Source organism: Achromobacter sp., assembly GCF_050285565.1.
Classification (GTDB): domain Bacteria; phylum Pseudomonadota; class Gammaproteobacteria; order Burkholderiales; family Burkholderiaceae_B; genus Achromobacter.
The window spans coordinates 1-55914 of sequence record NZ_JBLZXG010000014.1 but is presented as its reverse complement, the minus strand read 5'-3'; the positions used below and the strand labels follow the sequence as shown (position 1 = coordinate 55914).

The window sequence follows — 55914 nt, the reverse complement described above, 5'->3', positions numbered from 1 at the left end:
CGGTTGTTGCCGCGGTGTCCTGGTATGCCAAGGACAGCCGCTGGCAGAAGGTGGTGTCGGATCTGAACCGCTATGAACAGCATGACCGTGATACCTCTGTTGGAATCCGCATACAGCTTTGGAAGGCCTCCTGGTTGATGTTCCGGGAAAGCCCGCTGGTTGGCGTGGGCGTGCCCAACTTCCGGGCGGAACTGCTCAAACTGCAACAGCAAGGCGTGGTCACCGAGGAAGTCGCAATTGGGTACGGCGAGCCACACAACGACATGCTGGGCGCACTGGCGGGCTATGGTCTGCTGGGCTTGCTCAGCATCCTGGCGCTGTACCTGATTCCCGCCGCGATCTTCTGGCGCCGCTCGGCCAGCGATGACCCGGTGGTGCATGTCGGGTCGCAGATCGGCCTCTTGTTCTGCCTGGGCTATTTCGTCTTCAGCCTGTCGGAAATGATGTTCCGCAACATGCGCAGCGTGCCGATCTACGCGCTGACCGTGGTGGTGCTGTATGCATTGACGTCGGCTCGCACCGGGCTCGCGCAACAGCGCCTGGCGGCGCGGCGCTAGCCGCCAGAGGCCGCCGTGGTCGGCGGCTTGTCCGCATAAAAAGCAAGGCTTGTATGGCCTTGCTTTTTTTTGCGCGCGCCTCGCGCGGCAAATGCCTGGCGGGCTTGACGTAGATCAATCCGCCCCGGCCTCGTCAGTGAAAACCCTGCCGCTCCCTCGTATTCTGATCAGACGCAACAGATAAATAGTCACATTTCGCAGTCTTTGGTTTCGGGCGCGGAAGGGCATCAGAAAAGAGGATCTATGAAGAATTCAAGCTTGCGCAGGGAGCTGCTGGGGTTCGTGCTGGCGATCGGGGTCGCGGTGCTGGCCCTGGGCGGCTGGGATGCCTGGGAGAGGCGCAGCGAAATGCTGGACGGACGCAAGACGGAGCTGCGCCATGTGTTGGACCTGGCCGCCAGCATCGTGCGCAACGGCAAGCAACGCGCCCTCGACGAGGGCCTGTCGGTCGAGCAGGCCAAGCGCAACGTGGCGCAGCGCCTGGCGCAACTGCGCTACGGCGCGGACGGCTACGTCGGCGTGTTCGACGACAGCTACACGCTGCGGGTGCATCCCGATGCCAAGCTGGCCGGGACCAATGTGCGCGCGGTGAAGGACAGTGATGGACAGCCGATCTTCGAGAATCTGCATGCGCGCGGCAAGGAGGGCGGCGGTTTCATCGAATACCGCTTCCCGCGGCCGGGCGCCGACGAATCGCTGCCCAAGATCAGCTATGCGGTCTATGACCCGGAATGGGGCTGGCTGATGTTCACGGGGCTGTACGTGGATGACGTGGATGCGGCTTTCAGCGCCACGTTGTGGCGCCAGGGCGGTGTAACGGTGCTGCTGCTGACGGTGTTGTTGGCGGCGGCGCTACGCTTCTTCCGCTCGCACATCATCCGGCCGCTTGACGAGGCGGTGGCGGTCTGTGAACGCGTGGCCCAAGGGGACCTGTCGAGCGTCATCTCGCGCCACCACCGTGGCGAGATCGGCCGGCTGTTCGGCGCCATGGCCCTGATGCAGGAGCGCCTGGATGTGGCGGTGCGCAGCATCGTCCATGCCACCGGCTCGATCGCGGCGGCTTCGCGCCAGATCGCGGCGGGCAGCATGGACCTGCATGACCGCACTGAGAAGCAGGCGGCCGCGCTGGAACAGACCGCGGCCAGTGTCGAGCAGATCACCGCCACCGCCAGACAGAGCGCCGATCATGTGCGCGAAGTCAGCGCGCTGGCGGGGCAGTCGGCGCAACTGGCGCGCCAGGGCAGCGAAGAGACTCAGCACGCCATCGACGCGATGCGCGAGATTTCGCAAAGCTCGCAACGCATCGACGAGATCATCCGTCTGATCGACGAGATCGCATTCCAGACCAATATCCTGGCGCTGAACGCTGCCGTGGAGGCGGCGCGCGCCGGCGAGCAGGGCCGGGGGTTCGCGGTGGTGGCGGGCGAGGTGCGCGCGCTGGCGCAGCGCTCGGCCACCGCTGCCAAGGAAATCAAGACGCTGATCGAGGCGTCGTCGGATTCGGTCGAACGCGGCAGCCAGCGGGTGGAGCAGGCCAGCGCCACCATGGGCAGCGTGCTGCAATCGGCCGCGACCAGCGCGCCGCTGATGGGCGAGATCGCCACCGCCTCAGCCGAGCAGAGCGTGGGCATCGAGCAGATCAATCAGGCGGTGACGCACCTGGACAGTGTGACGCAGCAGAACGCGGCGCTGGTCGAGGAGTTCGCGGCGTCGGCCGCCACGCTGCATGATCAGGCCGATGATCTGGCGCGCGCGGTGGCCGTTTTCAAGCTGTCTGCAGCCTACTAGACGAACCCTGCACCACGCTCATGGCGCGTTGCAGACGTGGGGTCAGCTCGCGGCTGGCGCTGGTCATGGGCAGGCGCAGCTCGTCGGTAATCAGGCCTTGCAGGGCCAGCGCGCGCTTGATCGGCGCCGGGTTGGGTTCGGCGAACAGCAGGCGGATCAGGCCGCGCAGCGGCTCGAACAGTTCGCGCGCGGCTTCGGCGTGGCCGTCGCGCGCCAGTTGCATGACCTCGACAAAGCGTTCGGGAAACAGGTGCGCGGCGGCGGGAATGGCGCCGCGTCCGCCCGCCAGGAAATGGTCGAGCAGTGCCAGGTCCTCGCCGCAGAGCGCCGCCAGGCGGCCGCGCGCGTTCAGCGCCATCAGCACCGGCGGATTGCATTCCTTGACGGCGCGGAAATTGGGCAACAGCGCCAACGCTTCCATGGTTTCGACCGTCATGGCGACGCCGGCTCGCTTGGGGATGTTGTAGAGGATGATGGGGCGTTCGGTGGCCCAGGCGATCTGCCGGTAGTGCCACAGGATGCCTTGCTGCGACGGGCCCAGGTAGTAGGGCGGCGGCACCAGGTAGCCGGCGGGCGCATACTTGTCCAGGCGGCGGATGGCGGCGGCCACGCCGCGCGTGTCGACGCCGCCCGCGCCGAACACCAGCGGCAGGGCGTGCGGATCGCGGCGGATGGCCTCGATCATCTCGATCTTCTCGGGGATGGACAGCAGGTTGCCTTCGCCGGTGGAACCGAACAGCACCAGGCCGGCGACGCCGGCGTTGCGGTAGTAGCGCGCCAGCGCCTGGGCGGCCTCGCAGTCGATGTAGCCGCCGCGCATCGGGGTGATCATCGGCAGCCAGAGGCCGTCGAACGTGGCAGGGACAGAGGTATCCATGGCTTACTGCACCGTGATGGCGGCCGCGGGACGCAGCGGGCCGAATTCGGCCTGGGGCAGGCCACACATCACCGCGTGCATCAGGGCGTCGACCTGATCGCGGCCGCAGTGCAACTGCAGGATGCTGCGGCCATGCGCATGATCCACCGCCAGCAGGTAGACGCCGATCCGCTCGCCCAGTTCGCGGTGCAGGGCCAGCCGGACCTTCAAGGCGTCCAGCGTGTCAATCCTGACAGTCAGGGAAACCATTTCCGACGGCCGCTGCGCGAGGGCCTGGGCGGGGCGGTCAAACGAGGCGTGCGTGCTGCGTTCTTGGCGAGGGATCATGGCGGTGGGCGGGGCGCAGGCGGGCTTGCGCATATCCGGTTGGTTGATGACGATTCCACTATAGAAAGCGGGCCGTAAAACCTGCCGATAAATGCGGGCGCGGCGCGTAAAAAGCGCGTCAACGCCCGGACGCTTCAGAAGGTCTTGGTCAATGACAGCAGGCCGGTGGCGCGGCCCTGGTAGCGGCCGCGGCTGTTGGTGTAGACGGCGCGGTCGGCGTTGGTGTCGATGTAGGCGACCGAGACCGCCAGGCCCTGGCCGAAGTCCTTGGTCAGGCCCAGTTTCCAGTCGGTGTAGGCGCCGTCGGTGACGTTGCGCACCGTCTGGCGGCCGATGTGGGCGTTGAGCGTCAGGCCCCAGAAGCCGGTGTCGAAGTTGCCGCTCAGGTCGAAGTATTGGCTGTATTTGCTGTCGGCGAAGCCGAACAGGTTGGTCATGGCGATCGAGTACTTGAACAGCACCGGGCCGTAGCCCAGGCCGGCGTACAGCTCGGTCGTGTCGGGGCTGGTGTAGCCCGACGGGTAGTCGCCGGGGTAGTAGTACTGCAGCACGCCCAGGTCGAACGGCACATTCGGCGCGAGGCTGCCCTTGTAGCCGCCGTAGAAGTCCATTTCCACCGGCGCCGAGACCTTGCTGTTGCTGTCATTGAGCCAGCTGATGCTGGAGTTCCAGTTGCCCAGGTACAGGCCGCTGGCGTGGGTGAAATCGAAGCCGCCCTGGATCGCGGGCTGGTTGTTGGTCTGCATCAGGCCGCGGTAGCGGTACTGGCTGGCCAGGGTGACGTTGGCGGTCAGCGAATACTCGGGGGCGGGTTCGCCGGCGGCGGGCGCGTCGGCCGCGTGGGCGGGGGCGGCCAGGGCCAGCAGCGCGAGCGCGGCCAGGGTGTTGCGTGACATGGAATTCTCCTGTGTTGGACGGGATCGCAACAATAGGAGAAGCGGCGTAAACGGCGAGACAAGAGTGGCCTGGCGAGCGTAAAAGGCGCATCAATGGCGACGCCCATGGCGCATGGTCTGGCCCGCACCGCCCGGTGCATTCGAGCGCTCGCGCGCGGCGCCGGCCTTCAGCCCGCGAAACGGTAGCCCACGCCGATCTCGGTCAGGAGGTAGACCGGTTGCGCCGGATCGGCCTCGAGCTTCTGCCGCAGGTGGCCCATGTAGATCCGCAGATAGTGGTTGCTTTCCACATGCGACGGGCCCCAGACCTCGCGCAGCAGTTCGCGGTGGGTCATGACCTTGCCGCGATGGGCCAGCAGCGCGGCCAGCAGGCGGTACTCCATGGCGGTCAGGTGCACGTGCTGGCCGCCGCGTTCGACCACGCGCTTGGCGAAGTCCACGCGCACGTCGCCGAAGCTGATCTCGGCGGCGCTGCCGGCGCCACCGCGGGCATGGCGCCGCAGCAGCACGCGCAGCCGCGCCAACAGTTCGCTGACACCGAACGGCTTGGTCAGGTAGTCGTCGGCGCCCGCGTCCAGCGCCGCCACCTTGTCGGCCTCGGCGGTGCGCGCCGACAGCACCAGCACCGGCACTTCGGTCCAGCCGCGCAGTTCGCGGATCAGGGTCATGCCGTCTTCATCCGGCAGGCCCAGATCCAGCACCACGGCGTCGGGCTGGCGCGTGCCGGCCTCGATCAGGCCGCGCTTGACGGTGTCGGCCTCGAACACGGCGCAGCCCTCGCTCTCCAGGGCCTGGCGCACGAAGCGGCGGATATTGGCGTCGTCCTCGATGATGAGGACGGTGGGCTGAAAGTCGAACATGCAATGGACTCAGGCGATTTCGGGTTGGATCGGGGGCGGCGTGCCCAGCGGCAGCGTGAAGACGAACTGCGCGCCGTTGGACTGGCCCGGTGCGTGCTCGACCCAGATGCGGCCATGGTGGGCGCTGACGATGGCCTCGCAAACAGCCAGGCCGAGGCCGACGCCGGGCGTGGCGGACTCGCGTTCGCCCCGGGTGAATTTCTCGAAAATGCGGCGTTCGGCGCCGGGCGCGACGCCGGGGCCGTTGTCGCAGACGGCGACGCGCAGCTCGCCGTCCTGCGCCACGGCATGCAAGCGGATGGCGCTGCCGGCGGGGGTGTATTTGGCGGCGTTCTCCAGCAGATTGCACAGCACCCGCTCGATCAGCACGCCGTCGCATTCGACCAGCGGCAGGCCGGACAGGCTATCTACGGAAACGCGATGCGCCGCCAGCGGCTCGCGCATGGCGGCCAGCGACGCCCCGACCAGTTCCTCGATCGATTGCCATTCCAGCCGCAGCGGCGTGTCGCGGCTTTGCAGCCGCGCCATGTCCAGCAGGTTGGCGACCAGCGCGTGCATGCGCTGCGCCTGATCGCGCATGGCGCGGATGGTGTCCTGGACGTCGCCTGGCAGCGCGTCCTGGCGGCGCATCAGCGTGTCGGTCATGCCGACCAGGCTGGTGAGCGGCGTGCGCAGGTCGTGCGAGACCGCCGCTAGCAGCGAGTTGCGCAGCTTCTCGGATTCCATGCTGACCAGCGCCTGCTGCGCCACTTCGACGTAATGCAGGCGTTCCAGGGCGATGGCGATGAGCGTGGCGTAGGCCTCGATCTGGCGGCGCGAGTCGGGCTGCGAGAACAGGCTGCGGCGCGGCGCGGCAAGCGCCAGCACGCCGCGGGTGCGCATCGGCGCTTTCAGCGGCAGGTACAGCAACTCGCTGTTGGATAGCGTGGCCGTGCCGGCGCCTGCCGGCTGGCCGTGGTCGTAGACCCACTGGGCCAGCGCCGATTCCAGCGGCGGCATGTCATCGGCGGCGGGCGAGGCCAGTTTGAGGCGGTCGTCCAGGCCCAGGATGTAGAGCGCGCAGCGCGAGCCAAAGGTGGCGTGCACGAAGGCGCCGGCGGACGCGACGATCTGCTCGGGCAGCAGCGCCGATGACAGCTCGCGCGCGAACTCATAGAGGCTGCGGGCGTCGGCCTCGCGCTTGACCGAGGCCTGCGCCTGCAGCCGCAGGCCGGCGGTGAGCTGGCCGATCAGCAGGCCCACGGCCAGCAGCACGCCGAAGGTCAGCAGGTATTGCACGTCTGACACGGCGAATGAGGCCAGCGGCTGCACGAAGAAGAAGTCGAACAACCCTACGCTGACGATGGAAGCCAGCGCGGCCGGGCCGCGGCCATGGCGCAGCGCTACCGCCACTACGGCCAGTAGGAACAGCATGACGATGTTGGTCTGGTGCAGCGCCGGGAATGCCAGTGCCGACAGCGCGGTGGCCACCGCGCAGTAGCACAGCGCCCAGGCGTAGCCGGCGAATGCCAATGGGCCACGCTCGTCGCTCGCCTGGCGGCCGCGGCGGCCCAGGGTCAGCGGGTCGCGGCCAGGCACGCTGGCGGCGGGCAAGGGCGGGGCGCCGAGCCGGATGATGTCGATCTCGGGGCAGCCGGCGGCCAGCATGTCGGCGAAGCTGTGGCGGCGCCACAGCCAGCCGGGGCTGATGGCCGCCGTGAGCAGCGCCGAGAGCGACAGGCGCAGGCGCTGCAGGCCGCTGGCGCGGGTGCGGCCGACGATGGCCTTGGTGATGTTGTGGCGGCGCACGTAGCGCACCACCGCATCGACCATGTCGCCGCCGGCCAGGGTTTCGCAGCGCGCGCCGAGCGAATCGGCCAGCGCCAGGCTGCGTTGCAGCCGTTCCTGTTCGGCCTGCGGCGGCGGCGCGACGCGCGGCACGTCGATGGTGACGACGTGCAGGTCGCATTCCAGTTGCTGGCTCAGGCGATGGGCACTGCGGATCACGTATTCGGCGTCGGCATCGGGGCCGATGCAGGCCACCACCGCTTCGCGCGTGCGCCAGACCGGCTCGATGGCGCGGTCGCGGCGGTAGGCCTGCACGTCGTCATCGACGTGGTCGGCGGTGCGGCGCAGCGCCAGCTCGCGCAGCGCGATCAGGTTGCCCTTGCGGAAGAAGTTGCGGGTGGCGTGGCGCGCCTGCTCGGGCAGGTAGACCTTGCCTTCCTTCAGGCGGCGCAGCAGTTCATCGGCCGACAGGTCGACCAGGATGACTTCGTCGGCGGCGTCGAAGACTTCGTCGGGCACGGTTTCCCAGACCCGCACGCCGGTGATGCTGCCGACGGCCTCGTTGAGGCTGTCCAGGTGCTGCACGTTGAGCGTGGTCCAGACGTCGATGCCGGCCGCCAGCAGTTCCTGGATGTCCTGCCAGCGCTTGGCGTGGCGCGAGCCGGGCGCGTTGGAATGGGCCAGCTCGTCGACCAGCACCAGGTCGGGGTGGGCCGCCAGCGCGCCGTCCAGGTCGAATTCCTTGAGCGTGTGGCCGCGGTAGGCGACGTCCTTGAGGGGCAGGGTCGCCAGGCCGTCGAGCAGGGCGGCGGTCTCGCGCCGGCCGTGCGTTTCGACGATGCCGGCCAGCACACGGGCGCCCTGCGCCGCCTGGGCGCGCGCGGCCACCAGCATGGCGTAGGTCTTGCCGACCCCAGCCGACGATCCGAAATAGACCCGCAACTTGCCGCGCACCGCCTGGCGCGCGGCCTCGTCGAGGTCTTTCAAGAGCGCGTCCGGATCGGGACGCTCGCCAGCATTGTCAGCCATGAACGCGCAAGTGAAGGAGGGAAACGGCTGGCAATACTATACGCTGGCCTATACGCTGGCGCGTCATTTCACCGGCGCCAGCTGATCCAGCGCCAGGTTGAGCTTGAGGACGTTCACGACCGGGTCGCCCAGCACGCCCAGCCATGGCTTGCTGGTGTTCGCCGCGATCAGGGCATCGACTTTTTCGCGCGGCAGATGGCGGGCGCGGGCCACGCGCGCGGCTTGGTAGGCGGCCGCGGCCGGGCTGATGTGCGGATCCAGGCCGCTGCCCGAGGCGGTGACCAGGTCCACCGGCACCGGCGTGGGGTTGTCGGGATCGGCCGCCTTGAGCGCCGCGATGCGGGCCTGGACGGCCTCGGCCAGGGCCGGGTTGCGCGGCCCCAGGTTCGAGCCGCCGGAGTTGGCGCCGTTGTACGGCATCGGCGCGGTGGCCGACGGCCGGCCCCAGAAATACTGCGGCGCGCTGAATGACTGGCCGATCCATTCCGAACCGATCACCTTGTCGCCCTGGCGGATCAGCGAACCCGACGCTTCGTGCGGGAACACGGCGGCGGCGATGCCGGTGGTCAGGAAGGGGTAGGCCAGGCCGGTCACCAGCGACAGGGCGGCGAAGACGACCAGCGCGGGGCGCAGGATGCCGCCTTGGCGCGGCAGGGGAAGTGCTTGTTTCATGATGGATTCCTTTGCAGTGGCGGGCGCGGGTCAGACCCAGCCCAGGGCGGCCAGCACCATGTCGACCAGCTTGATGCCGGCGAACGGCACCAGCAGGCCGCCCAGGCCGTAGATCAGCAGATTGCGGCGCAGCAGGACCGAGGCGCCGAGCGGGCGGTAGCGCACGCCCTTGAGCGCCAGCGGGATCAGCACGATGATGATGAGCGCGTTGAAGATCACGGCCGACAGGATGGCCGAGGCCGGCGTGGCTAGGCCCATGATGTTCAGCAGGTTCAACTGCGGGTACACCGTGGCGAAGGCGGCCGGGATGATGGCGAAGTACTTGGCCACATCGTTGGCGATGCTGAAGGTGGTGAGCGCGCCGCGCGTCATCAGCATCTGCTTGCCGATCTCGACAATCTCGATGAGCTTGGTCGGGTTGGAGTCCAGGTCCACCATGTTGCCGGCTTCCTTGGCGGCCTGGGTGCCCGAGTTCATCGCCACCGCGACGTCGGCCTGGGCCAGCGCCGGCGCGTCGTTGGTGCCGTCGCCGGTCATCGCCACCAGGCGGCCTTCGCCCTGGTAGGCGCGGATCAGCTTGAGCTTGGCTTCCGGCGTGGCTTCGGCCAGGAAGTCGTCGACCCCGGCTTCGGCGGCGATGGAGGCGGCGGTGAGCTTGTTGTCGCCGGTGATCATCACCGTCTTGATGCCCATGCGGCGCAGTTCGGCAAAGCGCGACTGGATATCGGGCTTGACGATGTCCTTGAGCTCGACCACGCCCAGCGCGCGGTTGCCGTCGCTGACCATCAGCGGCGTGCTGCCGCGGCGCGCCACGTCCTCGGCCAGGCGCAGCACCTGCTCGGGCACCACGGCATCCTGTTGCGCCAGCCAGGCGCGCACGGCGTCGACCGCGCCCTTGCGGATCGCGCGGTCCTTCAGGTTGACGCCGCTCATGCGGGTCTGCGCGGTGAACGGCACGTACTCGGCGTCGGCGGCGCGCACGGCGGGCGCGTGGATGGTCTTGTCGGCCAGCGCCACGATGCTGCGGCCCTCGGGCGTTTCATCGGCCAGCGAGGCCAGGCGCGCGGCGTCCGCCAGTTCGCGCGGCGATACCCCGGGCGCGGGCAGGAAGGTGGAAGCCTGGCGGTTGCCGAACGTGATGGTGCCGGTCTTGTCCAGCAGCAGCACGTCGACGTCGCCGGCGGCTTCCACCGCGCGGCCCGAGGTGGCGATGACGTTGGCGCCCATCATTCGGCTCATGCCCGCCACGCCGATGGCCGACAGCAGGCCGCCGATGGTGGTGGGGATCAGGCACACCAGCAGCGCCACCAGCACCGTGACGGTGACGGCGCTGCCGCCGCCGGCGGCGGTGACCGAATAGATCGAGAACGGCATCAGCGTCGCGACCACCAGCAGGAACACCACCGTCAGGCCCACCAGCAGGATGGTCAGGGCCAGCTCGTTGGGCGTCTTCTGGCGCTTGGCGCCCTCGACCATGGCGATCATGCGGTCCAGGAAGCTCTCGCCCGGATCGGCGGCGATGCGCACGAAGATCCAATCGGACAGGACCCGCGTGCCGCCGGTGACGGAGGAGAAGTCGCCGCCGGACTCGCGGATGACGGGGGCCGATTCGCCGGTGATGGCGCTTTCGTCCACCGACGCGACGCCGGCGATGACCTGGCCGTCGCCCGGGATGGTTTCGCCCGCTTCCACCAGCACCACGTCATCGCGGCGCAGCAGGCCCGATGCCTGCTTGACGGCCCGCGCGCGCCATTGCGCAGGCTCGGCCTGGGCGGCGTCCTCGTCGCGGAAACCCTTGAGCAGGCGCGCGTCGATGGTGGTGCGCAGGCCGCGCAGCGTGGCGGCTTGCTGCTTGCCGCGCCCCTCGGCCAGCGCTTCGGCGAAGTTGGCGAACAACACGGTGAACCAGAGCCACACGGAGATCGCGAGGATGAAGCCCGCGGGCGCCTCGGCCTGGCCGCGCAGCGCCATGACCCACAGGATGGTGGTCAGGATGCTGCCCACGTAGACCACGAACATCACGGGGTTCTTGAGCTGCGCGGCGGGCGAGAGCTTGCGCAGGCTGTCCACCAGCGCGGGGCCGACCAGCGCGCCCGACCACATGCCGAACGTGCGTTCGAGCGGCGCGGCCGAGGGCGCGCGGGCGGCGCCGCCGCCGGCGCCTTGGGTTGGCATATCAATCTTGGCCATTTTCTTTCCTAGCCTGTTGCATTCAGGGTTGCAGGTGTTCCGCGACCGGGCCCAGGGCCAGCGCGGGCACATAAGTCAGGGCGCCCACCAGCAGCACCGCGCCGATCAGCAGCACCACGAAGAGGGGGCCGGTAGTGGGCATGCTGCCGGGCCCGGCGGGCAGGCGGCGCTTGGCCGCCAGCGAGCCGGCCATCGCCAGCACGGCGACGATGACGGCGAAGCGCCCGAACCACATGGCAATTCCCAGCAGCACGTTGTAGAAGGGCGTGTTGGCCGATAGGCCGGCAAAGGCGCTGCCGTTGTTGTTGGCGGCCGAGGACAGTCCGTAAAGGATCTCGGAGAAACCGTGGATGCCCGGGTTCAGCACGCCGGCCTGGCCGGCCGCCACCGACACGGCCAGGGCGGTGCCGCCCAAGACCAGCAGCGGCGTCGCCAGGATCACGATCGAGACCATCTTCATGTCGTAGGCCTCGATCTTCTTGCCCAGGTATTCGGGCGTGCGGCCGATCATCAGCCCGGCGATGAAGACGCCGAGGATGGCGAACGCCAGCATGCCGTAGAGCCCGGAGCCGACACCGCCGTAGACCACTTCGCCCAACTGCATCAGCAGCATCGGCGTCAGCCCGCCCATCGCGTTCAGCGAGTCGTGCATGCCGTTGACCGCGCCGCACGAGGCCGCCGTGGTGACGGTGGCGAACAGCGAAGTGGCGGCGATGCCGAAGCGGGTCTCCTTGCCTTCCATATTGCCGCCGGGCGCGAGCGCGCTCTGGGTGCTGTCGACGCCGGCCTGGGCCGTCATGGGGTTGGGCTGCTGTTCGAAATAGGCGGCGCTCAACGCGAACACGGCGAACAGCAGCGTCATGGCCGCCAGGATCGCGATGCCTTGCCGCCGGCTGCCCACCATCTCGCCGAAGCTGAAGCACAGCGAAGCCGGGATCACCAGGATCGCCAGCATTTCCAGGAAGTTCGACAGCGCGGTCGGGTTCTCGTACGGATGGGCCGAGTTGGCGTTGAAGAAGCCGCCGCCATTGGTGCCCAGCATCTTGATTGCTTCCTGCGAAGCGACCGGGCCCATGGCCAGCGTCTGGGTCTGCGTGACGGCCGGGTCGGTGACCGGCTGGCCCTTGGCGTCCAGCACCGGCTGTCCCTGTGCGTCGACGCGCGGCTGGTCATAGTGCAGCGCCTCGACCGTCTGCACCTCCTGGTAGGGGTCGAGGTTCTGGATCACACCCTGGCTGACCAGTGCCAGCGCCAGCGCCAGCGACAACGGCAGCAGTACATAGAGCGTGCAGCGCACCATGTCGGCCCAGAAGTTGCCCAGCGTGGCCGAGCAGTGGCGCGCCAGCCCGCGGATCAGCGCGAACAGCACCGCGATGCCGGTGGCGGCCGAGACGAAGTTCTGCACCGTCAGCGCCAGCATCTGCGTCAGGTAGCTCATGGTCGATTCGCCACCGTAGCCCTGCCAGTTGGTATTGGCCACGAAGCTGATGGCGGTGTTGAGCGACGAGTCGGGCGAGACCGCGCCCATGCCGGCCGGGTTCAGCGGCAGCAGGCCCTGCAGGCGTTGCAGCGCGTAGACCGCCACGATGCCCAGGATGTTGAAGGCGAGCACGGCCAGCGCATAGCGCTTCCAGCCCATTTCGGCTTGCGGGTCGATGCCCGCCAGCCGGTAGATGCCACGTTCGAGCGGGCGGCCCCAGGCGGTCAGCCGGGATTGCCCGTTTTCCATGGCGATGCGGATGTAGCGCCCAAGAAAGGGCGCGATCGCGAGCAGGACCACCAGGTACACGACCAGCAGTCCGATGAATTCGGCAGTCATCAGAACTTCTCCGGTTTGAACAGGGCGACCAGCAGGTACACGAACAGCAGCGCGGCCGTGAGGCCGCTCAACCAGTAGAGCCAGCTCATGGTTGCTCTCCCGAGGACAAGACTTCGCAGAATCGGAGCAGGGCGTAGGTCAGCCCGGCCATGACGGCGAAGATCGCGATATAGATGGCATCCACGTTTTTCCTCCCGGGAGCGGCGCTCCCTTCGAACGACGAGCCGGCGCGGCAAAGGGGATGCGAACCGCGCGGGCGTAGTGACCAATCAGGACACCGGCAGGTTACGGAGCGAGGGGTAAAAACGGGGTATAGCTTTGGCGGGGGGGTGTAAACGGAACGTAAAGATGCGCTGCCATCATCCGGATACCGGATGCGCCGCCATGGCGCGGCGCGGGTGCCCGGATCCGGGCGGCGGCCGGCCGGGGTGTTGAGGTTGGCTCAAAAGCGGGCTGGCGACGGCCTGTGGAAATGGGGTTTAGGGCGGCAAAAATCCCAATATTTAGAACAAGGACGTCAAAATGCACTATTGTGGTGCGTGGAATATGTAAATGAATGCGCCGAATTAGGGCATTCCCCTAGTGTGGCATTCCCGCATCTGGTGCAGAATCTCTTCCCATGCAGGTGAGGAGACAAAGCCCTGCATGGGCAATTACCGGCGGCACCGGTACATAAAAAAGTAGCAGTACTCAAGAAAAGCAAAACGCACAACGGCTGGCACCAGGTAGTGCCGGCCGTTGTCGCATAAAAAGCCCGTTTTTTCCAGCCAGGGTTTTCTAGCGCCGCGTTTCGCGATATTCCTCAGGTTTCGCTTACGCCAGCTATGCCGGAATCCCGCGTTTCCCCCGAGCCCGCTCCGTCCCGCTATTGGCGCCGCAATGTGCGGCTGATCGCCCTGCTGGCGGTCGTGTGGGCGGCGTTGACATTTGTCCCATCCTATTTCGCCCGCGGCCTGTCGTTCGATTTCATCGGCTGGCCGTTTTCGTTCTGGATGGCGGCTTATGGCGCGCCGTTGGCGTACCTCATCATCATCTGTATCTACGCCCGGGTCATGAACCGCGCCGACCAACGCGGGGAAGAGGCCAAGGAGAGCCGCTGATGCCGTTCGGCGGAGATACCCCGCAGGAATTCCGGATCCGGCTGCGCCGCATCTATGTGCTGTACACGGCGGGCTTCGCGCTGATGATTCTGCTGATGGCGCTGGCCGAGATCCTGGGCTTGCCGCGCAACTGGATCGGCTACGTCTTCCTGCTGGTGACCGTGAGCCTGTACGCGGGCATCGGCATCGTCTGCCGCACGTCGGATCAGGTTGAATACTACGTCGCCGGGCGGCGGGTGCCGGCCATCTACAACGGCATGGCGACCGCGGCCGATTGGATGTCGGTGGCCTCGTTCATCGGAGTCGCCGGCACGCTGTACCTGACGGGCTACGGCGGACTGGCCTACATCATGGGCTGGACCGGCGGCTATGTACTGGTCGCGATGCTGCTGGCGCCGTACCTGCGCCGCTTCGGCCAATACACCATTCCCGATTTCATGGGCGCGCGCTATGGCGGCAACCTGCCGCGGCTGGCGGGCGTGGCCTGCGCCATCCTGTGTTCCTTCACCTACCTGGTGGCGCAGATCTATGGCGTGGGCATCATCACCACGCGCATGACCGGGATTTCGTTCGAGCTGGGCATCTTCGTGGCGTTGGGCGGCATGCTGGTGTGTTCGTTCCTGGGCGGCATGCGCGCCGTCACCTGGACCCAGGTGGGGCAGTACATCATCCTGGTCATCGCCTACCTGGTGCCGGTGGTATGGCTGTCGGTCAAGCACACCGACATGCCGGTGCCGCAGTTGTCGGCCGGCGTGGTGCTGCAGGAGGTGACGGAAAAAGAGGTCTATCTGAAGAACGATCCCGCCGAGATCGAGGTGCGCCGCCTGTGGCAGGAACGGGCCGACGAGATGGCGCAGCGGGTGCGCGACCTGCCACAGTCCTGGGCGCTGGAAAAGGACAAACTGCGCAGCCGCCTGGCGCAGCTGAACGCCAGCGACGCGCCCATGGTCGAGATCCGCTCGGTCGAACGCGAGCTGGCGGCGTTTCCGCCGACGGTGGAGGAAGCCCGCATCGCCTGGTCGCAGGCCAAGGCCACCTTCGAAGCCCGCGCCGCGCCCTTGACGCCGCACGCCGAACCGTTCCCGTCGAACGATCCGCAAGAGCGTCGCAATATGCGCATCAACTTCCTGGCGCTGGTGCTGTGCCTGATGCTGGGCACGGCGGGCATGCCGCATATCCTGATGCGCTCATACACCACCTCGTCGGTGGTCGAGGCGCGCCGTTCGGTTTGCTGGTCGCTGCTGTTCATCCTGTTGCTGTATTTCATGGCGCCGGCGCTGGCGCTGCTGGTGAAGTACGAGGTCTATACGCAGGTGGTGGGATCGAACTTCCTGAGTCTGCCGAACTGGGTGCACGCCTGGAGCGCGGTGGACAGCAACCTGCTGGATGTCACCGACATCAACCGCGACGGCGTGGTGCAGCTCAGCGAGATCAGCATCGGCGCCGACGTGGTCGTGCTGGCGATGCCCGAGATCGGCGGGCTGCCCTACGTGATTTCCGGACTGGTGGCGGCGGGCGGCCTGGCGGCGGCGCTGTCCACCGCCGACGGCCTGCTGCTGACCTTGTCGAATTCGCTCTCGCACGACATGTGGTACCGCATGGTGTCGCCGCGCATGTCGGCGGCGCGGCGGGTGATGGTGTCCAAGATCCTGCTGCTGGTGGTGGCGTTCGGCGCGGCCTGGGTGGCGGCGCGCAAGCCGGCCGACATCCTGTTCATGGTGTCGGCGGCGTTCTCGTTCGCGGCCTCGTCGTTCTTTCCGGCGCTGGTGATGGGCGTGTTCTGGCGCCGCGCCAACAAATGGGGCGCTACGCTGGGCATGGCGGCGGGGTTGCTGGCGACCTTCGCCTACATGACGCACACCCATCCGTGGCTGCGGGAATGGGTGCTGGGAATCTCGCGGACCGAGCCGGTGGATCTGTGGTGGGGCATCCAGCCGATCGCGGCCGGCGTGTTCGGCGCACCGGTGGCGTTCCTGACGATCATCGTGGTGTCGTTGCTGACGCCGCCGCCGGACCGGGCTACGCTGGCGCTGGTGGACTATCTGCGCCAGCCGGGGGCGTCGAAGCCGCCGGCGGAAAACGGCGCCGCCTGATGGAATTGGAGTTTGCCGCCGCCCGGGCGGCAGCCCCGGGCCGGGCGATCGCCGGATCTAGTGCGACACGGACTTCGAGAAGACGTTCATCACCACCACGCCGGCGATGATCAGGCCGATGCCGATCAGCGCGGGGGTGTCCAGGTGCTGCTTGAAGACCAGCGCGCCGATGAGAGAGATCAGCACAATGCCCACGCCCGACCAGATGGCGTAGGCGATGCCGACCGGCACCTCGCGCAGTGTCAGCGACAGGAAGTAGAACGAGATCATGTAGCCGAACACCGTCACGACGGACGGCAGCAGCCGCGTGAAGCCGTCGGCGCTTTTCAGCGCGCTGGTGGCGAAGATCTCGGCGACGATGGCGATGCCCAGATAGAGCCACTTCATTTGCGCGATCCTTCCGATTGCCGCAGCAGCACCAGCAGGGCGCCGGCGCCGCCTTCGCGCTCGGGCGCCTCGGAAAACGCCAGCACTTCGTTCTTCTGCACCAGCCAGGTGCGCGCCTTGTCCTTGAGCACCGGCTCCAGCCCTTGCGAGCCATAGCCCTTGCCGTGCACGATGCGCACGCAGCGGATGCCGTGCTCCTGGCATTCGTCCAGGAACGACAGCATGGCGTGGCGCGCCTGTTCCACGCGCAGGCCGTGCAGGTCGAGTTCGGCGCCGGCGCGCCACTGGCCGCGGCGCAGGTTGCGCGCGGTGTCGGGCGCGGCATCGCCGCGCACGAACGCGGTGCCGCCTTCGGACAGCAGGTGCGTGATTTCGCCGCCGTCCGAGACGCCGACATCCGCGCGGGGGGACGTCTCGCCCAGCGCGTTGGCGCGGCGCAGCGCCGGGGCCGGCTGTGGCGCCGGCTTGTGCTCGGCGCGCGCGACCTGCTTGATCGGCTTGACCGATTGCATGCTGCGGCGGAACGCGGCCATGTCGTCGGCCGGATCGGTGTCGGCGCCCGGGGCCGGGGCGGTCTTCTTCAGCGCCGCCACCCGCTGGGCGAGGGCGGCGCGTTCCTGCTCGGCCTGCAGGTCTTTCTTGAGGCGTTTCAGGTCGGCCGCGCCGACCTTACTGCCCCGCATTCTCCAGCCACCGTTGTGCGTCCAGGGCGGCCATGCAGCCCGTGCCGGCGCTGGTGATGGCCTGGCGGTAGACGTGGTCCTGCACGTCGCCTGCGGCGAACACGCCGGGCACCGAGGTCATGGTGGCCATGCCGGACAGGCCGCTCTTGGTGACGATGTAGCCATCCTTCATTTCGAGCTGGCCCTGGAAGATCTCGGTGTTGGGCTGGTGGCCGATGGCGATGAAGGCGCCGGTGACCTTCAGGTCTTCGGTGGCGCCGGTGTCGACGTGGCGCACGCGCACGCCGGTGACGCCGCTGTCGTCGCCCAGCACTTCTTCCAGCGTGTGGAACAGCTTCAGTTCCATGTTGCCGTTCTCGACCTTGCTCATCAGCTTGTCGATCAGGATCGGCTCGGCGCGGAACTTGTCGCGGCGGTGGATCAGGGTGACCTTGCGGCAGATGTTGGACAGGTACAGGGCTTCCTCGACGGCGGTGTTGCCGCCGCCGACCACGACCACGTCCTGGTTGCGGTAGAAGAAGCCGTCGCAGGTGGCGCAGCCGGACACGCCGCGGCCCATGAAGGCCTCTTCGGACGGCAGGCCCAGGTACTTGGCCGAGGCGCCGGTGGCGATGATCAGGGCGTCGCAGGTGTAGACCTTGCCGGTGTCGCCGGTCAGGGTGAACGGGCGCTTGGACAGGTCGACCTTGGCGATGTGGTCGAACAGCATTTCGGTGTTGAAGCGCTCGGCGTGCTTCTGGAAGCGCTGCATCAGATCCGGGCCCTGCACGCCATCGGCGTCGGCCGGCCAGTTGTCGACGTCCGTGGTGGTCATCAGCTGGCCGCCTTGGGCCAGACCTGTAACAAGGACGGGGCTCAGATTGGCGCGTGCCGCATAGACGGCCGCCGTGTAACCGGCGGGGCCGGATCCGAGTATCAAAACTTTAGCGTGCGTAGGCGTGGACATGGGCGGGTATCTTTAGGTTAACGCCCAATTATAATGAGCCGCATGCCGCGTATCTCGACTGCTTCTCCGCGCGCCTCGCGCAACACCCGCAATGGGCCTTCACCGCTGCAGACGCGTATCTCCGCGTTGCTGCGCGAAGCCCGCTGGATCCTCTTCGCCGCCCTGGCGGCCTGGCTCACCCTGGTGCTGGCCACCTGGAGCGCCGCCGACCCGGGCTGGTCGCATTCCGTCCCCGCCGGCACCATCCACAACAAGGGCGGGACCCTGGGGGCCTATCTCGCGGACATCCTGCTGTACCTGTTCGGCTTCTCGGCCTGGTGGTGGGTGGTTCTGCTGCTGCACCGGGTGCGGGCGGGTTACCGCCGCCTCGCCAGCCACCTTCGTGTTACGAATGGTAAGCAACCGGAGGTGTTGCCGCGCGTCCATTGGGAAGAAGGCATCGGCTTCTTCCTGCTGCTGGTCGGCTCGCTGGGCATGGAAGCCCTGCGCCTGGCCAGCCGCGGCACCCACCTGCCGGGCGCCTCGGAAAGCGCCAGCGGCGCCGGCGGCGTCATCGGCCACACCCTGGCCGACCTGATGGGCCGCAGCATCGGTTTCACCGGCAGCACGCTGGCCTTCCTGGTGATGCTGGCGATCGGCCTGAGCCTGTTCTTCTCGTTCTCGTGGCTGGCCGTGGCCGAACGCGTCGGCGCCTGGATCGAAGGCCTGGTGCGCCGTGTGCGTAACTCCTACGCCGCGCGCGAAGACCGCAAGGTCGGCGAAGTGGCCAAGGCCGTGCGCACCGAACAGGTGGTGGCCAAGCAGGAAAAGCTGGTGCACGAACAGCCGGTGCGCATCGAGCCGGCGATCACCGTGGTGCCCAAGTCCGAACGCGTCGAAAAGGAAAAGCAGCAGTCGCTGTTTTTCGCGCCGCCGCCGGGCGGCGAGGGCGATCTGCCGGCCATCAGCCTGCTGGATCCGCCGCTGGCCAACCAGGAAACCGTGTCGGCCGAGACCATCGAATTCACCTCGCGCCTGATCGAAAAGAAGCTGGCCGACTTCGGCGTGTCCGTCACCGTGGTGGCGGCGCAGGCCGGCCCGGTCATCACGCGTTACGAAATCGAGCCGGCCACCGGCGTCAAGGGCAGCCAGATCGTCAACCTGGCCAAGGACCTGGCGCGGGCGCTCAGCCTGGTCAGCATCCGGGTGGTGGAAACCATTCCGGGCAAGAACCTGATGGGCCTGGAACTGCCCAACCCGCGGCGCCAGGTGGTGAAGCTGTCCGAGATCCTGGGGTCACAGACCTACCACGCCAGCCATTCGGTGGCGACCATGGCGCTGGGCAAGGACATCGCCGGCAACCCGGTGGTGGCCGACCTGGCCAAGATGCCGCACCTGTTGGTGGCGGGCACCACCGGTTCGGGCAAGTCGGTCGGGATCAACGCCATGATCCTGTCGCTGCTGTACAAGGCCGACGCCTCGCACACCCGCCTGATCCTGATCGACCCGAAGATGCTCGAAATGAGCGTCTACGAAGGCATCCCGCACCTGCTGGCGCCGGTGGTCACGGACATGCGCCATGCCGCCAACGCGCTGAACTGGTGCGTGGGCGAGATGGAAAAGCGCTACCGCCTGATGAGCAAGATGGGCGTGCGCAACCTGGCCGGCTACAACACCAAGATCCGCGACGCCATCAAGCGCGAGGAGCCGATTCCGAATCCGTTCTCGCTGACGCCGGACCAGCCCGAGCCGCTGTCGCCGCTGCCCACCATCGTGGTGGTCATCGACGAGCTGGCCGACCTGATGATGGTGGTGGGCAAGAAGATCGAAGAGCTGATCGCCCGCCTGGCGCAGAAGGCGCGCGCGGCCGGCATCCACCTGATCCTGGCGACGCAGCGTCCCAGCGTCGATGTCATCACGGGCCTGATCAAGGCCAACATCCCGACCCGCATCGCGTTTCAGGTGTCGTCCAAGATCGACTCGCGCACCATTCTCGACCAGATGGGCGCGGAGACCCTGCTGGGCCAGGGCGACATGCTCTACATGCCGCCGGGCACGGGCCTGCCGGTGCGCGTGCACGGCGCGTTTGTCAGCGACGATGAAGTGCATCGCGTGGTCGAAAGCCTGAAGGCGCAGGGCGAGCCTAACTATATCGAAGGCTTGCTCGAAGGCGGCCTGGACGGCGACGGCGGCGAAGGCGCCAGCAGCGTCACCGGCATCGGCGGCGACGCCGAGTCCGATCCGATGTACGACCAGGCTTGCGAGGTGGTGCTCAAGCATCGCCGCGCCTCGATCTCGCTGGTGCAGCGTCATCTGCGGATTGGTTACAACCGTGCGGCGCGGTTACTGGAACAGATGGAGCAATCGGGTATCGTGTCGGCGATGCAGTCCAATGGCAACCGGGAGATCCTGGTGCCCGCCGCCGCCCGAGAGGAAGCATGATGAAGACGTTTCGCGGCCTGGCCGCCGCCCTGGCATTTTGCATGGCGCCTGCGCTGGCGCCGGCTTCGGCCCTGGCCGCCACGGCGCAGGAGCAGTTGCGCGCGTTCGTGAATACGGTAACCGCGGCGACGGGGACGTTTTCGCAGTACACCGTCAGCACGCAGGGGCGCACGCAGCCGGCGCAGACGGGGGTGTTTTCGTTCCAGCGGCCGGGCAAGTTCAAGTGGGCGGTGCAGAAACCCTATGAACAGCTGGTGATTTCCGATGGGCGGCAGGTGTTTCAGTTCGATCCGGACCTGGCGCAGGTGACCGAGCGCAAGGTGGACGCGGCCATCGGCACGTCGCCGGCGGCGATCCTGTTCGGGTCGGGGTCGCTGGAGCAGTCGTTCGATGTGTCGGCGCTGCCGTCCAAGGATGGCATCGACTGGTTGCGGGCGAAGCCGCGGACGGCGGATGCGGGGTTCTCTCGGGTGGATATCGGGATGAAGGACAATCTGCCGGTGCGGGTGGAGCTGCTGGATTCGTTCGGGCAGACGACGCGGGTGGATCTTTCGGGGATCGTGCCCAATCCCAAGCTTGGGGATGGGGAGTTTCGGTTTGTGGCGCCCAAGGGCGTGGATGTCGTCAAGATGTAGGGAGTCCAGCGGAGTCAGCGCTGACTTGCCGTTGGGTTCTTGAGCATTTCTTTCTTGGTTGGTGCGGTGCTTGCTTCGTAGGCCGCCCGTCACGGGGCGCGCAGGCGGGGAGCGCGCCAACGATTGCGGTCCGGAGCGTTCGCTCCGGACTTCCCCTTCCTCATCCTCGTCCTCGCCTTCGGCGACTCCTTCGGATTCCGTCGGGCGCATCGACGGCGCGCTCCCCGCCTGCGCGCCCCGCGCCGGGCTACCGGTTTCGAGAAATGACGCGCTGCTGGACCTCGGGGGCATGGGAGAGGTTTGCGTTGCCCGCAAAATACGGCCGCGCGGGCGGCCGTATTTTGCATACGTGGTGTCTTGCGTCGTGATGTTGATCGCTGCGCGCTTGTGGCGAGGTGTGGGCGGTGTACTTAAAGCGCGCAGCGGATGGCTTGGGCCAGGAGGGGCGCCCGGCCGCCCGGCCGTCCGAAGGCCGGGCAGCCCCCTCGGGGGGCAGCTAGCTCACGCAGTGGGCGCGGCGTGGGGGCGCTTGTACGCCACACAGTCGATTTCCACCTTCGCATCCACCATCAGCGGCGACTGCACGCAGGCGCGGGCGGGGGGATTTTCGCCGAAGTATTCCTTGAAGACCTTGTTGAACGAGGGGAAGTCGCGCGCGTCGTCGAGCCAGACGCCGCAGCGCACGACGTGTTCGGGGCCGTAGCCGGCTTCCTTGAGGATGGCGAGGACTTGCTGGATGGCTTTGTGGGACTGGGCCACGGTGCCGGCTTCGATGACTTCGCCGTTTTCCATGGGGACCTGGCCCGAGACGTAGAGCCAGCCGTCGGCGGCGACGGCGCGGGCGAAGGGCATGTGCGAGCCGCCTTGGCCGGTGCCGCCGGCGACGCCGTAGCGGGTGATGCCGTTGTTGTCGGGGGTGGGGGGGGTGCTGCTCATGTCAGGGCTCCTTGGGGGCAGGGGTGGAGGCGGCGAAGCTGGCGCGCAGGTCGCCGTTGCGGGGCAGCCAGCGGCCGGCGCGGTCGCCGGTGGGCTGGCCGTGGCGGTAGGACAGGACGCCGTTGACCCAGACGGCCTCGATGCCGGCGGCGGTCTGGACGGGGGCGGCGAAGGTGGCGCGGTCGATGATGGTGGCGGGGTCGAACAGCACCAGGTCGGCGTGAAAGCCTGCGCGCACCAGGCCGCGTTCGGCCAGGCCGAAGCGGGCGGCGGACAGGCCGGTCATCTTGTGGACGGCTTCGGCCAGCGGGAACAGGCCGATGTCGCGGCTGTAGTGGCCCAGCACGCGCGGGAACGCGCCCCACAGGCGCGGGTGCGGCATGGGGTCGTTGGGCAGGCCGTCGGAGCCAACCATGGTGAGCCGGTTCGACAGCACGCGGCGCACGTCGTCTTCGTGCATGTTGTGATAGACCGCGCCGGCCGGCTGCAGGCGCCTGGCGGCTTCGAGCAGGGTCACGCCCCAGTCGGCGGCGATGGCGGCGAGCTTGCGGCGGGCCTGTTCGGGGTGCGGCACCGACCAGGTGATGTCAATGTCGAATTCGTCGGTGACCTGCTTGAGGTCGAGCGTGGACGAGCTGGCCGAGTACGGGTAGCAGTCGCAGCCCACGTGCTGCATGCGGCCGGCGTTTTCCAGCTTGAACAGCACTTCCTTGGTGCGGCCCCAGTTGCCGGCGCCGGCGCATTTCAGGTGCGACACCACCACCGGGACGCGGGCATGAAGGGCGATGTCGAAGGCTTCCTGCATGGCTTCCAGGATGGCGGCGAATTCCGAGCGCAGGTGGGTGGTGTAGAGCGCGCCGAATTCGTCCAGGACTTCGGCCAGCAGCTTGACCTCGGCGGTGTCGGCCTCGATCGCCGAGCCGTAGGCCAGGCCAGTGCTCAGGCCGATGGCGCCGTGCGCCAGGGCTTCGCGCAACTGGTCGCGCATGGCCATCACCTCGTCGCGCGTGGCGCTGCGGTCGAGGCGGTCCATGTGGTTGTTGCGCAGCGCCGTGTGGCCGACCAGCGCGGCGACGTTGACGGCGGGTTGCGCCGCCTCGATGGCGCGGGTGTAGTCGGCGAAGGTGGGATAGGCGAAGTCTTCGCGCCGGCCCAGCAGGTTCATCGGGTCGGGCGGCTCGCCGCGCAGCGCGACCGGCGAGGCGCTGATGCCGCAGTTGCCCACCACCACGGTGGTCACGCCCTGCGACAGCTTGGGCAGCATGCCGGGCGTGCGGATGACGTTGGTGTCGTCGTGGGTGTGGACGTCGATGAAGCCGGGCGCCAGCGCCAGGCCGGCGCCGTCGATGCGCTGGCGCGCGGGCGCGCCGGCCAGGTCGCCGAGGGCGGCGATGCGGCCGCCGGCCAGCGCCACGTCGGCGGTGTATTCGGCGCCGCCCGAGCCGTCGAGCACGCGGACGTTGCCGATGAGGGTGTCGTACATCTTGGTATCCAGGTTCAGTCGCCCAGCGGCAGCCGGTTCGGGCCGCCGCGGTGTTCGTCCAGCGCCAGCTTGATGCGGCGCAGGCGCTCGCGGTTTTCTTCTTGATTCAGCATGGCCAGTTCGGTCGATAGCAGGTCGATCGCCAGCATCATGGCGTAGCGCGAGGCCGAGGGCTTGTAGATGAAGTCGGTTTCGTCGGTGCGGATCGGCAGCACCACGTCGGCCAGCTTGGCCAGTTCCGAGGTGGCGTCGGTGATGGCGACGATGCGGGCGCGGTACTGCTTGACGATGCGCGCCGCGCCGACGATCTCCGGCGTCAGGCCCGAGGCCGACAGGACCACCACGGCGTCGCGCTCGTCCAGGGTCGCGGCCACCATGCGCAGCAGCACGGCGTCGCTGTACACCGCGATGGGGTAGCCCAGGCGCACCAGGCGCGATTGCACTTCCTGCGCCAGCACCGCCGAGGCGCCGCCCATGCCGAACACGTAGATCATGCGGGCGCCGTCGACGATGCCGGCGGCGGCCTCGAACAGCGGCTCGGTGAAGGCCGGCAGGTGGGCGCGCAGCGTGCTTTCGATGTCGGCGTAGATGCGCGCGTAGAAGGTGCTTTCCTCGGCCGGGGCGCTCGGGTCCAGGAAGCGGCTGCCCACGGTGCTGGCCTGGGCCAGCTTCATCTTCAGGTCGCGGGTGTCGTCGCAGCCCACGGTGCGGGCAAAGCGCGAGATGGTGGCGATGCTGACGCCGGCCTTGGCCGCCAACTGGTCCACGGTGGCGCTGGCGCTCCAGATGATGTTGTCCAGGATGGCGTCGGCGACCTTGCGTTCGGTGACGCTCAGGTCGTCGCGGCGGCTGCGGATCTGGAAGACGATGTCGCGGATGATGTTCATGTGGTGTTCCTGGGTCAAGGCGGGCGGAGCCCTTACGCGGCCAGTTCGGGATCGTCCAGGCGCGAACAGGCCGCGAAATGGCCAGGTCCGACGTTCACGTCGCGCGCCTCGATCGTGGCGCAGGCGTCGATGGCGTGCGGGCAGCGGGTGCGGAAGACGCAGCCCGACGGCGGATTGACCGGGCTGGGAATGTCGCCCTTGAGCAGGATACGCGAACGCGGCGCGCGCGGATCCGGCACCGGCGCGGCCGACAGCAGGGCGCGAGTGTAGGGATGGCGCGGCCGCGCGTAGACCTCGCGGGTCGGGCCGCGTTCCATCACGCGGCCCAGGTACATCACCACCACTTCGTCGCAAAGATAGTCAACCACCGCCAGGTCGTGCGCCACGAACAGCATGGTCAGGCCCAGGTCGCGCTGCAGGTCCTGCAGCAGGTTCAGCACCTGCGCCTGCACCGACACGTCCAGCGCCGACACCGGCTCGTCGGCCACGATGAAGTCCGGTTCCACCGCCAGGGCGCGGGCGATGCCGATGCGCTGGCGCTGGCCGCCGGAGAACTCGTGCGGATAGCGGCGGCGGTGGTCGGCGTTCAGGCCGACGCGTTCGAGCAGTTCGCCGATGCGGGCTTCGCGGCGGTGCTGGGCCAGCTTATGGGTGTCGAGCGCCTCGCCCAGGATCTCGGCCACGGTCATGCGCGGGTTGAGGCTGGCGTAGGGATCCTGGAACACGATCTGCATGCGGCGGCGCCACGGCAGCATCTCTTTTTCGGACAGGCGGGTGAGGTCGTGGCCGTCGAACACCAGGCGGCCGGCGGTGGGCGCGAACAGGCGCAGCAGGGCGCGGCCGGTGGTGGTCTTGCCCGAGCCGGACTCGCCCACCAGGCCGACGATGGTGTTGCGCGGCACGTCGAAGCTGACGCCGTCCACCGCCCGCACCACCGGCGCGTTGCGCGCCTGGGAGGTGGGGAAGTGGACCTTCAGGTTCTCGATGCGCACCAGCGGCTCGGCGGCGCGCGCGGGTTGGGGGCTTGCGGTCATAGCGGGGTCACCTTGATGCAGCGGGCGTGGTGCTGGTCCTGCACCGCCACCAGTTCGGGCACGTCGCGGCGGCAGTTGTCGTCGGCCAGCGCGCAGCGCGGGGCGAAGGTGCAGCCGGCCGGCAGCGACAGCACGCTCGGCACGTTGCCCGGGATGGCGCGCAGGCGTTCGCCCGAGGCCAGCAGCGCGGCGGTCGGCAGGCAGGACAGCAGGCCGCGGGTGTACGGATGGGTGGGCTTTTCGAACAGGTCATAGACGCCGGCGTCCTCGACCACGCGGCCGGCATACATCACCGCCACGCGGTGCGCGATCTCGGCCACCACGCCCAGGTTGTGGGTGATGAACAGGATGCTCATGTTCATCTCGGCCTGCAGCCGGCGCAGCAGATCCAGGATCTGCGCCTGCACCGTCACGTCCAGCGCGGTGGTGGGCTCGTCGGCGATCAGCACGGCCGGGTTGCAGGCCAGCGCCAGGGCGATCATGACGCGCTGGCGCATGCCGCCGGACATCTGGTGCGGATATTCGTTGACGCGCCGGTCGGCCGCCGGGATCTCGACGCGGTCGAGCATGTCGCGGGCGCGCTTCATGGCCGCCGCGCGCGAGCCGCCTTCATGCTGCAGCACGGCCTCGGCGATCTGGTCGCCCACCGTGTACAGCGGGTTCAGGCTGGTCATCGGCTCCTGGAAGATCATGGCGATCTCGGCGCCGCGGATGCGCCGCAGCGTGGCGGCCGAGGCGTGGGCCAGGTCGTGTTCCTGCCCGCGGCGGTCGCGAAAGCGGATCCTGCCTGCCTCGATGCGGCCGGCCGGCTTGGGCAGCAGGCCCATGATGGACAGGCTGGTGACGGATTTGCCGGAGCCGGATTCGCCGACGATGGCCAGCGTTTCGCCGCGGGCCAGGTCGAAGGTGACGCCGTCCACCGATTTGGCGATGCCGTCGCGGCTGTGGAACCAGGTTTTCAGGCCTTCCACCGACAGCACGACGTCGCGGGTGCTTGCGGTCATGATTACAGCTCCTTGCGCAGGCGCGGATCGAGGACGTCGCGCAGGCCGTCGCCGACCAGTTGCAGCGACAGCACCGACAGGACAATGGCGATGCCGGGGAAGATCATGATCCAGTCGGCCGAGCCCATGTACTGCTGGCCGGCGTTGATCATGGTGCCCCAGGTGGGGATATCGGGCGAGACGCCCACGCCCAGGAACGACAGGCCGGCTTCGGCCAGGATCGCGTAGGCGAAGATGAAGGTGCCTTGCACCAGGATCGGCGACAGCAGGTTGCGCAGCACGTGCACGGTGACGATGCGCCAGGTCGATACCCCCAGCGCGCGGGCGGCCTCCACGAACGGCAGTTCGCGGATCACCAGCGTCGAGGCGCGCACGATGCGGGCCAGGCGCGGCGTGTAGACGATGCCCAGCGCGATCACCACGTTGACCAGCGACGGCCCCAGCGCGGCCACCAGCGAGATCGCCAGCAGGATGTCGGGAAAGGCCATCATGGCGTCGATCAGGCGCGACACGAACTTGTCGGCCGAGCGGAAGAAGCCGGCGGTCAGCCCCAGCGCGATGCCCAGCACGCTGGACACGATCACCACCGAAAAGCCCACCATCAGCGACAGCCGGCCACCGTAGATGACGCGGCTGAACACGTCGCGGCCGAAATCGTCGGTGCCGAACCAGTGCACGGCGCCGGGCGCCTTGAGCCGGTTCATGATGGACAGCTTGAAGGGGTCGTATGGGCTGACCCACGGCGCCAGCAGCGCCGCGGCCACCAGCACGATCAGTACGATCAGGCTGACCAGCACGGTCTTGCGCGCCACCAGCAGGCGCAGCACCTGCCAGCGGTCTGAGCCGGCGTTAACTGTAGTCGGATTAGTCATTTCGGTCGTTTCGTTCGCAACACTTCCAAGCGGGGCCACCGCGGAGCCGGCTTTGCCGGGCCGCCCGTGGCGCCCTCTTGAGGGGGAGGCGCCGAAGGCGCGTCGGGGGGTGGGTTCATCATCAATAGCGTACGCGCGGGTCGACCAGCAGGTAGAGCAGATCGATGAACAGGTTGATGAGCACGTAGATGGCCGCGATGATGAGCAGCGCCCCCTGGATGACGGGATAGTCGCGGCGCAGCACGGCCGACACCACCAGGCTGCCCACGCCCGGCAGGCCGAACACGGTCTCGGTGACTACCGCGCCGCTGATCAACAGGGCGGTGGTCAGGCCCAGCACCGTCAGGATCGGGATCAACGCGTTGCGCACGGCATGCTTGAGGATCACGCGGCTTTCCGGCAGGCCCTTGGCGCGGGCGGTGCGCACGTAGTCGTCGCGCAGCACGTCCAGCATGCTGGCGCGGATGAAGCGGGTGATCAGCGCCGAGTTCACCAGCCCCAGCACCACCGCCGGCAGTATCAGGTGCGACACGCGCGTGGCGAACGAGGCGTCCGGGCCGCCATAGCCCGACACCGGCAGCCAGCCCAGCTTGACCGAGAACACCTGCATCAGCAGCAGGCCCAGCCAGAAGCTCGGCACGCTGGAGGTGAACATCGAGAACGACAGCACCGACTGGTCCAGCGTGGTGCCGCGCTTGACCGCCGACAGGATGCCCACCGGCAGCGCGATCAGCGTGGCGATGAACAGGGACATGAGCGTCAGCAGCAGGGTCGGCTCGGCGCGGTCGGCCAAAGCCGCCAGCACCGGCTTGTTCATGAAGATGGACTGGCCCAGGTCACCCTGCACCAGCTTGCCCAGCCACGAAACGTATTGCACGGGCAGGGGACGATCCAGCCCCAACTGGTGTTCCAGCGCGGCGATGTCGGCCTGGCTGGCCTGGGGGCCGAGCATCACGGCGGCCGGATTGCCGGGCGTGACGCGGATGATGACGAACACGATGGTCGCGACGATGAACATCACGGCCACCAGCCCGACCAGCCGGTTCAAGAGATAACGCAACACAGTGGCATCCTAAGAATCGTCGCGCCGGTGCCGGCGCGGTGGTTCGGGCGGGGCGGGCCCTGAGCGGACCGCCCCGCGGCCTGGCTTACTTCGGCGTTTTCCAGGCGTTCCAGAAGAACGGCCACGGCGCCGGCTTGACGCCTTGCAGCGCCGGAGAGCGGGCCGCCTGGGCGTTGAAGTCGCCGACCTTGACGAACGGCACTTCGTCGTACACGGCCTGCTGCACGTCGGCCCAGCGCTTGACGCGTTCTTCCTGGGTGCGGGCCTGGTTGAAGGCATCCATCACCTGCGCGCGGCGAGGCGTGTCCCACCAGCCCGGCGCGTCCTTGGAGGGGAAGTCGATCAACGCGGGTTCCGGCAGGAACACGCTGTGGGTGATGAAGATGTCCCACACGGCAGGGTCCTGGCGGCGCTGCGTCAGCGTGGCCCAGTCGACCACCTGCATGTCCACCGTGAAGCCGGCGGCCTTGAGGTATTCCGCAGCCACCAGCGCCATCTTGTAGTGGAACTCGTATTGCTGGCTGGTCAGGATGCGGATCTTCTTGTCGGCCACGTTGGCGCTGTCCAGCAGCTTCTTGGCCGCGGCGGCATCGCCCTTGTTGTAGACCTTGCCGCCCAGCGACGTGGCCCACGGGTAACCTTCCGGATAGAGGTCGCCGTTGAGCTTGTAGAAGTCCTTGTTGCCGAAGGCGGCGTACAGCATGTCTTCTTCGTTCAGCGCCAGTTGCACCGCCTGGCGCACCGCCAGGTTGGACATGATGCCCTGCTTGGTGTTGAGCACCAGCCGCGGCCAGCCGAAGGGTTTGAGCATCACCGGATCGGAGCGGCCGCCCTTGAGCTTGTCCAGCGCCTCCACCGGCAGCGAGTCGACGTAGTCGAACTGGCCCGCGGCGGCGGCCTCGGAACGGGTGTTGGCGTTGGCCACCGGCACGAAGCGGATTTCGTCCGCGTATTGCTTGCGGGCGCCGCCATAGCCGTCGGGCTCGCCTTCGCGCTGTTTGTAGCCGTCGAAGCGGGTCAGTTGGATGTACTGATCCGGCACGCGCGCCTTGAGCTGGTAGGGGCCGGTGCCGACGATCTCGGTCAGCACCGGGGCGATCTTGCCCTTGGGCATGATCACGGCGGCGGCGTTGTTCATGGCCAGCAGCGCGGTCAGCGGCGCGTAGGGCTGCTTGAGGCTGATGCGGATGGTGTTGGCGTCGGGCGCCTCGATGCTGGCGATGACCTTGGCGGCCATCTTGCCGCGCGTGGCGGTCTCGGTCCAGCGCTTGAGCGAAGCCAGCACGTCCGACGAATCCATCTTGGAGCCGTCATGGAAGGTGATGCCCTGGCGCAGGGCGATGGTGTAGACCAGGCCGTCCGGCGTCACTTCGGGCATCTTGTCGGCCAGCAGCGGCGTCAGGTTCCACTTGGCGTCGAAGGTGTACAGCGTTTCGAAGAAATGCTGGGTCAGGATGCCGACCAGGTCGGCGGTGCTGCTCATCGGATCGAGGGTGGGCGGCTCGCCGATGGTGGCCACCGAAATCGTGCCTCCCTTGACCGGCGTGGCACAGAGGGCGGGGGACGACAATGCGGTCAAGCCAATCGCGCCGGCCACGAGCAGGCTTTTCAGCCCGCCGCCTTGCCGGGAGGTACGGAAGTTCATGATTCTCTCTCCAGAGGTTCAAAAACGGGTGTCGCGTGATTCGATGAATGCAGGTAAGGCGCCGGATGCCCGAGTTCGTTCTTGCCCCCCCGGGGCGTGGGGCTTGTCGGTATCGCTACGAACCGCGCGGATGGCCGCGCGGGCGGAATCAGAAGAAGGTGTTGGCCACGTCGATGACGCGGTACTGCTCATCCACCAGCAGCACCTGGCGCCATTTGTCGAACGTCAGGCAGGGGTGGGAGATATCGAAAGCGATCATGTCGCCGACCTGGATGTCGTCGGCCTCGCCGATCTGCATGAAGGCGTGCTGGTCCATCATGGCGGTGAGCTTCCATTGCGCCGGCGCGGCGCCGGGCGCGGCGGGCTGGCCGGGGCGGTAATGCAGCGACGGCGTCGGCAGGCCGGCGTCGAAGGCGGCGTCGCGCTTGCCCAGGGCCACGATGGCGCGGCCGGGTTCGGGCAGCGACTGCACGTAGGCCCAGACCTGCAGCGCCGGTTGCAGGCCCGGCTCCATCTTGTGGGCCACCGGGTTGTGGGCGTTGATGCGCTCGGCGGCCGCGCGGTAGACACCGACGTCGTGCGACAGGTAGCAGCCCGGGCGCAGCACGACTTCCAGCGGCGCGCCGATGTCCAGTTGCGAGAATTCCTCGGCCACCACGTCGAACCAGGCCGAGCCGGCGCCGGAGATCAGCGCGGAGCCGTTCTTGCGCAGGCGGCCGGTGCTGGCCAGGCCGCGCAGGGCGTCGGTGGCGCGGCGCAGGAAGGCGCGGATGGCGCTTTCTTCCTGCAGCACGCCTTCGTAGACTTCGATGCCGGCCAGCGCCAGGCCGGGCCAGCGGCCGATCTCCTCGACCACGGCCTGCAATTGCGCGTCATCGCGCACGCCGGTGCGGCCGCCGGCCGGGCCCAGTTCGATCAGCACGGGCAGCACCAGGCCCTGCTCGCCGAAGTAGCGGCCCAGTTGGGCGGCGTTGGCGGCCGAATCGACGATGCAGAAATAGGTGAACGCCGGGTCGCGCAGCAACTTGGCGATCAGCGCCATGTTGGCGCGGCCGACCAGTTGGTTGGCCATCAGCACCCGGCGGATGCCGTGGTGGTAGGCCGCCACCACCTGCGGCGCGGTCGCCAGGGTGATGCCCCAGGCGCCGTTGTCGATTTGGCGCTGGAACAGCGCCGGGCTCATGGTGGTCTTGCCGTGCGGTGCCAGCTTGACGCGGTACGCTTCCATGAAACGCTGCATCCATTGCAGGTTGTGGCGCACGCGTGCCTCGTTCAGCACCGCCACCGGCAGGCTCACGTCCTCGGCCAGCAGGTTCCAGTTCAGCGCCGCCACGTCGGCGTTGCTACAGGAGGCGGGAAAGGCGCCCAGGCCTTTGCCGTTGACGTCCAGGGGGGCTGCGGTGATCGAGGAATGGGGCATGGCGGGCGCTCGTGGCTGGAAAATATTTACGGCAAATTCTATTTTTTTCATTATCGTGAAAGAAATTTACAAGCGGCAGTTGGGAGTTACCCGTAGTCGGTAGCGGGCGCAGGTTGGCGCGACCATAGGAAAATGCGCGGCGCAGCCCGTCCGCCGCCCCCCACACAAGGAAGAGTCATGCTGAAAGTCGCTTTGGGCCAGTTCGCCGTCAGTCGCGTCTGGGAAGAAAACGCCCAGGTCTGCGTCGACCTCATGACGCGCGCCCGCGAGGGCGGCGCCGGCCTGCTGGTGCTTCCCGAGGGCATCCTGGCGCGCGACATCACCGACCCGCAGATCGTGCTCAAGGCCGCCCAGCCGCTGGACGGCCCCTTCATGACGCGCCTGCTCGAAGCCAGCCGCGGCGCGTCGCTGGCCACCATGATGTGCGTGCACGTGCCGACCGGCGACGGCCGGGTCTGGAACACGCTGGTTACGCTGCGGGATGGCCGCATCGTGTCGCAGTACCGCAAGCTGCACCTGTACGACGCCTTCACCATGAAGGAATCGACCAACGTCACGGCCGGCAACGATATTCCGCCGCTGCTGGAGATCGGCGGTTTGAAGGTCGGCCTGATGACCTGCTACGACGTGCGCTTCCCCGAGCTGGCCCGGCGCCTGGCGCTGGACGGCGCCGACCTGCTGGCGCTGCCGGCGGCCTGGGTGCGCGGCCCGTTGAAAGAAAAGCACTGGGAGGTGCTGGTGACGGCGCGCGCGTTGGAAAACACTTGCTACGTCGCCGCCACCGGCGAGTGCGGCGAGCGCAATATCGGCTGCAGCATGGTGGTCGACCCGCTGGGCGTGGTCACGGCCCAGGCCGGCGAGGCGCCGGCGCTGGTGTTCGCCGACATCGACCCCGAGCGCCTGGCGCATGCGCGCAAGGTGCTGCCGGTGCTGGCCAACCGCCGTTTCGCCGCGCCGGAACTGGCCTGAAGCGGCCGTTTCCCGCGGCCCCGCCGCGCAGGGCGCGGCACGCCGGTTCCCGGCCCGGCCGCCGGGGGCGAAGGGCGGCCGGACATGTTGTAATACTGGCTTGATTTCCTTGCCGTCTTCCCTCATCTGCTGCCAATGAGCAACGATCTCTTCGCGGCCGATCCCGCCCATCGGCCTTACGTGCCCCTGGCCGAGCGCCTGCGTCCGCGCACGCTGGCCGATGTCGTCGGCCAGTCGCACCTGCTGGGGCCGGACAAGCCGCTGCGCGTCGCGTTCGAGTCGGGCCGTCCGCACTCCATGATCTTCTGGGGCCCGCCGGGCGTGGGCAAGACCACGCTGGCGCGCCTCATGGCCGACGGTTTCGACGCCCAGTTCATCGCCATTTCCGCCGTGCTGGGCGGGGTCAAGGACATCCGCGACGCCGTGACCGTGGCGCAGGTGGCGCAGGGCCAGGGCCGCCGCACCATCCTGTTCGTCGACGAGGTGCACCGCTTCAACAAGGCGCAGCAGGACGCCTTTCTGCCCTACGTCGAAAGCGGGCTGTTCACCTTCATCGGCGCTACCACCGAGAACCCGTCGTTCGAGGTCAATTCGGCGCTGCTGTCGCGCGCCCGCGTCTACGTGCTGCAATCGCTCACGCCCGAGGAATTGCAGCAGTTGGTCGACCGTGCCATCGCGGCGTTCAACGACGGCCACGAGGAGGGCGCGCGCATCCTCATCGACGCCGACGCGCGCGAGCAGTTGGCCGCCTGGGCCGACGGCGACGCGCGCCGCCTGATCAGCGCGGTCGAGGTGGTGGCCGAATCGGCCCAGGCCGCCGGCCGCGATACCGTGGACGCGGCTTGGCTCGAGATCTCGCTGTCGCAGAATCTGCGGCGCTTCGACAAGGGCGGCGACGCCTTCTACGACCAGATCAGCGCCTTGCACAAATCGGTGCGCGGCTCCAATCCCGACGCCGCGCTGTATTGGTTCTGCCGCATGATCGACGGCGGCGCCGATCCCAAGTACCTGGCGCGCCGGCTGGTGCGCATGGCGGTCGAGGACATCGGCCTGGCCGACCCGCGCGCCACCGACCTGGCCGTCAACGGCGCCGACATCTACGAGCGGCTCGGCTCGCCCGAGGGCGAGCTGGCGCTGGCCCAGGCGGTGGTCTACATGGCGTGCGCGGCCAAGTCCAACGCCGTCTACAACGCCTACAACCAGGCGCGCAAGTTCGCCGCCGAACACGGCAGCGCGCCGGTACCCATTCACTTGCGCAACGCGCCCACCAAGTTGATGAAGCAACTGGGGCACGGCAAGGCCTACCGCTACGCCCACGACGAGCCGCACGGCTACGCCGCGGACGAGCAATATTTCCCCGATGGACTCAAGCCTTCCTTCTACCGCCCGACTGATCGCGGCCTGGAGGCTAAAATCCAGCAGAAGTTGGCATTCCTGCGCGAGCTGGACGCGCAGGAACGCGCCAAGAAACGGTAACGGGCGCCGCCCGTTGCTTCCCGCAATCTCACCGACATCACCATGCTAGACCCGATACTGCTGCGCAAAGACCTGCAAACCGTCGTCGACCGCCTCAAGAGCCGTGGCGTGTCCTTCGACACGGAACGGTTCAACGAGCTGGAGTCTCGCCGCAAGGCGGTCCAGACCGAAACCGAATCCCTGCAAGCCCGCCGCAATGCGCTGGCCAAGCAGATCGGTCAACTCAAGGCCAAGGGCGAGGACTCGGAAGCCTTGATGGCAGTCATGGCCGAATCAAAGGCCGTGCCCGAGCGCCTGAAGCAACTGGAAGAAGAGCTGGCCGCGTTGCAGCAGCCGCTCAACGAACTGCTGATGTCGGTGCCGAACCTGCCGCACGCCAGCGTGCCGCTGGGCGAATCCGCCGACGACAACGTCGAGGTGCGCCGCTGGCTGCCTGCCGCCGCCGGCGCCGACGGCAATCCGCCGGCGCTGCCGTTCGAAGCGCGCGACCACGTCGCGCTGGGCGAACCGCTGGGCCTGGACTTCGACATGGCCGCCAAGCTGTCGGGCGCGCGCTTTTCCTTCATGCGCGGCCCCATCGCCCGCCTGCACCGCGCGCTGGCGCAGTTCATGCTGGATCTGCAGACCGGCACGCACGGCTATACCGAGTGCTACACCCCGTACATCGTCAATGCCTCGACGCTCTACGGCACCGGCCAACTGCCCAAGTTCAAGGACGACATGTTCGCCGTCTCCAAGGGCGGCGGCGATGACGATCCCAAGGTCGATGAGCACGGCAAGCCATTCGTGCGCGAAGACCAATACCTGATTTCCACCTCGGAAATCACGCTGACCAGCGTGGCCCGCGACACCATCCAGGCCGCCGCCGACCTGCCGCTCAAGCTCACCGCCCACACCCCGTGCTTCCGTTCCGAGGCCGGTAGCGGCGGCCGCGACACCCGCGGCATGATCCGCCAGCACCAGTTCGACAAGGTCGAGATGGTGCAGATCACCCAGCCCGATCAATCCTACGAGGCGCTGGAAGAAATGGTCGGCCACGCCGAGCGCGTGCTGCAACTGCTGAAGTTGCCGTACCGCGTCGTGCTGCTGTGTACCGGCGACATGGGTTTTGGCTCGGCCAAGACCTACGACCTGGAAGTGTGGCTGCCGGCGCAGAATACCTGGCGCGAAATTTCGTCGGTATCCAACTGCGAAACCTTCCAGGCCCGCCGCATGCAGGCGCGTTTCCGCAACGCCCAGGGCAAGCCGGAATACGTGCATACGCTGAACGGTTCCGGCCTGGCCGTGGGCCGCACCCTGGTGGCGGTGCTGGAAAACCACCAGCAGGCCGACGGCAGCATCCTGGTTCCCGAGGTATTGCAACCGTACATGGGCGGCCTGACGGTATTGAAGCCGTGACGCCCGCTTGAGTGGTCTGAAAATAAAAACGGAGCCCGCAGGCTCCGTTTTTTATTTTCCGCCGTCTTGGGCACGCCGCTTGCTGGGCAGCGCAAGTCGGCCACATGGCGGATGGGTCGGAAAGGCCTGCCTATTTATGATCGAGACATATTTTTGTCGTCTCGGTGGATTATGTTGGCGACGTGAGCACTTGATTTTGATGTGAGCAATTGTGTATTTTCAATAAAAGGGCCGGATAGTTCGGCACAATACACCTGCGTTCTACACGCCTCATTCACATATATAACAAGGAGTTGTCCATGACTTCAAGAATGATTGGAGATTTTCGTGTGAGATGCTCTGTGGCTCAAGATGACGATCAGGGCTACCGCGTGCAGATATGGACCCGCCGGGTTGGCGGAACCGCACCGGAAAAATGCTGGACCGTGCCGGGCCAGCCTGCGTTCACCAGCTTGCACGAAGCTGAAGAGGAAAGCCGACAGTTGTTCGAAGAAATAAACGGCGTTCGTTTCAACGGTGAACCGGAGTTTGCCCATGCGTCCGCATAATGGTTGGTGGCGGGCGTCCAGCGCGCCGCGCCGCTGGATCGACCTCGTTCAGGAAGCACCGCGTTGGGCCGCAGGCAAGCCCGCCCCGATGCCGCAGCAAGCGCCCGCCGTCACGGTGGACAAACCGGCGCAGGCTGCCGCGGCCTGACCCGTGCTCCGTGGGGTACCGGAAATTGCCCCGCAGAAAAAAGGCCACTCGCAAGAGTGGCCTTTACTTTTTGCGGGCGCCGGCACGCGCGGCCGGCGGGAATCAACGGTGCCAGCCGCCGCGGCCATGGTAGTAGCCGCGATCGGGACCGTGCCAGTGGCCGCGCGGACCCCAGTAGCCGCCGCCACGGATATAGACCGGGGCCGGATACACCACCGGGGGCGCGACATAGACCGGCGCGGGGCGGTAGTAGACCGGCGGCGGGGGCGCGTAGACGGGCGCCGGTGCCACATAGACAGGCGCGGGCGGGGCATAGACCGGCGCCGGGTAGACCACCCCGGGCACGCCGATCGAGATGCCGACATCCACCCGGGCCAACGCCACGCTGGAGATCAGCAGACCCGCGACGCCTGCCCCTGCGATTAGCCATTTTTTCATGTTGCACCTGCCTGCTGCGTGACGCAGCAAAGTTGAGTATTCGTTGGGCCTATTTTCGGTCTTTTCGGCGGGACGTGGGTAACCCGGCGGCGCGCAATAGCGACAATCCGCAACGGTCGCCCGGCCCTGGCCGGCGGCCATGCTGCGGCGCCGCAGGGGTACCTTCACTCTGGTAAACCCTTGGCTGAAATCGACTGAAATGGAGACGCCGGCCGTGACGCGCCAGCGCGGGGTTACACGTAGTCACGATCATCCGGCCCCATTGGCGTTCCAACAACACCGGTATGCCTGCGTCAGCGGGCGGTGGCCGCTAGGTTTCGTCCGGCTGCAGGCAGCGGAATTCGACCACCCATACCCAGGGATTGGCGGCCCAGGCGTGCGCGCCGTAGCGTTCGCACCAGGTCAGGGCAAAAGCCGTTTGCAGAGGAACGCCGGGCAACAGCGCCGAAGACTGGTAAAGCGCCTGCGTGCCTTCGGCGCGGGCGTCGGCATCCGACAGCTTCTGCAGGCGCTGGATGCGCACGCCGACCACCACGGCAGTGGCGAACGGTTTGCCGGATTCGTCTTCGAGGGTGATGCTCTCGCCGGACCTGCCATAGGGACAGATGACCCAGGGTGAGGTCTTGCGCAGCTCGCTGGAGCCTTCCCGCACCGGCCCCATGGCCACCCATTTGCCGGAATCCGCCGCATCGGCGTACCAGGCGGTCGTCGGTTTGGTGGGCTGCGGTTTGACGATGCGCCGGGTTTGCACCTTATAACCATCCAGGATGGCTTGCTTGAGCGGCTCGCTGAATTGGAGTGCTTGCCTTTTCATACCTGTGCCGTTCCCCTCACGTTCGACGCTTGCAGGGCAATTGTGTTGCGGCCGAGTCGACGCGTGCCAACATGGCGGGCTTTCGGAAACCTCGCATGAAACAGTATGACGCGTCGCACTCGTCGTGTCAGGCAAAGGGTTATTAGTGTGTCTTTTTGAATACGTCCCGGGAGATGTTTGTATACTCGGAGCATGAATACTGACCTGCACGATCTCAAGCCCGGTTACTACTGGTACACCATGGCCAATGACCCGCTGGCCGTCATCCACATCCACGACGACGGCGGCGCCACGCTGATGGGCACCGACTATCGCCTGGGCGCCGAAGGCGTGGCGGACATGCTGCGCCAGGGCCAGCGCTTCTTCTGGATCGAACCGCCCCGGCAAGTCTGATGCCGCGCGGCCCGCGGGCAGGCGTTCGCGGGTCCCAGGATGCTGCCATGACCGACATGTTGTTAAACAACGTTCGATTGCCCGATGGCGCGGCGGTCGACGTGTTGATTTCCCACGGGCGTATCGAACGCATCGGGCCCGACCTGCCGGCGCCCGCCGGCGTTGCGCGCGAGTCCGGTGCCGGGGCGCTGTTGTTGCCCGGCCTGGTGGAAGGGCACACTCACCTGGACAAAACCACCTGGGGTTCGCCCTGGTACGTGAACCAGGTAGGGCCGGCGCTGACCGATCGCATCGACAACGAACGCGCCTGGCGCGCCGCCAGCGGCCATGATGCGGCCAGCCATTCACGCGCGCTGGCGCTGGCCTTTCTGCGGGAAGGCGCCACGCGCATCCGCAGCCATGTCGACGTCGACACCGACGCCGGCCTGCGCCACCTGGAGGGCGTGCATCGCACCCGCGCCGCGCTGGCCGGACGGGTCGAGATCCAGACCGTTGCTTTTCCGCAGTCGGGCCTGCTGGTGCGGCCAGGCACCGCCGCGCTGTTGGATCAGGCTCTGGGGCAAGGCGCCGACGTGCTCGGCGGGCTGGACCCCTGCGCCATCGACCGCGATCCGGCCCAATCGCTCGACCTGCTGTTCGGTCTGGCCGACAAGCACGGCAAACCCATCGATATCCATCTGCACGAACCCGGCGAGCTGGGGGCGTTCTCGCTTGATCTGATCCTGGATCGGGTGCAGGCGCTGGACCTGCGCGGCCGTGTCGTCATCAGCCACGCCTTCTGCCTGGGGGGCGTGGACGCCAGGCGGCTGGACGGCCTGCTCCAGCGCCTGGCCGCGCTGGATGTGGCGCTGCTGACCACCGCGCCGCCCTCGCGGCCGGTGCCGGCGCTGCGCGCCTGTCGCGAGGCCGGCGTGACGCTGTTCGGCGGCAACGACGGCATCCGCGATACCTGGACCCCTTATGGCAGTCCCGACATGCTGGCGCGCGCCATGATGATCGGCCTGCGCAACGACCTGCGTCGCGATGATGAGGTCGCCTGGGCCTTCGATTGTGTCAGCGCGGCCGCGGCGCGCGCCTGTGGCTTTGCGGATTACGGGCTGGTGCCCGGGGCCCGCGCCGACCTGGTGCTGGTGGCGGCCAGTGGCGTGGCCGAAGCCGTGGCGCAGCGCGCGCCGCGCCGCCTGGTGATCTCCGGCGGTACGGTGGTGGCGCGCGATGGCCAACTGCTGGACGGCGTGGCGGCGTAGGCGCCGCCCGGCCTTCAGCGCGCCACCGCCTGATTCTCCGCCAGTTCCACGAATACCCGCATCAGCTCGGCCCGCACGCCGGAACGCGGCCAGATCGCGCCCACCGTGCGCACCGGACAGGGCGCCGGCAGCGGCCAGCGCTTGACCGGCGCCGATGCGCCGGTGGTCGCCCAGTCTGGCAGCAACGCCACGCCCAGGCCCTCGGACACCAGCTTGGCGATCGAGTCGATCCCGTCCAGTTCGAAGCGCACCTGCGGGCGCAGGTCGCGGGCGCGCAGGTAATCGTCGGCCATGCGGCCGCCCACCACGCTGCGGTCATAGCGGATGTAAGGTTCGCGCGCAATCACCGCGAGCGGATCGCGCACCGCCATGTCGACCGGTGTCACCAGCACCAGCGGCTCGCGCCGCAGGTCGCGCCAGACGCAGGATTTGGGAATGGCGAACAGCGGATGCACCAGCAGCGCGCCGTCCAGTTCGCCCGCCAGCACCTTGCTGTAGAGCAGGGTGGTGGGCGCGGGCTCGATATAGATCTCGATGTGAGGATGGCGCGCCGCCCAGGTGCGTAGCACCGGCGGCATGATGCCGGTGAGCGCGGTGGGCGTGGCGCCCAGGCGCAGCGGGCCGGCCGGCAGGTCGGATTCGGTGGCCGCCGAGCGCAGGTCGCGCAGATCGCGCAGCAGGTTGCGGGCCCGTTCCAGGATGCGCGTGCCGGCGGCGGTCGGCTTGACCGTGCGGCCCGAGCGCGCGATCAGCGCGCTGCCCATCTCGGCCTCCAGCGCGCGCAGCCGCTGCTGCACCGTGGCCGGCGTCAACCCCTGATGGCGCGCGGCCTGCGCGATGGAACCGAGTTCCACCACATGCACATAGGTTTGCAGGAATCGCGAATCCATCGGCGAACGCTCCAAAAAGACGTTTTTTTCGTATTCTAAATATGGCTCAAGATAATTGTTTGTTTCTTTGTGGGCGGCAAGAATGCACTTGAGCATTGCGCCGGCGCAAGGCGCGCCGGCAGCGCAACCCGCACTATTCCCCTTATCAGGAGCCAGCCGTGCCCATTATTGAATCCATCGACGTTTGCGCCGCCGCGGTGCCCTTGGACAAGGTCACCTCGTTTTCGAACCGCACGGTCTCCACCCGCCACTACGGGCTGGTGAAGGTTCGCAGCGCCGACGGCGTGCAAGGCATCGGCTTCTGCTATGTCGGCAGTGCCGGCGGCGCGATCTTCGAGGCCGCGGTGCAGAGCCTGCTGGCCCCGGTGCTGCTGGGCAAGGACTCGCACGCGGTCGAAGGACTGTGGCGGGCGATGTACCAGGAAGCCCTGCTGCAGGGGCGCCAGGGCACCGTGATGCGCGCCCTCAGCGCGCTCGACATCGCACTGTGGGACCTAAACGCCAAGACGGCGGGGCTGCCGCTGCACAAGTTCCTCGGCGCGGTCGAGCTGGAGTCGGTGCCGGCCTACGCCAGCGGCGGCTACTACCTCGAAGGCAAGACGCCGCAGCACCTGGGCGAGGAAATGGCCAGCTACGTCGCCAAGGGCTTTGGCGCCGTCAAGATGAAGACCGGCCGCCTGTCGCCGCGCCAGGAAGAGGCGCGCCTGAAGGCGGCGCGCGAGGCCATCGGCCCCGACGTGGAACTGATGATGGACTGCAACAACGCCTGGCAGGACGTGACCCAGGCCATGCAGTACATCCGCCGCTTCGAGCCGTACGAGCCGTACTTCATCGAGGAGCCGTTCGGCCCCGACGACATCGACAGCCACGCCAGGCTGGCGCGCCTGACGCACCTGCCCATCGCCACCGCCGAGATCGGCTATGGCCGCTGGTATCACAAGGAGCTGCTGGACAAGGGCGCGGCCGGCATCCTGCAGACCGACGCCGCGGTGTGCGGCGGCATCACCGAATGGAAGCGCATCGCCGCCACCGCCGCCAGCTATGGCGTGGTGGTGTGCCCGCACTGGTTTCACGACGTGCACGCGCCGCTGGTGGCCGCCACGCCCAATGCGCGCTATGTCGAGTTTTTCTGGGACGACCAGGTCCTGAACTTCCGCAAACTGGTGGATCGCCAACTGGCCCACAAACAAGGCCGCGTGGTGCTGCACCAGGAGCCCGGATTGGGATTCGGTTTCGATGAACGGATGGTCGAGCGCTACGGCAAGTGGACCCGCGTCGGCCGCTGACAGGAGAGTCTTCATGAACATACCCGCCGCGGACCGGCCGCAAGGCGTCTATTCCCCGGTCCTCACGCCTTTCAACGCGGACCTGTCGCCCAGCGTGCCGCGCTTTGTCGGGCATTGCCGCGCGCTGCTGGAGCAGGGCGCGGGCCTGGCGATCTTCGGCACCAATTCCGAGGCCAATTCGCTCAGTGTGGCGGAAAAGCGCCAATTGCTGGACGCCCTGCTGGAGGCCGGCCTGCCGGCCGCGCGCATGATGCCGGGCACCGGCGCCTGCGCGCTGCCGGATGCCGTGGAGCTGACCCGCCATGCCGTCAGCGCCGGCTGCGGTGGGGTGCTGATGCTGCCGCCGTTCTACTACAAGGGTGTCAGTGACGAAGGGTTGTTCCGGGCGTTCGCCCACGTGATCGAGCGCGTGGCCGACGCGCGCCTGCGCATCTACCTGTATCACATCCCGCCGGTGTCGGGAGTGCCCATCAGCCTGGGCCTGATCGACCGGCTGTTGGGGGAATTTCCCGGTATCGTCGCCGGCATCAAGGACAGCTCGGGCGATTGGGACAACACCGCGGCCCTGCTGCGCGATTTCCAGCCGCGCGGCTTCGACGTGTTTGCCGGCACCGAGACCGTGTTGCTGGAGACGCTGCGGGCCGGCGGCGCGGGGTGCATCACCGCGACCGGCAACGTCAATGCCGCCCCCATCGTCGCGCTGTACCGCTCTTGGCGCCAGGCCGGCGCCGAGGCGCGGCAGCGCGCCCTGAACGAGACCCGCGCCATCTTCCAGTCTTATCCGATGATCCCGGCGATGAAGGCCGCCATCGCGCAGCGGCGCAACGATCCGGTCTGGGCCACGGTGCGGCCGCCGCTGGTGGCGTTGAACGCCGCGCAGTCGGCCCAACTGGCCCACCGGCTGGCGGCGCCCGCCGCCTGAGCCGCATCGCGGGACGCCGCGCCGCCGGCCGGCCCGCGCGGCCGGCAGGCGGTGGCGGCGGGCAAGGCTTACCAAACAGTCGCCGGGCACGAACCCGGCGCGCGAGGAGACATGCATGCAACGTAGGGATTTCATTACCGGCGCCGCCGCGCTGGGGGCGGCGCTCGTGCTGCCGTTGGCCCGGGCGCAGGATCTGCCGCCCGGGCCGGTCAAGATCGTGGTCGGCTTTCCGGCGGGCGGCGGCACCGATGTGCTGGCGCGCCTGCTGGGCCAGAAGCTGGGGGTGATGTGGAATATCCCGGTGATCGTCGAGAACCGCGCCGGCGCCGCCGGCATCATCGCCGCCGAGCAGGTGGCGCGCCAGCCGGGCGACGGCAACACCTTGTTGATGGCGCACGTCAACAGCCATGGCATCGCGCCGGGCCTGCAACCCAAACTGGCCTATTCGGCCGAGCGCGATTTCTCGCCCATCGCGCTGGTGGGCAAGACGCCCACGCTGCTGATCGGCGGCGCGGCGCAGCCGGCCAGAACCCTGCCCGAACTGGTGGCGCGGTGCCGCGCCCAGCCGGGCAAGATCATCTTCGGCTCGGCCGGCAGCGGCTCGGCCCAGCACCTGGCGCTGGAGATATTCAAGGCGCGTGCCGGCATCGACGTGCTGCACGTGCCCTACAAGGGCTCGGCGCCGCTGATGAACGACCTGCTGGGCGGTCACGTGCAGTACTGCTTCGAGGGCATGACCACGGCCACGCCGCTGATTCAGTCCGGCAAGGTGCTGGCGCTGGCGCAGACCCTGCGGCAGCGCTCTCCAAGTCATCCCGGCGTGCCGACGGTGGCCGAGCAGGGCTACCCGGGCTTCGAGGCCAGCATCTGGTTTGGCATGGTTGGGCCGGCCAACATGCCGGCGGACATGGTTGCGCGCATGAACCGGGACATCGACCGCGTGTTGGCCATGGCCGATGTGCAGGAAAAGCTGGCGCAGGTGGGGGCTGAGGATGGCGGCGGCAGCGCGCGGCGGTTCGCCGACTTCATGCGTGACGAGCAGCGCAAATACGCCGAGATCATCCGGCAGGCCAGGATCGTGGCCGAGGGGTAGGCGGCAACCGGGGAGGAACGACGCAAAGAGATGGAGATGAACGCAAAGAAAAAGGCCAACCCCGGGGGATTGGCCTTTTTGAATACTGGCGGAGAGGGTGGGATTCGAACCCACGGTACGGGGATACCGTACGCCTGATTTCGAGTCAGGTACATTCGACCACTCTGCCACCTCTCCGTGGCTGGATTCCGTAACGGTGAAATTCCAGTGGCCGGTGCCGGGGGTAGTCCAGCAGCGGTTCCTGGTTTTCCACAATCAGATCCCTGGTCGGAAGAATCTGCGTTGTCGGAGCAGCGAAGCCCGCAATTCTACAGCAAAAAAAAGTTTTGTGTAAAGTCCCTGGAGATCGAGGGCTACAGCGGGTTTCATCCGCTTCCCAGGCGGGCCATCCTTGCGCAGAATCGGATGGTTCCGATCCGCCGCGCCCGCGCCCATGAACCTGATCCTCATTCTGTTGCTCGCTGCCGTGCTGTGCGTGCCGCTGACCCAGCGGCTGGGGCTGGGCGCGATCCCGGGCTACCTGGTGGCCGGTGTGCTGGTGGGGCCGTCGGGCCTGAAGCTGGTGACGGACGTGAACGACATGGTCAGCGTGTCGCAATGGGGCGTGGTGATGATGTTGTTCATCATCGGACTGGAGCTGGCGCCCCGGCGCCTGTGGGCCATGCGCCATGAGGTCTTCACCCTGGGAGCGTCGCAGATGCTGGCCTGCGGCCTGCTGCTGGGGCTGGTGTTCGGGGCGGCCTTGCGCCACATGGCGGGGATGGAATGGCAGGCGGCGGTATTGTGCGGGCTGTCGCTGGCGCTGTCGTCGACGGCAGTGGCCCTGCGCCTGCTGGAAGAGCGCGGCCTGACCCGCACGCCGATGGGGCGCTCGGCGCTGGGCGTGCTGCTGTTCCAGGACATGGCGGCGATTCCGATGCTGGTGGCGGCCGGGCTGTTGGGCTCGGGCGGGGCCTCGGCGCCTTCCTTCAAGGAGGCGTTGATCGCGGTGGCGGTGGTGGCCGTGGCCTACCGGCTGCGCCTGCTGGGCTGGGCCGCCAAGGCGCAATTGAAAGAGCTGTTCACGGCGGCGGCGCTGCTGATGGTGGTGGGAACCGCCCAATTGTTCGACTACGCTGGCCTGTCGGCCGGCCTGGGCGGCTTCCTGGTGGGCGTGCTGATGGCCGAATCGCGCTACCGCAATGAACTGGAAGACGCCATCGAGCCCTTCAAGGGCCTGTTGCTGGGCCTGTTCTTCGTGGCCATCGGCATGTCCGTCAACCTGCACGTGGTCGCGGAACACTGGGCGTTCATTGTGGCGGGCGTGACCGCCTTGCTGGTGATCAAGACGGCGGTGCTGTACGGCTTTGCCCGCTTGCTCGGCCTGCCGCGTTACCACCGCCTGCTGTTCGCCATGGTGCTTGCGCAGGGTGGAGAATTCAGCTTCGCGATCTTCAACGAAGCCTGGGACAACCACCTGGTGAACCTGGGCCAGCGCGACGTGCTGGCCGTGGTGGTGGCGGTGTCGATGGGCGTGGTGCCGATCCTGATCAAGCTGCTCGAACGCATCCCCGAACGCCTGGGCGGCATGGCGGAACTGCCGCCACTGCCGCCGGCCGCAAGCGGCGCGCCCGCAGCGCCTGATGCGGCATCGCGGGCGGCCCCGGCATCGCGGACGGATTCTTCACCCGTTTCGCCCCGTTCTTGACCCCGCGTTGCATGGGGGCATGGCATGATGGGCGGCTTGCCGGGCGGCTACACTTGACGCTGTTTTTCAGCCCGCATTCCGCGCCCCGCCACAGGAGAACATTCATGCTCAAAGGAAAAGTCGCAGTCGTCACCGGTTCCACCAGCGGGATCGGCCTGGGTATCGCCACCGCGCTGGCCGCGCAGGGCGCCGATATCGTCCTGAACGGTTTCGGCGACGCCGCCGAGATCGAAAAGGTGCGCGCCGGGCTGGCCGCCCAGCATGGCGTCAAGGTGCTGTACGACGGCGCCGACCTGTCCAAGGGTGACGCCGTGCGCGGCCTGATCGACAGCGCGGTGCGGCAGATGGGCCGCATCGACATCCTGGTCAACAACGCCGGCATCCAGCACACCGCCCTGATCGAGGACTTTCCCACCGAAAAATGGGACGCGATCCTGGCGCTGAACCTGTCGGCCGTGTTCCACGGCACCGCCGCCGCGCTGCCGCACATGAAGAAGCAGGGCTTCGGCCGCATCATCAACATCGCTTCGGCGCACGGCCTGGTGGCCTCGGCCAACAAGTCGGCCTACGTTGCCGCCAAGCACGGCGTGGTCGGCTTCACCAAGGTGACCGCGCTGGAAACCGCCGGCCAGGGCATCACCGCCAACGCCATCTGCCCGGGCTGGGTGCGCACCCCGCTGGTCGAAAAGCAGATCTCGGCGCTGGCCGAAAAGAACGGCGTCGACCAGGAAACCGCCGCGCGCGAACTGCTCAGCGAGAAGCAGCCGTCGCTGCAATTCGTCACGCCCGAGCAACTGGGCAGCACCGCCGTTTTCCTGGCGTCCGACGCCGCCGCGCAAATCACCGGCACCACCGTCTCCGTCGATGGCGGCTGGACGGCGCGCTGATCAAAGGAACCTCCGCATGCTGTTTCTGCTTTCCCCCGCCAAGAAGCTGGACTACGACTCGCCCGTGCACATCGAGACGCACACCCAGCCGCTGTTCGTCGATCAGGCAGCCGGCCTGATCAAGGTCCTGAAGACCAAGACGGCCGACGACATTGCCGAACTGATGAGCCTGAGCCCGGCCCTGTCCGAGCTCAACGTGCAGCGCTACGCGCACTGGAAGCGCACCTTCACGCAGGCCAATTCGCGCCAGGCCGTGCTGGCCTTCAATGGCGACGTGTACGAAGGCCTGGAGGCCTCGACCCTGTCGGCCAAGCAGCTCGACTGGGCGCAGGAACACGTGGCCATCCTCAGCGGCCTGTACGGCGTGCTGCGGCCGCTCGACCTGATGCAGCCTTACCGCCTGGAAATGGGCACGCGCCTGGAAACGCCCAAGGGCAAGAACCTGTACGAATACTGGGGCAGCGCCATCGCCGACTACCTGAACGAACGCCAGGCCGGGCAGAAGGCGCCGGTCATCGTCAACCTGGCCTCCGAAGAGTATTTCAAGTCGGTCGACCTCAAGGCGCTCAAGGCGCGCGTGGTGCAGTGCGTGTTCCAGGACTGGAAGAACGGGGCCTGGAAGATCATCAGCTTCCACGCCAAGCGCGCGCGCGGCCTGATGGCGCGCTACGCCATTCTGCACAAGGTGGCCAAGCCGGAAGGCCTGCACGGCTTCGACCTGGAAGGCTACAAGTACGACGCCTCGGCCTCGACCGAGGACAAGCTGGTGTTCCGCCGCAAGCTCTGAACCATCGGCAGGTCTGCAATAAAAAGCCGGCTCCGTGAGGGCCGGCTTTTTATCGCCGATAAGCGGCGTCGGGCGCTTCAGGCCGGCGCCGCCACCGGCGGGGCGTGCTGCGGATCGGCCAGCGCCAGCAGTTCCTGGCGGATCATGTGCGCGGCCTTGAGCATCTGCTTGACCGGGTACACCAGCGCCGCCTGCTCGCCTGCGGTGTCGAACTGGGTGGGCAGGTCGGCGGGCGCCTGCGCGCGGGCCTCGTCCAGCAGGTCGACCATGCCGGCCAGCGCGCGCTGCACCGCCTCGGGCGTGGCCGGCAGGGCGGCCAGGATCGGAATGGCCGCGGTGATCTGCGAGGCCAGCACGTGGTTCTGGATCAGCAGGTTGTTCAGTTCAGGCACGCTGACCTGGTGCGACTTGGGCTCGCTCATCATGCGATAGAAGGCTTCGGCGAAATTGCTGAAGGCGATGTGCACGTTCTTGCGCGCCAGGCGCCAGGCCAGGTCGGCGTCGGTGACGGCGGGCAGGGCGTCGGCGGCCGCGCCCACCGGCGCGCCGTGCGCCTGCATCGCATCCACGTAGCGCATGCCGGCCATCAGGTATTCGCGGTTGGCGCGGGTGGCGGCCGCCGCCAGCGGCTTGAGATAGCGCGCCTCCCACCACGGCAGGATGTAGCTGCACACCAGCGCCAGGGCGCAGCCGATCAGCGTGTCGATGGCGCGCTCGCCGATCACCGACATCGACACCGTGCCGGGCGAGACGAAGTGGAACACCAGCACCACGAACAGCGTGTTGAAGATGGCGCTGGCCATGTAGTTCAGCTGCACCATGCTGTTGCCCATGATGCAGGCGCCCAGCAGCACCGCGAACAGGATGGCGGGCCGGTCGGTGACGTTGAACAGCAGCAGCGCGCAGATGCAGCCGATCAGCGTGCCCATCAGGCGCCAGCCGTTGCGCTGGCGGGTCAGCGCGAAGCCCGGTTTCATGATGATGACGATGGTCAGCATGATCCAGTAGTTGTGCGCCGAAAAGGCTGGCGACAGCCATTGGCTGGCCAGCGTCATGGCGATGGCCGCCGCTGCCGTCACGCGCAGCGCGTAGCGAAAGTGCGGCGAATCCAGCCGCAGGTTGCTGGTCAACAGGCCGACGCGGAATTCTTGGCGCGAGATGAAGCGCGTCAGCGATTTGTTGATGCGCAGCACGTCGGTGGGCTTGGCATCCGGCGAGGCGGCGGTATGGTCGGCCAGGCGGTCGACGATGCGGGCCGAGTTGCGCAGCCGGCGCAGCACCTGCACGATCAGCGCCAGCATCTCGGGCTCGCGCTCGCCCAGGCCCTGCTGCTTGAGCTGTTCGATCTCGTATTCGATGGCGCGCAGTTCGGCCTTGGCGCTGCTGCGGTACTGCACCTTGCGGCCGCGCGACACGTCCAGCGCGATGCGGTTCAGCTCCAGCGACATCTTCACCAGCGCATCGCGCATGAACATCAGGCAGTCGTTGCCGGCCAGCGCGCGCCGCAGCGCGGCGTAGTCGGTGTGGGTGGCCACCAGCGTGTCCAGCAGTTGCAGCATGTCGACGAACATGTTCCAGATCATCACGCGCTGGCGGTCGCCCAGTCCCTTGCCGCGCGGCAGGGCGCGCAGCACCATGTCGCGCGCGGCCTGGTGCTTTTCGGTCATGACCGACTGGCGCTGGATCAGGTTGCGGTAGGCCTCGTCCAGGTCGGCGGTCTCGTCGTAGAAGGCGGCGCGCGCGGCGACGTAGTCGGCGGTGGCGAACAGCGCCACCGACATCGCCTGCTGCTCCTCGCGCAGCCAGAACAGGCGCGAGAACCCCAGGCTGAACGCCACGTAGAACAGCGCCCCGCCCAGCGTGGCCGCGGCGTGCGCCAGCACCTCGTGCGGTTCCAGCGGCGAATGCATGGTCAGCGTCATCAGCAGCAGGCCGGCAAAGCCGATCAGGCCGCCGCGCTTGCCGAACACCGTGAACATGGAATAGATGAAGCACTGGGCGATGACCACCAGCCAGATCAGCACGGGATGGGTCGAGGCCAGGCCGGTGATGACGACGGTCAGCGTGCCCAGCGCGGCGCCGCCCAGCATCTCGTTGGTGCGGTGCCGCTGCGGCCCGCCGGGCTGGTCGATGATGGCCAGGCACTGCGCCCCGAAGGTGGCCACCAGGCCGGTGGTGTAGTGGCCGAACAGCCCGCCCAGCACCAGCACCGGCAACAGCATGCCGACCCCCTGGCGCACTCCGCCGAAGAAGTAGTGGCTGTAGAGGAAGCGGCGAATGCTGGCAATGCGCAGATCCATGGGCGGCGGGACTCGGTTCCGGGTGACGCGTCAAGTATAGAGAGGCCGCCCGCGTTTTAGGGGCCAGATGGTTACCGAACTTTCCCGGATGGGGCGGCGCGACTTCCGTGCAACGTCCGCGAAACCTCGATTTGCTACGTTTGCCGCAACGCGGTAAATTGCTCCACTTGCGCCGGTCTGCCTATCCGAAACCGGCGCGATGAGGCGGATGGCCAGGGTCACCTCCCAGCCATCTTGCAGCAGACATATTTGCCGTTGGCCGCGCCACAAGCGTGTGTTGCCAAGGCTTCCATTTCGACCTCCAGCGTCCCCCAGGGGCGTTTGCACTGCGTTCTGTCGAACGTATGCCGGGTCGGCAGGGTGTCCGGGTGGCGTGGCTCCGTGAGCCGCTAAGCGCCGGATCATGTTGCCGTAGCCGGCATGGGTTCCGTTGCCGCCGTATCCGGGCGCGCAGCAGTCAGGGTTGCAGGGCCGGTTTTGAAAGGAATGACAACATGGAAATGAATGGCGCCGATATCGTCGTGCGCTGCCTGGCCGATGAAGGCGTGGAACACGTTTTCGGCTACCCTGGCGGCGCGGTGCTCTACATCTACGACGCGATTTTCAAGCAGGACAAATTCCAGCATATCCTGGTTCGTCACGAGCAAGCCGCCGTGCACGCGGCCGATGCCTATTCGCGCTCGTCGCAGAAGGTCGGCGTCTGCATCGTGACCAGCGGTCCGGGCGTGACCAATGCCGTCACTGGCATCGCCACCGCCTACATGGACTCCATCCCCATGGTCATCATCAGCGGGCAGGTGCCCACTGCGGCCATCGGCGAGGACGCCTTCCAGGAGTGCGACACCGTCGGCATCACGCGTCCCTGCGTCAAGCACAACTTCCTGGTGCGCGACGTCAAGGACCTGGCCGAAACCATGCGCCGCGCGTTTTACATCGCGCGCACCGGCCGTCCCGGCCCGGTGCTGGTGGATATCCCCAAGGACATCACCGTCGCACAGTGCAAATACACGCCGCCCAAGGGCGAGATCTCGATGCGTTCCTACGCGCCCGTCAACAAGGGCCACCAGGGGCAGATCAAGAAAGCCGTGCAGATGCTGCTGGCCGCAGAGCGGCCCATGATCTACACCGGCGGCGGGGTCATCCTGTCGAACGCCGCGCCCGAGCTGAACAAGCTCGTCTCGCAACTGGGCGCGCCCTGCACCAGCACCCTGATGGGCCTGGGTGGCTTTCCCGCCAGCAGCGGCCAGTTCGTCGGCATGCCCGGCATGCACGGCACCTACGAGGCCAACATGGCGATGCAGCACTGCGACGTGCTGCTCGCCATCGGCGCCCGTTTCGACGACCGCGTGATCGGCAACCCCAAGCACTTCGCCCAGAACGCCCGCAAGATCATCCATATCGATATCGACCCCTCGTCGATCTCCAAGCGCGTGCGCGTGGACGTGCCGATCGTCGGCAACGTCAAGGATGTGCTGGCCGACCTGAGCGCGCAGTACGAGGCGGCCTCGGCCGAGCACAAGCCGGCCTCCATCGCCAAGTGGTGGGAACAGGTCGAAGTCTGGCGCGGCAAGGAATGCCTCAAGTTCGCCAATTCGGACGAGGTCATCAAGCCGCAGTTCGTGGTGGAAAAGCTCTGGGAAGTGACCGGCGGCGACGCCTTCGTCACCTCCGACGTGGGCCAGCACCAGATGTGGGCCGCGCAGTACTACAAGTTCGACAAGCCGCGCCGCTGGATCAACTCCGGCGGCCTGGGCACCATGGGCGTGGGCCTGCCGTACGCCATGGGCGTGCAGATGGCCAATCCGGGTCATGACATCGCCGTGATCACCGGCGAGGCCTCGATCCAGATGAACATCCAGGAACTGTCGACCTGCGCGCAATACCGCCTGACGCCCAAGATCGTCTGCCTGAACAACCGCTTCCTGGGCATGGTGCGGCAGTGGCAGCAGATCGACTACGGCTCGCGCTATTCCGAGTCGTACATGGATTCGCTGCCCGACTTCGTCAAGGTGGCCGAGGCCTACGGCCACGTGGGCCTGCGCATCGAGCGCCCGGCCGACGTCGAGCCGGCGCTGCGCGAAGCGTTTGGCAAGCACAAGGAGCGCCTGGTCTTCCTGGACTTCATCACCGACCGCACCGAAAACGTGTGGCCGATGGTCAAGGCCGGCCGCGGGCTGACCGAAATGCTGCTCGGCTCTGAAGACCTGTAAGGAGGCCCCGCAATGAAGCACGTGATTTCCGTCCTCCTCGAAAACGAACCCGGCGCGCTGTCGCGCGTGGTGGGCCTGTTTTCCGCGCGGGGCTACAACATCGAAACCCTGACCGTGGCGCCCACCGAGGATTCCACGCTGTCGCGCATGACCATCGTCACGACCGGTTCGGACGAGGTCATCGAACAGATCACCAAGCATTTGAACCGCCTGGTCGATGTCGTGAAGGTGGTGGACCTGACCGAAGGCGCCCACATCGAGCGCGAGCTGATGCTCGTGAAGGTGCGCGCCGTCGGCAAGGAACGCGAGGAAATGAAGCGCATGGCGGACATCTTCCGCGGCCGCATCATCGACGTCACCGACAAGTCCTACACCATCGAACTGACCGGGGTGCAGGAAAAAGTACAGGCCTTCCTGGAGGCCCTGGACCGCAGTGCCATTCTGGAAACCGTGCGCACCGGCGTGTCCGGCATCGGCCGCGGTGAACGGATCCTGAAGATTTGACCGGCCTTCCAGGCCAAGCCGCACCCTACATACGAACCCACGAATAATCCAAGATATCTGGAGCACCCCATGAAAGTTTTCTACGACAAAGACTGCGATCTCTCCCTCATCAAAGGCAAGACCGTCGCCATCATCGGCTACGGTTCGCAAGGCCATGCCCACGCCCAGAACCTGAATGACTCGGGCGTGAAGGTCATCGTCGGCCTGCGCAAGGGTGGCGCGTCGTGGGACAAGGCCGCCAACGCCGGCCTGCAAGTCAAGGAAGTGGCGGAAGCCGTCAAGGCCGCCGACATCGTCATGATGCTGCTGCCCGACGAGAACATCGCCTCGGTCTACAACAAGGAAGTGCACGCCAACATCAAGGCTGGCGCCGCCCTGGCCTTCGCCCACGGCTTCAACGTCCACTACGGCCAGGTCGTGCCGCGTGAAGACATCGACGTCATCATGATCGCCCCGAAGGCCCCCGGCCACACGGTGCGCAACACCTACAAGCAGGGCGGCGGCGTGCCCCACCTGGTCGCGGTCTACCAGGACAAGTCGGGCGCCGCGCGTGACGTGGCCCTGTCGTACGCCAGCGCCAACGGCGGCGGCCGTGCCGGCATCATCGAAACCAACTTCCGCGAAGAAACCGAAACCGACCTGTTCGGCGAACAGGCCGTGCTGTGCGGCGGCACCGTCGAACTGATCAAGGCCGGTTTCGACACGCTGGTGGAAGCCGGCTACGCGCCCGAAATGGCGTACTTCGAGTGCCTGCACGAACTGAAGCTGATCGTCGACCTGATCTACGAAGGCGGCATCGCCAACATGAACTACTCGATTTCGAACAACGCCGAATTCGGCGAGTACGAAACGGGTCCGAAGATCGTCACGGACGAAACCCGCAAGGCCATGCGCCAGTGCCTGACGGACATCCAGACCGGCGAATACGCCAAGAAGTTCATCCTGGAAAACGCCGCCGGCGCCCCGACGCTGACCTCGCGCCGCCGCATCAACGCGGAATCGCAGATCGAAGTGGTGGGCGGCAAGCTGCGCGCCATGATGCCCTGGATCGCCGCCAACAAGCTGGTGGACAAGTCCAAGAACTGATTCCGGGTTTCGATTCCGGGTCCGCGCGGGGTTTGCGCCCCGCGCGCGCCGGCCGAAAGCGGCATGCCTGGCGAGGGCATGCCGTTTTTATTTGCGCGGAAAGTGCGCGAAGGCGGGCGCGCCACGGGGATCGCGGGCGGGCTTTGCGCGCCGGCGGGGCCGGATCGCGGCGGGCATGGCCCTTGCTGCGGCCCGTTGTGGGGCTAGATGAGTTAACCTTTCAATGTCTGTCGTAAGTAATTGAGATCATGCCCAATTTTTCCATGCGCGATTCCGAGAACCGCCACCGAAGCATCTACCTGCTGCCCAACGCATTCACCACCGCGGCGTTGTTCGCGGGGTTCTATGCCGTGGTGCAGGCCATGAACAACCGCTTCGAGGTCGCCGCCATCGCCATTTTCGTGGCCATGGTGCTGGACGGCATGGACGGCCGGGTGGCCCGCCTGACCAACACCCAATCGGCCTTCGGCGAGCAATACGATTCGCTGTCCGACATGACCTCGTTCGGCGTGGCGCCAGCGCTGGTGATGTACGAATGGATCCTGAACGACCTGGGCCGCTGGGGCTGGCTGGCGGCGTTCGTCTACGTGGCCGGGGCCGCGCTGCGCCTGGCGCGCTTCAATACCAATATCGCGGTGGTCGACAAGCGCTATTTCCAGGGCCTGCCGAGCCCGGCGGCCGCCGCATTGGTGGCCGGTTTCGTGTGGCTGGCCGTCGACAACAAGCTGCCGATCCACGACAGCGTGATGGCCTGGGTCGCGTTCACGCTGACCATGTACGCCGGCATCACCATGGTGTCCAACGCGCCGTTCTTCAGCGGCAAGAGTTTCGCCCTGGGCCGCAGCGTGCCGTTCTGGGGCATCCTGCTGGTGGTGGCGGTGTTCGTGTTCGTCTCCAGCGATCCCCCGGTGGTGCTGTTCGGCCTGTTCGTGCTGTACGGCTTTTCGGGCTGGGTCATCTGGGCCTGGCGCTGGAACCGCGCCCGCCGGCTGCAGCAGGAGCGCCGCGGCCAGTCGTCCTGAGCGCGCCGTCCGGCAAAAGAAAAACCCGCCTGATGAAGGCGGTTTTTTTTCGTGGTGGAATCAACGCCACATGAAACGGTCGTCGTCGTACATCGGATCCGGGCCGGGATGGAAGTGGGTCAGCGAATTGCCGTCGCGGCCCATGTAGACGTACATCAGCGAATTCCAGACGCCGTTTTCCTTGTAGCGGTACGACCACACGACCTCGCGCTTTTCGCCCAGGCCGGCTTCCTCGATGCGGGCGGGCGGGCCGAACTCGCAACGAACGCGGTCCGGGCCCCACTGACCCTGTTCCAGCACCTTGAAGTGGGCGTCGGTCAGCAGCGGCATGACACGGTCGACGCGGCCGTCGGCGCCGACGTTGGCGCCCCAAGCGTATTGACCCATGGGCTGTTGCGTCCAGATGACGCGGCGGCCGCCATTGGCCTGCGGGCATTCGAAATTGGGGCGGCCGAACCGGGCCTGGACGTCGGTCAGCGGGGTGCCGGGGGCGACCTGGGCAAGATTGGCACAGGCGGCCAGGCCGGCGAGGGCGGCGGCGGCCAGGGTGGTGCGGGCGAGTCTGTAATAATTTGACATGTTATGGCTCCTGTTGCCTCCCGCGCGAGCGGCGGCGCGACATCCGGCGGTGGGCCGATAGCGTCGCTGGGGTAATTCTAGCGAATCAGCTATAATCGCCAGGCTTTATCAAGTGTATTGATTTTGCAAGATGCTTTGCGCCGGCAACGGGGCCGGGCTGGACAGGATGCAAACAGGGCGCTTTGCCTTGTTTTTCCGGCATTTCCAGCTTAGACCCGAAGCAGCAGTGAGAATGCAACAACGCTTGTCGCCGGCCGCGATTTTTTTCCAAACCACGTCAGGGCGCCTCGGCCCTGTCGCATGTCCGAAGAGGTCATCCATGTCTGTAGCTGACATCAAGAAATCCGATATCGTTGCGCAGTTCCAACGCGCTCAAGGCGATACCGGTTCCCCCGAAGTCCAGGTGGCTCTGCTCACCGCCCGTATCAACGAACTGACCGGTCACTTCAAAGAACACATGAAGGACCATCACTCGCGCCGTGGTCTGCTGCGCATGGTCAGCCGTCGCCGCAAGCTGCTCGACTATCTCAAGGGCCGCAATCCCGATTCGTACCGCGCACTGATCGAAAAACTCGGTCTGCGCAAGTGATCGACGGGGCTGGCTCCCCATGACGCAACCGTGGTCGGTGCGACGCATGTCGCGACGGCCACGGTTTTTCATTTGTAAGGAATAATCGTCATGTTCAATAAAGTGACAAAATCGTTCCAGTACGGCCAGCACACGGTCGTCCTGGAAACTGGCGAGATCGCTCGCCAGGCCTCCGGCGCCGTTGTGGTGTCGATCGAGGACACCGTCGTCCTGGCCACCGTCGTGGCTGCCAAGAAGGCCAAGCCGGGTCAGACGTTCTTCCCGCTGACCGTCGACTACATCGAAAAGACCTACGCCGCCGGCCGCATCCCCGGTGGTTTCTTCAAACGCGAAGGCAAGCCGTCCGAAAAGGAAACGCTGACCTCGCGCCTGATCGACCGTCCCCTGCGTCCGCTGTTCCCCGAAGACTTCTACAACGAAGTCCAGGTGGTCATCCACACGCTGTCGGTCAATCCTGAAATCGATCCCGACATTCCCGCCATGATCGGCGCGTCGGCCGCGCTGGCCATCTCGGGCATCCCCTTCAACGGCCCGATCGGCGCCGCCCGCGTGGGCTACATCGACGGCCAGTACGCCATCAACCCGACCGCTTCGCAGCTCAAGTCCTCGAAGCTGGACCTGGTGGTGGCCGGCACCGAGAACGCCGTGCTGATGGTGGAATCGGAAGCCGATCAGCTGTCCGAGGAAATCATGCTGGGCGGCGTGGTCTACGGCCACGAGCAGATGCAGGCCGTCATCAACGCCATCCACGAACTGGTCAAGGACGCCGGCAAGCCCGATTGGGACTGGCAGCCGCCCGCCAAGGACGAGGCCCTGATCGCCGCCGTCACCGCGGCCGCCCAGGAAGGCCTGAACGCCGCCTACCAGATCCGTGAAAAGCAGGCCCGCACCACCAAGCTGCGCGAAGTCTACGCCGATGTGTCGGCCAAGCTGAACGCCGCCGCCGCCGAAAAGGGCGAGCCGGCGCCGGACGCCGTCACGGTCGACAACATCCTGTTCTCGCTGGAATCGGCCATCGTCCGCGGCCAGATCCTGAACGGCGAACCGCGCATCGACGGCCGCGACACCCGCACCGTGCGTCCCATCAGCGTGCGCCTGGGCGTGCTGCCGCGCGCGCACGGCAGCGCCCTGTTCACCCGTGGCGAAACCCAGGCGCTGGTCGTGGCCACGCTGGGCACCAAGCAGGACGAGCAGATCATCGACGCGCTCATGGGCGAGTACCGCGACCGCTTCATGCTGCACTACAACAT

General features: G+C 67.1%; 50 protein-coding genes and 1 tRNA gene (1 of these 51 only partly in view). 24 read left to right on the top strand and 27 right to left on the bottom strand.

Going from position 1 to position 55914, the window contains the following annotated elements:
* Positions 1–557, top strand: the end of a protein-coding gene (locus ACN6O8_RS24555) for an O-antigen ligase family protein (RefSeq protein WP_427993585.1). The gene continues 715 nt to the left of window position 1, outside the view; 557 of the gene's 1272 nt are visible here — the last part of the coding sequence; its start codon lies beyond the left edge, outside the window; it ends in the stop codon at positions 555–557.
* Between the two features lie 243 nt (positions 558–800).
* The gene (locus ACN6O8_RS24550) at positions 801–2345 is read left to right on the top strand and encodes a methyl-accepting chemotaxis protein (protein ID WP_427993584.1); all 1545 of its coding nucleotides are present in this window, start codon (positions 801–803) and stop codon (positions 2343–2345) included.
* Here ACN6O8_RS24550 and ACN6O8_RS24545 read toward each other — a convergent pair.
* From ACN6O8_RS24545 to kdpF, 9 genes are all read right to left on the bottom strand, one after another.
* Positions 2323–3222: a 4-hydroxy-tetrahydrodipicolinate synthase family protein gene (locus ACN6O8_RS24545; protein ID WP_427993583.1), complete on the bottom strand. Its 900-nt coding sequence runs from the start codon at positions 3220–3222 to the stop codon at positions 2323–2325. The two genes, ACN6O8_RS24550 and ACN6O8_RS24545, sit on opposite strands and share 23 nt — an antisense overlap.
* A gap of 3 nt (positions 3223–3225) precedes the next feature.
* Positions 3226–3549, bottom strand: coding sequence for a hypothetical protein (locus tag ACN6O8_RS24540; protein WP_427993582.1), 324 nt, complete (start codon positions 3547–3549; stop codon positions 3226–3228).
* A 134-nt stretch (positions 3550–3683) separates the two neighbouring features.
* Complete coding sequence (locus ACN6O8_RS24535; protein WP_427993581.1) at positions 3684–4445, bottom strand: TorF family putative porin; 762 nt, start codon at positions 4443–4445, stop codon at positions 3684–3686.
* A gap of 167 nt (positions 4446–4612) precedes the next feature.
* Positions 4613–5305 (bottom strand): two-component system response regulator KdpE, encoded by a 693-nt coding sequence (gene kdpE / locus ACN6O8_RS24530; RefSeq protein WP_054419958.1) that lies wholly within the window; start codon positions 5303–5305, stop codon positions 4613–4615.
* A 9-nt stretch (positions 5306–5314) separates the two neighbouring features.
* Complete coding sequence (locus ACN6O8_RS24525; RefSeq protein ID WP_427993580.1) at positions 5315–8101, bottom strand: DUF4118 domain-containing protein; 2787 nt, start codon at positions 8099–8101, stop codon at positions 5315–5317.
* Between the two features lie 63 nt (positions 8102–8164).
* Entirely contained in the window at positions 8165–8773 is a 609-nt protein-coding gene (gene kdpC, locus ACN6O8_RS24520) for a potassium-transporting ATPase subunit KdpC (RefSeq protein ID WP_427993579.1), read from the bottom strand.
* A 30-nt stretch (positions 8774–8803) separates the two neighbouring features.
* Positions 8804–10963 (bottom strand): potassium-transporting ATPase subunit KdpB, encoded by a 2160-nt coding sequence (gene kdpB, locus ACN6O8_RS24515; RefSeq protein ID WP_427993578.1) that lies wholly within the window; start codon positions 10961–10963, stop codon positions 8804–8806.
* A 22-nt stretch (positions 10964–10985) separates the two neighbouring features.
* Positions 10986–12782, bottom strand: coding sequence for a potassium-transporting ATPase subunit KdpA (gene kdpA / locus ACN6O8_RS24510; protein ID WP_427993577.1), 1797 nt, complete (start codon positions 12780–12782; stop codon positions 10986–10988).
* Complete coding sequence (gene kdpF / locus ACN6O8_RS24505) at positions 12782–12871, bottom strand: K(+)-transporting ATPase subunit F (RefSeq protein WP_035183859.1); 90 nt, start codon at positions 12869–12871, stop codon at positions 12782–12784. Before kdpF ends, kdpA begins: the two co-directional genes overlap by 1 nt.
* A 735-nt stretch (positions 12872–13606) precedes the next feature.
* Between kdpF and ACN6O8_RS24500 the strand changes: the two genes are divergently transcribed.
* Entirely contained in the window at positions 13607–13882 is a 276-nt protein-coding gene (locus ACN6O8_RS24500; RefSeq protein ID WP_427993576.1) for a DUF4212 domain-containing protein, read from the top strand.
* Positions 13882–15975 (top strand): sodium:solute symporter family protein, encoded by a 2094-nt coding sequence (locus tag ACN6O8_RS24495; protein ID WP_427993575.1) that lies wholly within the window; start codon positions 13882–13884, stop codon positions 15973–15975. Before ACN6O8_RS24500 ends, ACN6O8_RS24495 begins: the two co-directional genes overlap by 1 nt.
* Before the next feature lie 57 nt (positions 15976–16032).
* Here ACN6O8_RS24495 and ACN6O8_RS24490 read toward each other — a convergent pair whose 3' ends face one another.
* The 3 genes from ACN6O8_RS24490 to trxB are packed head-to-tail and all read right to left on the bottom strand — an operon-like array spanning position 16033 to position 17991.
* Positions 16033–16362: a DMT family transporter gene (locus ACN6O8_RS24490; RefSeq protein WP_427993574.1), complete on the bottom strand. Its 330-nt coding sequence runs from the start codon at positions 16360–16362 to the stop codon at positions 16033–16035.
* Positions 16359–17045 (bottom strand): Smr/MutS family protein, encoded by a 687-nt coding sequence (locus ACN6O8_RS24485; RefSeq protein WP_427993573.1) that lies wholly within the window; start codon positions 17043–17045, stop codon positions 16359–16361. The genes ACN6O8_RS24490 and ACN6O8_RS24485 overlap by 4 nt, the downstream gene beginning before the upstream one ends.
* Entirely contained in the window at positions 17032–17991 is a 960-nt protein-coding gene (trxB, locus tag ACN6O8_RS24480; protein WP_427993572.1) for a thioredoxin-disulfide reductase, read from the bottom strand. Before trxB ends, ACN6O8_RS24485 begins: the two co-directional genes overlap by 14 nt.
* Before the next feature lie 42 nt (positions 17992–18033).
* On the opposite strand from trxB, the gene ACN6O8_RS24475 reads away from it, so the two are divergent.
* Together ACN6O8_RS24475 and lolA are read left to right on the top strand one after the other, a co-directional pair.
* Positions 18034–20412, top strand: a complete 2379-nt coding sequence (locus tag ACN6O8_RS24475) for a DNA translocase FtsK (RefSeq protein WP_427993571.1) — start codon at positions 18034–18036, stop codon at positions 20410–20412.
* Positions 20412–21047 carry an outer membrane lipoprotein chaperone LolA gene (lolA, locus tag ACN6O8_RS24470; RefSeq protein ID WP_427993671.1) on the top strand — a complete coding sequence of 212 codons (636 nt, stop codon included), beginning with the start codon at positions 20412–20414 and terminating at the stop codon, positions 21045–21047. The genes ACN6O8_RS24475 and lolA overlap by 1 nt, the downstream gene beginning before the upstream one ends.
* A 501-nt stretch (positions 21048–21548) precedes the next feature.
* Here lolA and ACN6O8_RS24465 read toward each other — a convergent pair.
* The 9 genes from ACN6O8_RS24465 to ACN6O8_RS24425 all read right to left on the bottom strand — a co-directional run bounded on the left by ACN6O8_RS24465 (position 21549) and on the right by ACN6O8_RS24425 (position 31391).
* On the bottom strand, positions 21549–21983 hold the full coding sequence (locus ACN6O8_RS24465; RefSeq protein WP_427993570.1) for a RidA family protein: 435 nt from the start codon (positions 21981–21983) through the stop codon (positions 21549–21551).
* 1 nt (position 21984) lies between these two features.
* Entirely contained in the window at positions 21985–23466 is a 1482-nt protein-coding gene (locus ACN6O8_RS24460; RefSeq protein ID WP_427993569.1) for an N-acyl-D-amino-acid deacylase family protein, read from the bottom strand.
* A 14-nt stretch (positions 23467–23480) separates the two neighbouring features.
* Positions 23481–24353: a MurR/RpiR family transcriptional regulator gene (locus ACN6O8_RS24455; protein ID WP_427993568.1), complete on the bottom strand. Its 873-nt coding sequence runs from the start codon at positions 24351–24353 to the stop codon at positions 23481–23483.
* 32 nt (positions 24354–24385) lie between these two features.
* On the bottom strand, positions 24386–25387 hold the full coding sequence (locus tag ACN6O8_RS24450) for an ABC transporter ATP-binding protein (protein ID WP_427993567.1): 1002 nt from the start codon (positions 25385–25387) through the stop codon (positions 24386–24388).
* Entirely contained in the window at positions 25384–26391 is a 1008-nt protein-coding gene (locus tag ACN6O8_RS24445) for an ABC transporter ATP-binding protein (protein ID WP_427993566.1), read from the bottom strand. The genes ACN6O8_RS24450 and ACN6O8_RS24445 overlap by 4 nt, the downstream gene beginning before the upstream one ends.
* Positions 26392–26393: 2 nt before the next feature.
* The gene (locus ACN6O8_RS24440; RefSeq protein WP_427993565.1) at positions 26394–27263 is read right to left on the bottom strand and encodes an ABC transporter permease; all 870 of its coding nucleotides are present in this window, start codon (positions 27261–27263) and stop codon (positions 26394–26396) included.
* 121 nt (positions 27264–27384) lie between these two features.
* Positions 27385–28326, bottom strand: coding sequence for an ABC transporter permease (locus ACN6O8_RS24435; protein ID WP_076415374.1), 942 nt, complete (start codon positions 28324–28326; stop codon positions 27385–27387).
* An 85-nt stretch (positions 28327–28411) separates the two neighbouring features.
* Positions 28412–29971, bottom strand: coding sequence for an ABC transporter substrate-binding protein (locus ACN6O8_RS24430; RefSeq protein WP_427993564.1), 1560 nt, complete (start codon positions 29969–29971; stop codon positions 28412–28414).
* A gap of 148 nt (positions 29972–30119) precedes the next feature.
* On the bottom strand, positions 30120–31391 hold the full coding sequence (locus tag ACN6O8_RS24425; protein ID WP_427993563.1) for an amino acid deaminase: 1272 nt from the start codon (positions 31389–31391) through the stop codon (positions 30120–30122).
* Positions 31392–31568: 177 nt separating this feature from the next.
* On the opposite strand from ACN6O8_RS24425, the gene ACN6O8_RS24420 reads away from it, so the two are divergent.
* The 4 genes from ACN6O8_RS24420 (at position 31569) to ACN6O8_RS24405 (ending at position 35782) form a co-directional block, all read left to right on the top strand.
* Positions 31569–32360, top strand: coding sequence for a deaminated glutathione amidase (locus ACN6O8_RS24420; RefSeq protein ID WP_427993562.1), 792 nt, complete (start codon positions 31569–31571; stop codon positions 32358–32360).
* Positions 32361–32495: 135 nt separating this feature from the next.
* The gene (locus tag ACN6O8_RS24415; protein ID WP_427993561.1) at positions 32496–33836 is read left to right on the top strand and encodes a replication-associated recombination protein A; all 1341 of its coding nucleotides are present in this window, start codon (positions 32496–32498) and stop codon (positions 33834–33836) included.
* A 42-nt stretch (positions 33837–33878) separates the two neighbouring features.
* Positions 33879–35234, top strand: a complete 1356-nt coding sequence (gene serS, locus ACN6O8_RS24410) for a serine--tRNA ligase (protein WP_427993560.1) — start codon at positions 33879–33881, stop codon at positions 35232–35234.
* 299 nt (positions 35235–35533) lie between these two features.
* On the top strand, positions 35534–35782 hold the full coding sequence (locus tag ACN6O8_RS24405; RefSeq protein WP_427993559.1) for a hypothetical protein: 249 nt from the start codon (positions 35534–35536) through the stop codon (positions 35780–35782).
* 250 nt (positions 35783–36032) lie between these two features.
* On the opposite strand, the gene ACN6O8_RS24400 is transcribed toward ACN6O8_RS24405, so the two are convergent.
* Together ACN6O8_RS24400 and ACN6O8_RS24395 are read right to left on the bottom strand one after the other, a co-directional pair.
* Positions 36033–36368, bottom strand: a complete 336-nt coding sequence (locus tag ACN6O8_RS24400) for a virulence factor (protein WP_427993558.1) — start codon at positions 36366–36368, stop codon at positions 36033–36035.
* A 310-nt stretch (positions 36369–36678) separates the two neighbouring features.
* On the bottom strand, positions 36679–37182 hold the full coding sequence (locus ACN6O8_RS24395; protein ID WP_427993557.1) for an ASCH domain-containing protein: 504 nt from the start codon (positions 37180–37182) through the stop codon (positions 36679–36681).
* Positions 37183–37374: 192 nt separating this feature from the next.
* Between ACN6O8_RS24395 and ACN6O8_RS24390 the strand changes: the two genes are divergently transcribed.
* Positions 37375–37575: a hypothetical protein gene (locus ACN6O8_RS24390; protein WP_427993556.1), complete on the top strand. Its 201-nt coding sequence runs from the start codon at positions 37375–37377 to the stop codon at positions 37573–37575.
* Positions 37576–37622: 47 nt separating this feature from the next.
* Positions 37623–38822, top strand: coding sequence for an amidohydrolase family protein (locus ACN6O8_RS24385; protein ID WP_427993555.1), 1200 nt, complete (start codon positions 37623–37625; stop codon positions 38820–38822).
* A 14-nt stretch (positions 38823–38836) separates the two neighbouring features.
* On the opposite strand, the gene ACN6O8_RS24380 is transcribed toward ACN6O8_RS24385, so the two are convergent.
* Positions 38837–39712: a LysR family transcriptional regulator gene (locus ACN6O8_RS24380; RefSeq protein WP_427993554.1), complete on the bottom strand. Its 876-nt coding sequence runs from the start codon at positions 39710–39712 to the stop codon at positions 38837–38839.
* A gap of 158 nt (positions 39713–39870) precedes the next feature.
* Here ACN6O8_RS24380 and ACN6O8_RS24375 point away from each other — a divergent pair, with 158 nt between their 5' ends.
* The 3 genes from ACN6O8_RS24375 (at position 39871) to ACN6O8_RS24365 (ending at position 43013) form a co-directional block, all read left to right on the top strand.
* Positions 39871–40998: a mandelate racemase/muconate lactonizing enzyme family protein gene (locus tag ACN6O8_RS24375; protein ID WP_427993553.1), complete on the top strand. Its 1128-nt coding sequence runs from the start codon at positions 39871–39873 to the stop codon at positions 40996–40998.
* A 13-nt stretch (positions 40999–41011) separates the two neighbouring features.
* Complete coding sequence (locus ACN6O8_RS24370; protein WP_427993552.1) at positions 41012–41920, top strand: dihydrodipicolinate synthase family protein; 909 nt, start codon at positions 41012–41014, stop codon at positions 41918–41920.
* Between the two features lie 115 nt (positions 41921–42035).
* Entirely contained in the window at positions 42036–43013 is a 978-nt protein-coding gene (locus ACN6O8_RS24365) for a Bug family tripartite tricarboxylate transporter substrate binding protein (protein ID WP_427993551.1), read from the top strand.
* Positions 43014–43099: 86 nt separating this feature from the next.
* Here ACN6O8_RS24365 and ACN6O8_RS24360 read toward each other — a convergent pair.
* Positions 43100–43190: transfer RNA gene (locus tag ACN6O8_RS24360), tRNA-Ser, on the bottom strand.
* 256 nt (positions 43191–43446) lie between these two features.
* Here ACN6O8_RS24360 and ACN6O8_RS24355 point away from each other — a divergent pair.
* From ACN6O8_RS24355 to yaaA, 3 genes are all read left to right on the top strand, one after another.
* On the top strand, positions 43447–44700 hold the full coding sequence (locus ACN6O8_RS24355; protein WP_427993550.1) for a cation:proton antiporter: 1254 nt from the start codon (positions 43447–43449) through the stop codon (positions 44698–44700).
* Positions 44701–44804: 104 nt separating this feature from the next.
* A complete protein-coding gene (locus ACN6O8_RS24350; protein WP_427993549.1) occupies positions 44805–45587 on the top strand; it encodes a 3-hydroxybutyrate dehydrogenase in 783 nt (260 codons plus the stop codon).
* Between the two features lie 16 nt (positions 45588–45603).
* Positions 45604–46374, top strand: a complete 771-nt coding sequence (gene yaaA / locus ACN6O8_RS24345) for a peroxide stress protein YaaA (RefSeq protein ID WP_427993548.1) — start codon at positions 45604–45606, stop codon at positions 46372–46374.
* Positions 46375–46451: 77 nt separating this feature from the next.
* Here yaaA and ACN6O8_RS24340 read toward each other — a convergent pair whose 3' ends face one another.
* Positions 46452–48674, bottom strand: coding sequence for an FUSC family protein (locus ACN6O8_RS24340; RefSeq protein WP_427993547.1), 2223 nt, complete (start codon positions 48672–48674; stop codon positions 46452–46454).
* A 440-nt stretch (positions 48675–49114) separates the two neighbouring features.
* On the opposite strand from ACN6O8_RS24340, the gene ACN6O8_RS24335 reads away from it, so the two are divergent.
* The 4 genes from ACN6O8_RS24335 (at position 49115) to pssA (ending at position 53496) form a co-directional block, all read left to right on the top strand.
* On the top strand, positions 49115–50884 hold the full coding sequence (locus ACN6O8_RS24335) for an acetolactate synthase 3 catalytic subunit (protein ID WP_427993670.1): 1770 nt from the start codon (positions 49115–49117) through the stop codon (positions 50882–50884).
* 12 nt (positions 50885–50896) lie between these two features.
* Positions 50897–51388, top strand: a complete 492-nt coding sequence (gene ilvN / locus ACN6O8_RS24330) for an acetolactate synthase small subunit (protein WP_006223608.1) — start codon at positions 50897–50899, stop codon at positions 51386–51388.
* Between the two features lie 69 nt (positions 51389–51457).
* On the top strand, positions 51458–52474 hold the full coding sequence (gene ilvC / locus ACN6O8_RS24325; RefSeq protein ID WP_006389118.1) for a ketol-acid reductoisomerase: 1017 nt from the start codon (positions 51458–51460) through the stop codon (positions 52472–52474).
* Between the two features lie 248 nt (positions 52475–52722).
* Entirely contained in the window at positions 52723–53496 is a 774-nt protein-coding gene (gene pssA / locus ACN6O8_RS24320) for a CDP-diacylglycerol--serine O-phosphatidyltransferase (protein ID WP_006389119.1), read from the top strand.
* A 60-nt stretch (positions 53497–53556) separates the two neighbouring features.
* Here pssA and ACN6O8_RS24315 read toward each other — a convergent pair whose 3' ends face one another.
* The gene (locus ACN6O8_RS24315) at positions 53557–54075 is read right to left on the bottom strand and encodes a hypothetical protein (protein WP_427993546.1); all 519 of its coding nucleotides are present in this window, start codon (positions 54073–54075) and stop codon (positions 53557–53559) included.
* A 319-nt stretch (positions 54076–54394) separates the two neighbouring features.
* On the opposite strand from ACN6O8_RS24315, the gene rpsO reads away from it, so the two are divergent.
* Both rpsO and ACN6O8_RS24305 read left to right on the top strand, forming a co-directional pair.
* Complete coding sequence (rpsO, locus tag ACN6O8_RS24310) at positions 54395–54664, top strand: 30S ribosomal protein S15 (protein ID WP_006223612.1); 270 nt, start codon at positions 54395–54397, stop codon at positions 54662–54664.
* Between the two features lie 90 nt (positions 54665–54754).
* Positions 54755–55914: polyribonucleotide nucleotidyltransferase (locus tag ACN6O8_RS24305; RefSeq protein WP_427993545.1), on the top strand; the 1160-nt coding region annotated here is incomplete at its 3' end.

What these genes read in the sequence shown, in the direction of transcription:
- kdpC (WP_427993579.1), bottom strand. Translation starts at nt 8,773, where the DNA reads ATGAAACAAGCACTTCCCCTGCCGCGCCAAGGCGGCATCCTGCGCCCC.
- ACN6O8_RS24475 (WP_427993571.1), top strand. Translation starts at nt 18,034, where the DNA reads ATGCCGCGTATCTCGACTGCTTCTCCGCGCGCCTCGCGCAACACCCGC.
- ACN6O8_RS24500 (WP_427993576.1), top strand. Translation starts at nt 13,607, where the DNA reads ATGCCGGAATCCCGCGTTTCCCCCGAGCCCGCTCCGTCCCGCTATTGG.
- ACN6O8_RS24430 (WP_427993564.1), bottom strand. Translation starts at nt 29,971, where the DNA reads ATGAACTTCCGTACCTCCCGGCAAGGCGGCGGGCTGAAAAGCCTGCTC.
- ACN6O8_RS24545 (WP_427993583.1), bottom strand. Translation starts at nt 3,222, where the DNA reads ATGGATACCTCTGTCCCTGCCACGTTCGACGGCCTCTGGCTGCCGATG.
- kdpA (WP_427993577.1), bottom strand. Translation starts at nt 12,782, where the DNA reads ATGACTGCCGAATTCATCGGACTGCTGGTCGTGTACCTGGTGGTCCTG.
- ACN6O8_RS24465 (WP_427993570.1), bottom strand. Translation starts at nt 21,983, where the DNA reads ATGAGCAGCACCCCCCCCACCCCCGACAACAACGGCATCACCCGCTAC.
- yaaA (WP_427993548.1), top strand. Translation starts at nt 45,604, where the DNA reads ATGCTGTTTCTGCTTTCCCCCGCCAAGAAGCTGGACTACGACTCGCCC.
- ACN6O8_RS24425 (WP_427993563.1), bottom strand. Translation starts at nt 31,391, where the DNA reads ATGCCCCATTCCTCGATCACCGCAGCCCCCCTGGACGTCAACGGCAAA.
- ACN6O8_RS24450 (WP_427993567.1), bottom strand. Translation starts at nt 25,387, where the DNA reads ATGACCGCAAGCCCCCAACCCGCGCGCGCCGCCGAGCCGCTGGTGCGC.
- ACN6O8_RS24350 (WP_427993549.1), top strand. Translation starts at nt 44,805, where the DNA reads ATGCTCAAAGGAAAAGTCGCAGTCGTCACCGGTTCCACCAGCGGGATC.
- ACN6O8_RS24490 (WP_427993574.1), bottom strand. Translation starts at nt 16,362, where the DNA reads ATGAAGTGGCTCTATCTGGGCATCGCCATCGTCGCCGAGATCTTCGCC.
- ACN6O8_RS24485 (WP_427993573.1), bottom strand. Translation starts at nt 17,045, where the DNA reads ATGCGGGGCAGTAAGGTCGGCGCGGCCGACCTGAAACGCCTCAAGAAA.
- ilvC (WP_006389118.1), top strand. Translation starts at nt 51,458, where the DNA reads ATGAAAGTTTTCTACGACAAAGACTGCGATCTCTCCCTCATCAAAGGC.
- rpsO (WP_006223612.1), top strand. Translation starts at nt 54,395, where the DNA reads ATGTCTGTAGCTGACATCAAGAAATCCGATATCGTTGCGCAGTTCCAA.
- ACN6O8_RS24460 (WP_427993569.1), bottom strand. Translation starts at nt 23,466, where the DNA reads ATGTACGACACCCTCATCGGCAACGTCCGCGTGCTCGACGGCTCGGGC.
- ACN6O8_RS24455 (WP_427993568.1), bottom strand. Translation starts at nt 24,353, where the DNA reads ATGAACATCATCCGCGACATCGTCTTCCAGATCCGCAGCCGCCGCGAC.
- ACN6O8_RS24355 (WP_427993550.1), top strand. Translation starts at nt 43,447, where the DNA reads ATGAACCTGATCCTCATTCTGTTGCTCGCTGCCGTGCTGTGCGTGCCG.
- ACN6O8_RS24370 (WP_427993552.1), top strand. Translation starts at nt 41,012, where the DNA reads ATGAACATACCCGCCGCGGACCGGCCGCAAGGCGTCTATTCCCCGGTC.
- kdpF (WP_035183859.1), bottom strand. Translation starts at nt 12,871, where the DNA reads ATGAGCTGGCTCTACTGGTTGAGCGGCCTCACGGCCGCGCTGCTGTTC.
- ACN6O8_RS24390 (WP_427993556.1), top strand. Translation starts at nt 37,375, where the DNA reads ATGAATACTGACCTGCACGATCTCAAGCCCGGTTACTACTGGTACACC.
- ACN6O8_RS24400 (WP_427993558.1), bottom strand. Translation starts at nt 36,368, where the DNA reads ATGAAAAAATGGCTAATCGCAGGGGCAGGCGTCGCGGGTCTGCTGATC.
- ilvN (WP_006223608.1), top strand. Translation starts at nt 50,897, where the DNA reads ATGAAGCACGTGATTTCCGTCCTCCTCGAAAACGAACCCGGCGCGCTG.
- ACN6O8_RS24525 (WP_427993580.1), bottom strand. Translation starts at nt 8,101, where the DNA reads ATGGCTGACAATGCTGGCGAGCGTCCCGATCCGGACGCGCTCTTGAAA.
- kdpB (WP_427993578.1), bottom strand. Translation starts at nt 10,963, where the DNA reads ATGGCCAAGATTGATATGCCAACCCAAGGCGCCGGCGGCGGCGCCGCC.
- ACN6O8_RS24380 (WP_427993554.1), bottom strand. Translation starts at nt 39,712, where the DNA reads ATGGATTCGCGATTCCTGCAAACCTATGTGCATGTGGTGGAACTCGGT.
- ACN6O8_RS24495 (WP_427993575.1), top strand. Translation starts at nt 13,882, where the DNA reads ATGCCGTTCGGCGGAGATACCCCGCAGGAATTCCGGATCCGGCTGCGC.
- ACN6O8_RS24315 (WP_427993546.1), bottom strand. Translation starts at nt 54,075, where the DNA reads ATGTCAAATTATTACAGACTCGCCCGCACCACCCTGGCCGCCGCCGCC.
- ACN6O8_RS24385 (WP_427993555.1), top strand. Translation starts at nt 37,623, where the DNA reads ATGACCGACATGTTGTTAAACAACGTTCGATTGCCCGATGGCGCGGCG.
- ACN6O8_RS24550 (WP_427993584.1), top strand. Translation starts at nt 801, where the DNA reads ATGAAGAATTCAAGCTTGCGCAGGGAGCTGCTGGGGTTCGTGCTGGCG.
- ACN6O8_RS24420 (WP_427993562.1), top strand. Translation starts at nt 31,569, where the DNA reads ATGCTGAAAGTCGCTTTGGGCCAGTTCGCCGTCAGTCGCGTCTGGGAA.
- ACN6O8_RS24540 (WP_427993582.1), bottom strand. Translation starts at nt 3,549, where the DNA reads ATGATCCCTCGCCAAGAACGCAGCACGCACGCCTCGTTTGACCGCCCC.
- pssA (WP_006389119.1), top strand. Translation starts at nt 52,723, where the DNA reads ATGCCCAATTTTTCCATGCGCGATTCCGAGAACCGCCACCGAAGCATC.
- ACN6O8_RS24365 (WP_427993551.1), top strand. Translation starts at nt 42,036, where the DNA reads ATGCAACGTAGGGATTTCATTACCGGCGCCGCCGCGCTGGGGGCGGCG.
- ACN6O8_RS24535 (WP_427993581.1), bottom strand. Translation starts at nt 4,445, where the DNA reads ATGTCACGCAACACCCTGGCCGCGCTCGCGCTGCTGGCCCTGGCCGCC.
- ACN6O8_RS24415 (WP_427993561.1), top strand. Translation starts at nt 32,496, where the DNA reads ATGAGCAACGATCTCTTCGCGGCCGATCCCGCCCATCGGCCTTACGTG.
- kdpE (WP_054419958.1), bottom strand. Translation starts at nt 5,305, where the DNA reads ATGTTCGACTTTCAGCCCACCGTCCTCATCATCGAGGACGACGCCAAT.
- ACN6O8_RS24445 (WP_427993566.1), bottom strand. Translation starts at nt 26,391, where the DNA reads ATGACCGCAAGCACCCGCGACGTCGTGCTGTCGGTGGAAGGCCTGAAA.
- ACN6O8_RS24395 (WP_427993557.1), bottom strand. Translation starts at nt 37,182, where the DNA reads ATGAAAAGGCAAGCACTCCAATTCAGCGAGCCGCTCAAGCAAGCCATC.
- trxB (WP_427993572.1), bottom strand. Translation starts at nt 17,991, where the DNA reads ATGTCCACGCCTACGCACGCTAAAGTTTTGATACTCGGATCCGGCCCC.
- ACN6O8_RS24405 (WP_427993559.1), top strand. Translation starts at nt 35,534, where the DNA reads ATGACTTCAAGAATGATTGGAGATTTTCGTGTGAGATGCTCTGTGGCT.
- ACN6O8_RS24440 (WP_427993565.1), bottom strand. Translation starts at nt 27,263, where the DNA reads ATGACTAATCCGACTACAGTTAACGCCGGCTCAGACCGCTGGCAGGTG.
- lolA (WP_427993671.1), top strand. Translation starts at nt 20,412, where the DNA reads ATGAAGACGTTTCGCGGCCTGGCCGCCGCCCTGGCATTTTGCATGGCG.
- ACN6O8_RS24340 (WP_427993547.1), bottom strand. Translation starts at nt 48,674, where the DNA reads ATGGATCTGCGCATTGCCAGCATTCGCCGCTTCCTCTACAGCCACTAC.
- serS (WP_427993560.1), top strand. Translation starts at nt 33,879, where the DNA reads ATGCTAGACCCGATACTGCTGCGCAAAGACCTGCAAACCGTCGTCGAC.